Annotated in this window: 41 protein-coding genes; 14 read left to right on the plus strand and 27 right to left on the minus strand. The window is 71.7% G+C overall.

The window, feature by feature from the left end:
* The 7 genes from IM725_RS08730 to IM725_RS08760 form a co-directional block, all read right to left on the minus strand.
* Positions 1-1,785: sensor histidine kinase (locus tag IM725_RS08730; protein ID WP_193780194.1), on the minus strand; the 1,785-nt coding region annotated here is incomplete at its 3' end.
* Positions 1,782-2,993: an ABC transporter substrate-binding protein gene (locus tag IM725_RS08735; RefSeq protein ID WP_227753693.1), complete on the minus strand. Its 1,212-nt coding sequence runs from the start codon at positions 2,991-2,993 to the stop codon at positions 1,782-1,784. The genes IM725_RS08730 and IM725_RS08735, both read right to left, overlap by 4 nt.
* A gap of 76 nt (positions 2,994-3,069) precedes the next feature.
* Complete coding sequence (locus IM725_RS08740; RefSeq protein ID WP_193780195.1) at positions 3,070-5,361, minus strand: NADP-dependent malic enzyme; 2,292 nt, start codon at positions 5,359-5,361, stop codon at positions 3,070-3,072.
* A gap of 104 nt (positions 5,362-5,465) precedes the next feature.
* Positions 5,466-5,729, minus strand: a complete 264-nt coding sequence (locus IM725_RS08745) for a hypothetical protein (RefSeq protein ID WP_193780196.1) — start codon at positions 5,727-5,729, stop codon at positions 5,466-5,468.
* 165 nt (positions 5,730-5,894) lie between these two features.
* Positions 5,895-7,067 carry a CaiB/BaiF CoA transferase family protein gene (locus IM725_RS08750; protein ID WP_227753698.1) on the minus strand — a complete coding sequence of 391 codons (1,173 nt, stop codon included), beginning with the start codon at positions 7,065-7,067 and terminating at the stop codon, positions 5,895-5,897.
* Positions 7,068-7,138: 71 nt separating this feature from the next.
* Positions 7,139-9,751 carry a DUF1631 family protein gene (locus tag IM725_RS08755; RefSeq protein WP_287065696.1) on the minus strand — a complete coding sequence of 871 codons (2,613 nt, stop codon included), beginning with the start codon at positions 9,749-9,751 and terminating at the stop codon, positions 7,139-7,141.
* 98 nt (positions 9,752-9,849) lie between these two features.
* A complete protein-coding gene (locus IM725_RS08760) occupies positions 9,850-10,782 on the minus strand; it encodes a LysR family transcriptional regulator (protein ID WP_193780198.1) in 933 nt (310 codons plus the stop codon).
* A gap of 150 nt (positions 10,783-10,932) precedes the next feature.
* Here IM725_RS08760 and IM725_RS08765 point away from each other — a divergent pair, with 150 nt between their 5' ends.
* On the plus strand, positions 10,933-11,286 hold the full coding sequence (locus IM725_RS08765; RefSeq protein WP_193780199.1) for a DUF4148 domain-containing protein: 354 nt from the start codon (positions 10,933-10,935) through the stop codon (positions 11,284-11,286).
* Between the two features lie 34 nt (positions 11,287-11,320).
* On the opposite strand, the gene IM725_RS08770 is transcribed toward IM725_RS08765, so the two are convergent.
* On the minus strand, positions 11,321-12,187 hold the full coding sequence (locus tag IM725_RS08770; RefSeq protein WP_193780200.1) for a DMT family transporter: 867 nt from the start codon (positions 12,185-12,187) through the stop codon (positions 11,321-11,323).
* A gap of 106 nt (positions 12,188-12,293) precedes the next feature.
* On the opposite strand from IM725_RS08770, the gene IM725_RS08775 reads away from it, so the two are divergent.
* Complete coding sequence (locus tag IM725_RS08775; protein ID WP_227753694.1) at positions 12,294-14,498, plus strand: FUSC family protein; 2,205 nt, start codon at positions 12,294-12,296, stop codon at positions 14,496-14,498.
* 6 nt (positions 14,499-14,504) lie between these two features.
* Here the strand turns inward: IM725_RS08775 and IM725_RS08780 are convergent, their stop codons facing one another.
* The 11 genes from IM725_RS08780 to IM725_RS08830 form a co-directional block, all read right to left on the minus strand.
* Positions 14,505-14,876 (minus strand): YXWGXW repeat-containing protein, encoded by a 372-nt coding sequence (locus tag IM725_RS08780; RefSeq protein ID WP_193780202.1) that lies wholly within the window; start codon positions 14,874-14,876, stop codon positions 14,505-14,507.
* Positions 14,877-14,989: 113 nt separating this feature from the next.
* Positions 14,990-15,862, minus strand: a complete 873-nt coding sequence (htpX, locus tag IM725_RS08785) for a protease HtpX (RefSeq protein ID WP_193780203.1) — start codon at positions 15,860-15,862, stop codon at positions 14,990-14,992.
* Positions 15,863-15,946: 84 nt separating this feature from the next.
* Positions 15,947-16,720 (minus strand): DUF3025 domain-containing protein, encoded by a 774-nt coding sequence (locus tag IM725_RS08790; RefSeq protein ID WP_193780204.1) that lies wholly within the window; start codon positions 16,718-16,720, stop codon positions 15,947-15,949.
* Entirely contained in the window at positions 16,702-17,736 is a 1,035-nt protein-coding gene (gene pyrC / locus IM725_RS08795; protein ID WP_193780205.1) for a dihydroorotase, read from the minus strand. Before pyrC ends, IM725_RS08790 begins: the two co-directional genes overlap by 19 nt.
* A 52-nt stretch (positions 17,737-17,788) precedes the next feature.
* A complete protein-coding gene (locus tag IM725_RS08800) occupies positions 17,789-18,526 on the minus strand; it encodes an amino acid ABC transporter ATP-binding protein (protein ID WP_193780230.1) in 738 nt (245 codons plus the stop codon).
* Between the two features lie 21 nt (positions 18,527-18,547).
* Complete coding sequence (locus IM725_RS08805) at positions 18,548-19,210, minus strand: amino acid ABC transporter permease (protein ID WP_193780206.1); 663 nt, start codon at positions 19,208-19,210, stop codon at positions 18,548-18,550.
* A 1-nt stretch (position 19,211) separates the two neighbouring features.
* Positions 19,212-19,967 carry an amino acid ABC transporter permease gene (locus IM725_RS08810; RefSeq protein ID WP_193780207.1) on the minus strand — a complete coding sequence of 252 codons (756 nt, stop codon included), beginning with the start codon at positions 19,965-19,967 and terminating at the stop codon, positions 19,212-19,214.
* Between the two features lie 93 nt (positions 19,968-20,060).
* Positions 20,061-20,960, minus strand: a complete 900-nt coding sequence (locus IM725_RS08815) for an amino acid ABC transporter substrate-binding protein (protein WP_193780208.1) — start codon at positions 20,958-20,960, stop codon at positions 20,061-20,063.
* A gap of 196 nt (positions 20,961-21,156) precedes the next feature.
* Positions 21,157-22,089 (minus strand): LysR substrate-binding domain-containing protein, encoded by a 933-nt coding sequence (locus tag IM725_RS08820; RefSeq protein WP_193780209.1) that lies wholly within the window; start codon positions 22,087-22,089, stop codon positions 21,157-21,159.
* Between the two features lie 97 nt (positions 22,090-22,186).
* On the minus strand, positions 22,187-22,681 hold the full coding sequence (locus IM725_RS08825) for a GNAT family N-acetyltransferase (protein ID WP_321576197.1): 495 nt from the start codon (positions 22,679-22,681) through the stop codon (positions 22,187-22,189).
* On the minus strand, positions 22,678-24,522 hold the full coding sequence (locus IM725_RS08830) for an ABCB family ABC transporter ATP-binding protein/permease (protein ID WP_193780210.1): 1,845 nt from the start codon (positions 24,520-24,522) through the stop codon (positions 22,678-22,680). The genes IM725_RS08825 and IM725_RS08830 overlap by 4 nt, the downstream gene beginning before the upstream one ends.
* A gap of 39 nt (positions 24,523-24,561) precedes the next feature.
* Here IM725_RS08830 and IM725_RS08835 point away from each other — a divergent pair, with 39 nt between their 5' ends.
* Positions 24,562-24,972, plus strand: a complete 411-nt coding sequence (locus IM725_RS08835; RefSeq protein ID WP_193780211.1) for an acyl-CoA thioesterase — start codon at positions 24,562-24,564, stop codon at positions 24,970-24,972.
* Between the two features lie 3 nt (positions 24,973-24,975).
* Here the strand turns inward: IM725_RS08835 and IM725_RS08840 are convergent, their stop codons facing one another.
* Positions 24,976-25,770, minus strand: a complete 795-nt coding sequence (locus tag IM725_RS08840; protein ID WP_193780212.1) for a crotonase/enoyl-CoA hydratase family protein — start codon at positions 25,768-25,770, stop codon at positions 24,976-24,978.
* 110 nt (positions 25,771-25,880) lie between these two features.
* Here IM725_RS08840 and IM725_RS08845 point away from each other — a divergent pair, with 110 nt between their 5' ends.
* The 7 genes from IM725_RS08845 to IM725_RS08875 all read left to right on the plus strand — a co-directional run bounded on the left by IM725_RS08845 (position 25,881) and on the right by IM725_RS08875 (position 33,766).
* Complete coding sequence (locus tag IM725_RS08845) at positions 25,881-26,756, plus strand: branched-chain amino acid ABC transporter permease (RefSeq protein ID WP_193780213.1); 876 nt, start codon at positions 25,881-25,883, stop codon at positions 26,754-26,756.
* The gene (locus tag IM725_RS08850) at positions 26,756-27,832 is read left to right on the plus strand and encodes a branched-chain amino acid ABC transporter permease (protein ID WP_193780214.1); all 1,077 of its coding nucleotides are present in this window, start codon (positions 26,756-26,758) and stop codon (positions 27,830-27,832) included. Before IM725_RS08845 ends, IM725_RS08850 begins: the two co-directional genes overlap by 1 nt.
* Positions 27,829-28,653: an ABC transporter ATP-binding protein gene (locus tag IM725_RS08855; RefSeq protein ID WP_193780215.1), complete on the plus strand. Its 825-nt coding sequence runs from the start codon at positions 27,829-27,831 to the stop codon at positions 28,651-28,653. The genes IM725_RS08850 and IM725_RS08855 overlap by 4 nt, the downstream gene beginning before the upstream one ends.
* An 85-nt stretch (positions 28,654-28,738) precedes the next feature.
* Positions 28,739-29,488: an ABC transporter ATP-binding protein gene (locus IM725_RS08860; protein ID WP_193780232.1), complete on the plus strand. Its 750-nt coding sequence runs from the start codon at positions 28,739-28,741 to the stop codon at positions 29,486-29,488.
* Positions 29,485-31,344 (plus strand): AMP-dependent synthetase/ligase, encoded by a 1,860-nt coding sequence (locus IM725_RS08865; RefSeq protein ID WP_193780216.1) that lies wholly within the window; start codon positions 29,485-29,487, stop codon positions 31,342-31,344. The genes IM725_RS08860 and IM725_RS08865 overlap by 4 nt, the downstream gene beginning before the upstream one ends.
* 105 nt (positions 31,345-31,449) lie before the next feature.
* Complete coding sequence (locus tag IM725_RS08870) at positions 31,450-32,616, plus strand: ABC transporter substrate-binding protein (protein ID WP_193780217.1); 1,167 nt, start codon at positions 31,450-31,452, stop codon at positions 32,614-32,616.
* Between the two features lie 61 nt (positions 32,617-32,677).
* A complete protein-coding gene (locus IM725_RS08875; RefSeq protein WP_193780218.1) occupies positions 32,678-33,766 on the plus strand; it encodes an AI-2E family transporter in 1,089 nt (362 codons plus the stop codon).
* Here IM725_RS08875 and IM725_RS08880 read toward each other — a convergent pair.
* The 7 genes from IM725_RS08880 to IM725_RS08910 are packed head-to-tail and all read right to left on the minus strand — an operon-like array spanning position 33,751 to position 41,617.
* Entirely contained in the window at positions 33,751-34,227 is a 477-nt protein-coding gene (locus tag IM725_RS08880) for a thioesterase family protein (protein WP_193780219.1), read from the minus strand. The two genes, IM725_RS08875 and IM725_RS08880, sit on opposite strands and share 16 nt — an antisense overlap.
* Complete coding sequence (locus tag IM725_RS08885) at positions 34,224-35,375, minus strand: acyl-CoA dehydrogenase family protein (RefSeq protein WP_227753696.1); 1,152 nt, start codon at positions 35,373-35,375, stop codon at positions 34,224-34,226. The genes IM725_RS08880 and IM725_RS08885 overlap by 4 nt, the downstream gene beginning before the upstream one ends.
* A complete protein-coding gene (locus IM725_RS08890) occupies positions 35,372-37,216 on the minus strand; it encodes an acetyl/propionyl/methylcrotonyl-CoA carboxylase subunit alpha (protein ID WP_287065709.1) in 1,845 nt (614 codons plus the stop codon). The genes IM725_RS08885 and IM725_RS08890 overlap by 4 nt, the downstream gene beginning before the upstream one ends.
* 11 nt (positions 37,217-37,227) lie before the next feature.
* Positions 37,228-38,406 (minus strand): acyl-CoA dehydrogenase family protein, encoded by a 1,179-nt coding sequence (locus IM725_RS08895; protein WP_193780221.1) that lies wholly within the window; start codon positions 38,404-38,406, stop codon positions 37,228-37,230.
* Between the two features lie 25 nt (positions 38,407-38,431).
* Positions 38,432-40,045, minus strand: coding sequence for an acyl-CoA carboxylase subunit beta (locus tag IM725_RS08900; RefSeq protein ID WP_193780222.1), 1,614 nt, complete (start codon positions 40,043-40,045; stop codon positions 38,432-38,434).
* A 34-nt stretch (positions 40,046-40,079) separates the two neighbouring features.
* A complete protein-coding gene (locus IM725_RS08905; protein ID WP_193780223.1) occupies positions 40,080-40,976 on the minus strand; it encodes an SDR family oxidoreductase in 897 nt (298 codons plus the stop codon).
* Complete coding sequence (locus tag IM725_RS08910; protein WP_193780224.1) at positions 40,973-41,617, minus strand: TetR/AcrR family transcriptional regulator; 645 nt, start codon at positions 41,615-41,617, stop codon at positions 40,973-40,975. Before IM725_RS08910 ends, IM725_RS08905 begins: the two co-directional genes overlap by 4 nt.
* A gap of 137 nt (positions 41,618-41,754) precedes the next feature.
* Between IM725_RS08910 and IM725_RS08915 the strand changes: the two genes are divergently transcribed.
* The 4 genes from IM725_RS08915 (at position 41,755) to IM725_RS08930 (ending at position 45,772) form a co-directional block, all read left to right on the plus strand.
* Complete coding sequence (locus IM725_RS08915) at positions 41,755-43,194, plus strand: NAD-dependent succinate-semialdehyde dehydrogenase (protein ID WP_193780225.1); 1,440 nt, start codon at positions 41,755-41,757, stop codon at positions 43,192-43,194.
* 599 nt (positions 43,195-43,793) lie between these two features.
* A complete protein-coding gene (locus IM725_RS08920) occupies positions 43,794-44,126 on the plus strand; it encodes a cupredoxin domain-containing protein (protein ID WP_193780226.1) in 333 nt (110 codons plus the stop codon).
* A 24-nt stretch (positions 44,127-44,150) separates the two neighbouring features.
* On the plus strand, positions 44,151-44,981 hold the full coding sequence (locus IM725_RS08925) for an FTR1 family iron permease (RefSeq protein WP_193780227.1): 831 nt from the start codon (positions 44,151-44,153) through the stop codon (positions 44,979-44,981).
* A gap of 38 nt (positions 44,982-45,019) precedes the next feature.
* Entirely contained in the window at positions 45,020-45,772 is a 753-nt protein-coding gene (locus IM725_RS08930; RefSeq protein WP_227753697.1) for a hypothetical protein, read from the plus strand.
* The last annotated feature ends 99 nt before the right edge of the window (positions 45,773-45,871 follow it).

The raw sequence follows: 45,871 nt of genomic DNA on the forward strand, positions 1-45,871 counted from the left end.
GCGGTTGTCGTCCACCACCAGCACGCGCAGCGCGCCCGCCGGGGCCGCGGGCGCCTGCGTGGGCACGGGTGGCTGCTCGGGCGCGGGCACCAGCGGCAGCGTGACGGTGAAGACCGAGCCCTGGTCGGGCCCGGCGCTTTCGGCACGCACGCTGCCGTGGTGCAGCTCGACCAGGTTGCGCACCAGCGCCAGCCCCAGACCCAGCCCGCCCTGCGAGCGGTCCGCCGAGCGCGTGCCCTGGGTGAACAGGTCGAAGATCTCGGGCATCAGCTCGCGCGGGATGCCGATGCCGTTGTCGGCCACGCGCAGCGCCGCATGGCCGCCCTGCGTGCCCAGGGTGACCTCGATCTCGCCCTGGGCCGGCGTGTACTTCGCGGCGTTGTTCAGCAGGTTGCTGACCACCTGCACCAGGCGCGCCGCATCGCCACCCACCCAGACCGGCGCATCGGGCAGGCGCACCGCCAGCCCGTGGCCGCGCGAATGCAGCAGCGGCTGCACCTGGTCCACGGCGGCGCGCACCACCTCGCGCAGGTCCAGCACCCGGTGCTCCAGGGTGACCAGCCCGCGCGTCACCCGCGACACGTCCAGCAGGTCGTCCAGCAGCTTGGCCATGTGCGCGGCCTGGCGCGCGATCACCTCGCTGGTGCGCGCGACGCGCTCGTCGCCGGCGGCCGCCTGGTGCAGCAGCTGCGCGCCGGTGGCGATGGGGGCGAGCGGGTTGCGCAGTTCGTGCGCGAGCATGGCCAGGAATTCGTCCTTGCGGCGGTCGGCGGCGCCCAGGGCGGCGGCCAGTGCGGCCTGCTTGCGGCCCTCCTCCGCCAGCGCCTGCTGCTGGGCCTGCAGGCGGTCCAGCATGCGGTTGATGGTGGCGGCCAGGCCCCGCACTTCGCTGCTGCCCGTCTCGGGCACGCGGCGCTGGGTCAGGCCCTCGCCGGTGACCTCGCGCGCGAAGCCCTCCAGGCGGCGCAGGTCGGCGGTCAGCAGCGCCGCCAGGCGCCCGCCCGCCAGCACGACCACCGCGAACAGCGCCAGGCCGATGACGGCGAAGGACGCCAGCTGCGGCGCGATGGTCAGCTCGCCCGCCGTGGCGGCCGAGGGCTGGGCCCCGCGGATGCTCAGGCCCAGGGAGCGGAAGTCCGACGGCACGGCCACCGGCGTGGCGGGGCCGTCGCTGTCCAGGCCATGGCCGGCCCAGTCCAGCAGCATGCCGCTGCCCGCGTGCAGGTCCGACAGCTTGACCTTGTAGAGCAGCGCGCCCTCGGGCGAGGGCGTGCGGGCATAGACCAGCGGCTGCATGGCGACCAGCTCGTCCACCCCGCCATCGCGCGTGATGCGCGCGCCCGGCCGGCCGTCGCGCAGCTGCTCGCGCAGCCAGGCGAGCTGGGCCGGGCTGAAACGCGCGCCCGGGTTGCCGGCGATGGGCTGGCCTTCGAAGTCGGTGAACAGCAGCTGCACGGGCACGCCGTTGATCTGCCGCACGCCGTTGAGGAAAGGCTCCAGGTAGGTTTCCTTGCCCGCGCTGTCCACCAGGCCCGTGGCCAGGATGCTGCTGGCCGCCATCTCGGCCATGCGGTCGTGCACGGCCGTGAGGTCGCTGGACACCGCGGCGGCGTGGAAGCCGCGCTCGCGCGCCGCGATCTCGGCCAGCGCGGCCTGGTGCTGCCGGTTGGCCAGCCACCACGAGGCGAGCGAGATCAGCACCACCGCCGCGGCCGCCAGGCCGGCGGCGGCCAGCGCGAAACGGCGTGCCAGCCCGGCGGGCAGGTGCGGGCGCAGCAGCGTCATGCCGGCACCAGCACGCCGTCGGCGCGGTAGCGGCACATCATCAGCTCGGCCGGGCCCAGGGCTTCGTGGCGCTGCGGCGTGAAGGGCGGGCGGTAGGCCTTGACCAGGCCGTCGTACGCGGGGACGCGCTCCAGCGCGTCGCGCACCGCATCGCGACGGGTGGAGCGCGCCGCGGTGATGGCGCGCGCCAGGATGTGCATGAGGTCGTAGGCATGGGCCACGCCGACCGGGCTGTCGATGTCCTCGATGCGCTTCACGCCCAGGGCCTGGGCGCTGCGCATGAAGCGGGCCAGCGGCTCCTTGCGGGCCCGGAAGAAGCTGAAGGTCTGGATCACGGAGAAGTCCACGTCCTGCAGGCCGGGCCCCGCGGCCTGGAAGAAGCGCCCGCCCGTCACGCCCCAGTGGCTGAGGATGGGGACCCGCTGCGCCGGGGGCAGGTGGGCCGCGTCCGCCACCAGGCGCGCACCCTCGTCGTCGTTGGCCACCAGCAGGATGGCGCGCGCCCCGGCCGCGATCAGCCGGCGGTAGTGGTCCACCAGGTTCATCTCCTGCCAGTTGTACCAGGCGGTGCCCACGATGCGCGGCAGCCGGGCCGGGTGCAGCGCCGACTGGGCGGCCGACTGCGCGGCCACGAGGTTGCTGCGGCCCCAGGAGGTGTTGGTCAGCAGCAGGCCGACCCGGTCCAGCCCGCGCGCCTGGGCCTGCACCATCATGTAGGGCATGGCCAGGCCGTCGCGCAGCGAGCAGCGGAAGATGTAGTTGGGCTGCGAGCCGTTGTCGACGATCGCGTCGGCGGCGGACCAGGCCGCGAGGAAGGGCAGGCGCGCCTGCTTGAGCACCCGCAGCTCCTCGATCACCACCGGGCTGAAGCGGCCGCCGAACACGGCCACCACGTCCGGCATGGCGGCGAACTCCTCGATGTTGCGTATGCCGCGCGCCGCGATGGAGCGGTGGTCGCGCCGGACGATCTCCAGGGGCCGGCCGAGCAGGCCGCCGGCGGCGTTCAGCTGCGCCAGCGCCACCCGCACCCCCAGTTCCACGGCCTGGGCGGAGGTGCTGTTCTCCAGCCCGAACTCACCATCGATGCCGACCTGGATGGGCGGGCCCGAGGGCGAGGCGGCCGCCTGGCCACGGCCGGCGAACGCCAGCGAGGCCGCACCGGCCAGCCAGCGGCGGCGCGTCGCCAAGAACTTGCCCGCCGACTTCATGGCCTGACTTTAGCGCCGCTGCAAGCTCAGCTTTGATGCAATTCCGCAGTGCTTCTCGCGAGCACCCGCGCCTGCTTCATCGGCGGGCCTGCACCGCTGAGAGCGCCGTCATGTTGACCACCCGGCGCACCGTCGCGGACGGGGTGAGCACGTGCACCGGCGCGTTCGCGCCCAGCAGCATGGGGCCGATGGTGACGCCCTGGCCGCCGGTGGTCTTGAGCACGTTGAACAGGATGTTGGCCGAATCCAGGCTGGGACAGATCAGCAGGTTGGCCTCCCCGCTCAGCGTGCAGTCCAGCAGGCTGGCCCGGCGCACGCCTTCCGACAGCGCCGCGTCGCCCTGCATCTCGCCGTCGCACTCGATGCCGGGTGCGATCTGGCGGAACAGGTCGCGGGCCTCGCGCATGCGCCGGGCCGAGCCGCGCGTGGAGGAGCCGTAGTTGCTGTGCGAGAGAAAGGCCACCTTGGGCGGCAGGCCGAAGCGCTGCACCTGCTCGGCCGCCATGTGCGCGATGTGCGCCAGCAGGGGCGCGTCCGGCATCTCGTTCACGTAGGTGTCGGCGATGAAGAGCGTGCGGTCGGGCAGCATCAGGCCGTTCAGCGTGGCGAAGCCGGGCGCGCCTTCGCGCAGCCCGATCACCTCGGCGATGCGCTCCAGGTGGTGGTCGAAGCGCCCCACCAGGCCGCACAGCAGCGCATCGGCGTCGCCCAGGTGGACCGAGAGCGCGCCGATCAGGGTGTTGGAGCGCCGCACCGCGGCCTTGGCGGCCTCCGGCGTCACGCCGTCGCGGCCCATCAGGCGGTGGTAGGCCTCCCAGTACTGGCGGAAGCGCGTGTCGCTGTCGGGGTTGGTGCACTCCACGTCGCGGCCCAGGCGCATGCGCAGCCCGGCCTTGGCGATGCGCGCCTCGATCACCGCCGGCCGGCCGATCAGGATGGGCCGCGCCAGGCCCTCGTCGATCGCGAGCTGGGCGGCGCGCAGCACGCGCTCGTCCTCGCCCTCGGCGTAGGCCACCCGCTGGCCGCCGGCCGCCTTGGCGGCGGTGAAGACGGGCCGCATGATCATGCCGGTCTGGTAGACGAAGCGGGTGAGCTGCGCGGTGTAGGCCTCGTAGTCGGCGATGGGGCGGGTCGCCACGCCCGAGGCCTGGGCCGCGCGGGCCACCGCCGGCGCGATGCGCAGGATCAGCCGCAGGTCGAAGGGCGTGGGGATGATGTAGTCGGGGCCGAAGGCGAGCTCCTGGCCGGCGTAGGCGCTGGCCACCTCTTCGCTGATGTCGGCCTTGGCCAGCTCGGCGATCTCGCGCACGCAGGCCAGCTTCATCTCCTCGGTGATGCGCGTGGCCCCGCAGTCCAGCGCGCCGCGGAAGATGTAGGGGAAGCACAGGACGTTGTTGACCTGGTTCGGGTAGTCGGAGCGGCCCGTGGCCACGATGCAGTCGGGCCGCGCCTCGCGCGCGAGCTCGGGCCGGATCTCCGGCTCGGGGTTGGCCAGCGCGAGGATGATGGGCTTGTTGGCCATGCTGCGCACCATGTCCTGCGTCAGCACGCCCGCGGTGGAGCAGCCCAGGAACACGTCGGCGCCCCGGCAGACGTCGGCCAGCGTGCGGGCCGCGGTGTCCTGCGCGTAGCGGGCCTTGGATTCGTCCATGCCGCCGGCGCGGCCCTGGTAGATCACGCCCTTGGAGTCGACGACGAAGATGTTGCGCGGCGACACGCCCAGCCGCACCATCAGGTCCAGGCAGGCGATGGCGGCGGCGCCTGCGCCCGAGACGACCAGCTTCACCTCGGCGATGGCCTTGCCGACGAGCTCCAGCCCGTTGAGCAGCGCGGCGCTGGCGATGATGGCCGTGCCGTGCTGGTCGTCGTGGAACACGGGAATGTTCACCCGCTCGCGCAGCTTGCGCTCGATGGTGAAGCACTCGGGCGCCTTGATGTCCTCGAGGTTGATGCCGCCCAGCGTGGGCTCCAGCGCGGCAATGATGTCGACCAGCTTGTCGGGGTCGCGCTCGGCCAGTTCGATGTCGAAGACGTCGATGCCGGCGAACTTCTTGAAGAGGCAGCCCTTGCCCTCCATCACCGGCTTGCCGGCCAGCGGGCCGATGTCACCCAGGCCGAGCACGGCCGTGCCGTTGGTCACCACGCCGACCAGGTTGCCGCGCGAGGTGTACTCGGCGGCGAGCGAGGGATCGGCCTGGATGTCCAGGCAGGGGTAGGCGACCCCGGGTGAATAGGCCAGCGACAGGTCACGCTGGTTGAGCAGCGGCTTGGTCGGCGTGACCGATATCTTGCCGCGGCCGGGGGTGCGGTGGTATTCGCGCGCCGCATCGCGCAGGGCCAATTCGGCCTGGGTGGTCGGTTCTTTCATGTGCAGGTCTCCAAGGCCCATGCTGCGCTTTTCGCAGCAGCCAGGCAATGGGGACTGTGCGCCGCGCCGCCGCGCCGCAGTGCGCGGCGGTCACGCTACCGCGGTCAGCGGCCAGGGCGCTCGCCGCGCGGGCCGCTGGCGCGGCCCGGCTGTTCGGGCTGCAGCTGCGCGGCACGCGCATGGGCCCGGAATTCGGGCTCGGTCATCACGTAGAGCGCCACGCGGGGGTAGCTGCCCTTCATTTCGGCCTCGATCACGAACTGCTCGCCCGGGCCGGGGCGCGGGCCGCGCACCCACCAGCGCTGGCCTTCGCTGTCACGGAAGGCCTGGCCGGGGACGATGGGTGCGGGCTGGAAGTCTTTGCTCATGGGCAGGGATGTTCCGGGCGGCAAGCCCATCCTGCTGCCGGCAGCCAGCCCGCGCGGGTGTAGGCCGCCACCTACAGCACCCGATCACGCCCCGGCGCAGCGGCGGGCCGGGCGATCCGCGGGCTTGCCGGCCCCAGGGCGGCCGGCAGGCCCGGCCGCCGGCACTCAGGCCACGGCGCCGCGCTCACGCAGCGCGGCGATCTCGGCCTCGCCGTAGCCCAGGCCGCGCAGCAGCTCGGCGGTGTGCGCGCCCATGGCCGGCGGGTGCAGGCGCACGCCCAGCCGCTCGCCCGCCAGCGTGAAGGGCAGCAAGGTGGCCCGGGCCGTCTGGCCGGCCCGCTCGCCGTCGCTCAGCCGCACCTCGGCCAGGCCGCCGGTGGCCTGCAGGTGCGGGTCGTCGAAGAGCTCCTCCGGCCGGCGGATGGGGGCGAAGGGCAGCCCGTGGTGCTCGAACATCGCCGCCAGTTCACCGGCGCCGCGCGGGGCCAGCCGCTCGCGCAGAACTGGCAGCAGGCGGTGGCGCTCACGCACGCGCTGGTTGTTGGTGGCGAAGGCCGGGTCGGCCAGCAGGTCGGCGAAGCCGAGCGCCTCGCAGAAGGTCTTCCACTGCGCGTCGCTCACCGCGGCCAGGAAGATCTGCTCCCCGCCCTTCACGGTGAACACGTCGTACACGCCCCAGGCCGAGATGCGGTTGGGCATGGGCTCGGCCGCGTGGCCGGTGATCGCGTACTGCAGCATGTGCTGGCCGACCAGGAACACGTTGTTCTCGAACAGCGCGCTCTGCACTTCCATGCCGCGGCCGGTGATGCCGCGCTGCACCAGCGCGCCCAGCACGCCGATGGCGCCGAACATGCCGCCCATGATGTCGTTCACGCTGGAGCCGGCGCGCAGCGGGTCGCCGGGACGGCCGGTCATGTAGGCCAGGCCGCCCATCATCTGCACCACCTCGTCGAGCGCGGTGCGGTGCTCGTAGGGGCCCGGCAGGAAGCCCTTCAGGCTGACGTAGATCAGGCGCGGGTGGCGGGCGGCGAGCGCGGCGTAGTCCAGGCCGTACTTGGCCATGGTGCCGGGCTTGAAGTTCTCCGCCACCACGTCCGCGGTGGCGCAGAGCTCGCGCGCCACGCGGGCGCCGTCCTCGCTGCGCAGGTCCAGCGCGATGCTCTTCTTGTTGCGGTTGAACATGGGAAAGAAGCCCGCGCCCGCGCCCAGCAGGTGGCGCGTGCGGTCGCCCTCGACCGGTTCGACCTTGATGACTTCGGCGCCCAGGTCCGCCAGCACCATGCCGCAGGTGGGGCCCATCACCATGTGCGTGAACTCGACCACGCGCAGCCCGGCCAGGGGCTGCGGCGCCGGCCGCCGCCCAGGGGGCGCCGCGGCAGCGCCGTTTTCGCCGGTATCGCCGGAGCCGCTCACGCCGCGGCCCCCGCCGGGGACGGCGCGGGCGGCTCGGCGGCGGCCAGCGCATCCAGCGCCTGCTGCACCACGGCCTCGCTGCCGACGGGGCGCAGCTGCCGGGCCATCAGCAGGCGCTGCAGCGTGCGCCGCGTCATGGAATGGGGCCGGTTGCCGTGGCTCACGAACATGAAGAGCGTGCCGCGGCCGGCCGCCCAGGTCAGGCGGGCGCGCTGCCACTGGCCGTGGCTGTGAAGGTCCACCCAGGCGCCCTCGCGCAGCCCGGTGATCACCGCCTCGGCCTGCGCCGCGTCCATCGCGTCCGGGGCTTCCCCGCCGGCCTCGGGCACGGGGTGCGCCGAAGCAGCACCCGCGCCCGCGGCCTGGCCCTGCCCGCCGCCCGGGGCGGACGCATGCGCATCCGCAGGCCGTGCGGCCGGCGCGCCGGCCACCGGGTCGGCGCCCGCCACGAGCGCCCCGGAGGCCGGGCCGGGTGCGCCGCCGCCCATGGCATGAACGCCCTGCGAGGAGCCCAGCGTCCCGCCCGCGGCCGCGGCAGGCACGGCGCCCTGCGACGGCAGACCCTGCTGCGGCAGCGCAGCCACCGCCGACGTCTGCGCGGTGGCGGGCGGGGTTTCCTCGAAGCCCAGGGCCTTCTGCTCGCGCTCGCCGAGGAACAGGGTCTCGCGGGCCTGCGGCTTGCGCGCCGGGGCCGGGGCCAGCACCTCGGGCGCCACGCGGGGCGGCTCCTGGTCGGCGGTCGAGGCGCGCCGCAGCCGCGCACGCAGCTTCATCACCGGCCAGTGCAGGCGCTCCAGCGCACGGAAGAAAGTCTCGGTCTCGGCGGGCGGATGGCCCAGCGCCTGCAGGCCCTTGCGCAAGGTGACCAGCACCCGCGGCATGGTCTCGAAGGCACGCGCCGGCTCGCGCACGGCCGAGGGCCGCACGCTCCACAGCAGGTCGGCCACGATGCGCGCGTAGCCGCCCGGGTCCACCTCGCCCGGGTGCTGCAGGCGCGCCTGCGCGATGACCAGGGCCCAGGGCCCGTAGATGAAATCCTGCACGACGGCGGGCACGCCCTCCATGTCGCTGCGCTGGCTCAGCTCGGCGGCGACGCGCTCGGCCTCGGCCTGGCGCGCCTCGGCCCGCTGCACGGCGGCCAGCACCTGCTCGCGCTGGGCCTGGACCTCGCGGTCCTGCGCGTCCCAGCCGGCCTGCAGGGCCGTTAGCGCTGCCTTGAAGGGGCTGGCGTCGGCCATCGCCTCCAGGCGGTTCAGCGCGTTGAAGCGGTCACGCACCGGGTCCAGGAAGGCCTGGAACTCGCTCGCGAATTCGTCGTTGTACTGCAGGCTGCGCTGCGCCACGCCGTCCAGCAGGCGCCGCGCCGGGTTGTCGTGCTGGGCGAAGAAGCGCGGCGACTGCAGGGCCAGGCGGCCCAGCGAAGGCTCCAGCGCGACGATGGCCTCGCGCACGGGCGCCAGCAGCCGGGGGTCGCGCGCGACCTGCTCCACCAGCTCGCGCACCAGGTCCAGCCCCATGACCTGGTCGGCGCTGCTCGCCTGCTGCTTGAGGCGCGTGCGCACCAGCGAGCGCCGCCGCGGCGCGCCGTAGTCGCCCCACAGCGCGGGGCTCAGTGCGGTGGCGGTGCCGACCTCGCGCACCGGCCGGTCCACGGCCGCCAGCTCGCGCAAATCCTCCTGGGCCACGGGCTGCGGCGCGGGCTCGTCGGGCAGCGCCTCCAGCGCGGCCAGTTCCTGCCCCACCGCCTGGTAGAACGCGGGCGCCAGCGGCTGCGGCTCGGCCGGCGCGGCGCCGAACAGGAAGTCGCGCAGCACCCGGCCGCCCAGCCGGTGCATGGCCTGGCCCATCCAGCCCGCCCCGGAAGCCTGCGCCCCGGCAGGCGGCGCGGCGGGCCGCACGCTGGGGCTCCAGCCGCCCTGTGAATCGCCGCTGCCGGTGTCCAGCCCGCCGGCGCGGCTGGCGCGTCCGGGCGTGGCGACGACGCGGTACTGGGCCGCCTGCACCCGCGCCTGCGCGAGCAGGCCGGCGCAGCGTTCGTAGAGCGCCTGCAGTTCCAGCGCCAGCGGCTCGGCCATGTGGCGCATCCACAGCGCGGAGCGCCCCGGCTCCGGCGGCGGCTCGTTCATCACGCTGCGCAGGGCCTGGGCGAAGGCGGCGGGGCGTAGGGGGTTGGCCTCGGGCTGGATGCCGTCCAGCCCCAGTGCCGAGCTCATGAAGCGGTCGAATTCGCCCAGCACCTTCTCGACCCGGCCCTCGAGCTGCTGGGCCAGGCGCGAGACTTCGATCGACTGGACGAGCTCGCTGTCGTCCACCAGGGTCAGCGAGGAGGGGCTGATGCGCACGCCACCGCCGGCGCCGCGCGCCGATGCCGGGGCCGACGCGGCGGCACGCAGGGCAGCGGGAAAGGCCTGGGCCCAGGAGGGTCGCAGGCGCAGCAGGTCCGAGGCCGCGTCGGAGATCGCCTGGCGCTGGGCCTGCGGCTGCGACTTGCGGGCTTCTTCCAGCAGGGCGGCGCAGGCTGCATCGGTGGCGGCTTCGAGGATGCGCGCCGCGCGTTGCACGGCCTCCTCGATGCATGGTTGCACGACGACTGGAAACGCTGCTGGCACCCCACCCCTCCCTGGCTCGAAAGTGTAACCAGCGCCGTGCCGATTGTTCCGTGTGAAGGGGCGCTTATTCCGTCTTTACCGGTGCCGGTGTCGGCAAATCAGCACTGGGCGCACACCGCGAGCGCCTGCGTCGCCTGCGCCCGCGACTTCTCCACCAGGTAGTCGAGGAAGGCCCGCGTGCGCTGCGGCACGAACTTGCGGCTCGGCAGGGCGGCATAGATCGCCAGCCGGCCGGTGATCCAGGGCGCCAGCACGCGCACCAGGGAGCCGTCGGACAGGGCCGGCGCGACCAGGTCCACCGCGGCCGAGGTGATGCCCACGCCGTCCATGGCCGCGCGCAGCAGGGTGTCGGTGTGGTTGGCGGCCAGCACCGGCTCGATCTCCAGGTCCACCGCCGGCATGGAGCCGTCCTCGGCCAGCAGGCGCCAGCTGCGCGCCCGCCCCTGGGGCGGCTTCACGCGCAGGCAGTCGTGCTGGGGCAGCTCCTGGGGCGTGCGCGGCAGGCCGCGCCGGCGCACGTAGGCGGGCGACGCGACCAGCACCGCATGCGAGTCCAGCACGCGCCGCGCCACCACGTCGCCGTCGAAGCCGTCGTCGGTGGGGATCAGGGTGATGTCGAACTGCTCGATCGCCGGGTCGCCGCCGTTGTCGACCTCGATGTCGATGCGGATGCGGGGGTAGCGTTCGTGGAAGCCCGCCAGCAGCGGCGCCACCAGGTGGCTGGCCAGCACCGGCGAGGCGTGCACGCGCAGCAGGCCCGCCAGCTCCTGGGTGGAGGCGGTGGTCGCGGCATGCGCCTCGTCGATGTCCTGCAGGATGCTGCGCACCCGGTTCAGGTAGTCCTGGCCGGCCTCGGTCAGCGCCAGGCGGCGGGTCGAGCGCTGCAGCAGCCGGGTGCCCAGGTGGTCCTCCAGGTCGGCCACCAGCCGGGTCACCACGGGGGCGGACAGGTCCAGCACCCGGGCCGCGCCGGCGAAGCTGCCCTCGTCCACCACCCGTTCGAAGACGCGCATGGAGAGCAAACGATCCATTTCAAGCCCCCAATTGTTTCTAAATCAGAAATGCAACATGAATTATGGGACCGTTTATCTACGTCCGATGAAACCATACAGTACATCCATCGACGGCCCATACATAGAAACCCGGAGCCGCCGACCTAACCAGTCACGAAAGGACTCACCATGAACCGCTCTTACACCACCATCGCCGCGATCGCCTTTGCCACCCTGGCCGGCTCCGCCATGGCCGACACCGTGATCCCGAGCTGGGGTCCCGTCCGTTCCACCGGCGACACCAGCCTGACCCGCCAGCAAGTGCAGGCCGAGACGCAGCAAGCCATCCGCAGCGGCACCATCGTCGCCGCCGGCGAGCGCGCCGCGACCGTGCGTGAACTGGAACCCGGCCGCTTCCCGGCCGCCGGTACCCAAGTGGCGACCACCCGCGAAGAAGTCAAGCGCGAACTGGCCGCCGCCCTGCACCACGGCGACCTGGCCGCCAGCAACGCCTACGGCCGCGACACCAGCCGCCTGTACTGAGCGGCCGCCCGCGGCCCGGGCCCCCGCCGGGGGCTCAGGCCGCCGGCCGCGGCTTGCGGATGGCCAGCGCAATGCCGGCCAGCACCACCGCCGCCGCGAGCCACTGCTGCGGGCTGAGGGATTCGCCCAGCAGCAGCACGCCGCCCACCGCGGCGATGACAGGCACCGACAGCTGCACCGCGGCTGCGCTCGACGAGCGCAGCCGCGGTGTCACGCTGTACCAGAGCGCATACCCCAGCCCCGACGCGATTGCCCCCGAGGCCACGGCCAGCGCCAGCCCCGGCACGTCGGCGCGCAGCCCGGCGGCGAAGGGCAGCAGCAGCGCCAGGGCCATGGGCGCGGCGCGCAGGAAGTTGTCGCGCGTGGCCAGCAGCGGCAGCGTCGCCCGCCGGCCGCGCAATGAATACACCCCCCAGGCCACCCCGGCCGCCATCATCAGCAGCACCGCCACCGGCGGCGCCTGCCCCTGCGTGTCGGCCACCCGCACCAGCATCGCCAGGCCGGCCAGGGCCAGCAGGACACCGCCCAGCTGGGGGGCGCGCACCGGTTCGCGCGCCAGCAACGCGCCGCAGAACATGGTCAGCTGCACCGTGCCGAAGAGCAGCAGCGCGCCCACCCCGGCCGGCAGCCGGGTGTAGGCGAAGGAGAACGCGTCCGCATAGGCGAACAGGGCCGCGCCCGATGTCCAGCTGCCCTGGCGCGGCGCCCCCGGGGCCGGCGCCGCGCTGCGCGCCAGCAGCCACAGCACCACGGCCCCGCTGGCCAGGCGGACGGCGGTGAAGCTGGCGGCGTCGATGCCGGTGCTGCGCAGGGCGAGCCGGCACAGCAGGGAATTGGCGGCGAAGGCCAGCATGGTGAGGGCCGTGAGGAGCGGCAGGCGTAGCGCGTCGGCAGGTGTCATGCGCGCAGCGTAGAGGCTGGCGCGGGCCCGGGCAATCGCGTGAACCAGAACCCGTGCCGGGCCCGGTATGCTCGGCGCTGGACCACGAGCACAGGGGCGGCGGCATTTGAAACACTACTTCCGGGCAGCCCTGCGCGTGCTGCTCAGCGCGCAGGTGGCCAATGGCGCGACGGCCGCCATCGGCCTGCTGCTGGCCTCGGCCATCGTCCACCTGATCCTGGGCCCTGTGGCCGGGGCCGCGGCGACGACGGGCGTGATCGTGGTGACGCCCCCTGACCAGCCCGGCCCGCGCAAGGGCAAGCTGGGCAGCATGCTGCCGGCCGCCCTGGTGGGGCCGCCGCTGTTCCTGGCGACCACGCTGTTGCGCGAAGACTGGCTGCTGCTCTCGGTGTTGCTGGTGGGCGCCACCTTCATCGCCTTCCTGGGCGCGGCCTGGGGCAAGCGCGGCCTGCCCATCTCGGTGTCGGTGATGTTCGCCATGGTGTTCGCGCTGGCCGCCCCGCCCCCCGCCGACGAGGCGAGCGCCTTGCAGTCGGCGCTGGCCTTCACCCTGGGCGCCGTGCTCTACCTGGCCTGGTCGCTGCTGGCCAACGCGGTGCTGAACCCGCGCTTCCGGCTGAACGCGGTGGCCGATTCGCTGTACGCGGTGGCGCGGCTGATGCGCACCCAGGGCCGGCAGCTGGCCGAGCCCACGGCGGACGTGCTGGGCAGCCTGATGAAGCAGCAGGCCGCGCTGGCCGACCAGCTGCAGTCGGCGCGCAACGTGCTGCTGGAGTCGCCCGACCGGCCGCAGCGCCAGCGCCTGGCGGGCATGCTGATGCAGGTGCTGGACATGCGCGACCACCTGGTGGCCTGCGCGCTGGACCTGGACGCGCTGCGCCAGCAGCCGGCGCAGCAGCCGCTGCTGGCCGTGCTGGGCGGCGAGATGCGGGCGCTGGCCGAGGCGCTGGAGGCGCTGGCCGACGCCCTGCTCACGGGCCGGCCGCCCGCACCCTTCACCCTGGAGCGCCCGCCACAGGTGCTGGGCTACGCCGACGACGCCGCGCTGGTCGCTCCCGACCCGCAGGCCCCGCCGCCCGACGTGCTGGCCGCCGCGCTGGCGCGGCGCGTGGGCTACGTGCACGACGAGGCGGCGCGCCTGGTGGCGCTGGCGCGCGGCGAGCGCGAGCCGGACCTGGACGTGGTGCGCGTGGCCTGGCAGCTCTTCGTCAGCCCCACGGCCTGGAGCTGGCGGCCCTTCCTCTCGCTGTGGCGCTGGGACGCGCCGCCGCTGCGCCATGCGCTGCGCGCCTCGCTGGCGATCGCCACCGGCCAGGCCGTGGGCCTGGCGCTGCCCTGGGGCTCGCACGGCTACTGGATCCTGCTGACCATCGTGGTGGTGCTGCGCGGCAGCCTGTCGCAGACGCTGGAGCGGCGCAACAGCCGGGTCGCCGGCACGCTGCTGGGCAGCGCTCTGGCCGGCTTCCTGCTGTATCTGCACCTGCCGGCGGCGGCGCTGCTGCTGGTGGTGGGCCTGGGCCAGGGCGTCGCGCACGCCTTCGCGATCCGCCGCTACCTGGTGACGGCCGTCGCCGCGACGGTGCTGGCGCTGCTGCAGGCCCACCTGCTGAACCCGGGCGGATCGCCGGTGTTCGACGTGGCGGAGCGGGTGGGCGACACGCTGATCGGCGTGCTCATCGCCTGGCTGTTCAGCTACGTGCTGCCCTCCTGGGAGCGGCACCAGGCCGGCGCGCTGGTGGCGCGGGCGCTGAAGGCGCAGGCCCGCCATGCCGAACTGGCCCTGCAGCTGGGCACCGTGGCGGCCGGCGACACGCGCGCCGAGCTCGGCTGGCGGCTGGCGCGGCGCGAGGCCTACGACAGCCTGTCGGCCCTGGTGCAGGCGGTGCAGCGGGCGCTCTCGGAGCCGCGGGCGGTGCGCCCCGCCCTGCAGGAACTGGAGCGCATGCTGGGCCACGGCTACCAGCTGCTGGCGCAGCTGACCGCGGTGAAGACCATGCTGCTGCGGCGGCGCGACCACCTGGACATCGCGCAGCTGCAGGCGCCGCTGCGTGAAGCGGCGGGCGCGATCGCGCAGGCCCTGGCCCAGCCGGGCAGCACGCAGGCGGCACCGGCCTGGAGCGCGGAGCAGCAGCCCATGTTCGAGCCGCCGGCCGGCACCGCGCAGGACCTCAACCCCTGGCTGCTGCGCCGCCTGCGCCTGGCCACGGGCCTGGCGCAGGCCTTCCGGCTGGAAGCCGACCAGGCCATGGCGCGCCGCGGCGCCCCGGCCGACGCCGGCGCGGTGCCGGCAGGCCGGGCGGCCGGGGGCTGAAGGCGCTCAGCGACGGTCCCAGTGGCCGCCGTGCTGCTGCCAGCCGCCGGGGCCCTGCGCCCAGCTGCGCGGCACCCAGCGGTAGCCGGGCCGCGGCGCTTCCCAGCGGCCGGGCGTCCAGACGTGCCGGCCGCTGCTCCAGGTCCAGTAGCCGCCGATCCAGATGTAGCCCGGCGCGGGCGCGACCACCTGGCTCTCCACGATCAGCGGCGGCGGCGCACTGGGCGCGACCACCACGCTGGCGCCGCCGTAGTAGGGCTGGCTGTAGACCGGCTGGCTGTAATAGGGCTGGGCGGGCGCCACCACGCAGCCGGCCAGCACAAGCGCGGCCGCGCCGGCCACCAGGGCCGGCGCGCTGCGGGGGATTCGGACTCTCATGGCATCTCCAGGGGTGATGCCTCTTCGAACGGGCGGGCGGCCCGGTGGTTGACGCCGCCGTGTTGCCGCCGGGTAAAGATCGTTGCCGGCCCGGCCGGTGGATCGCTGCCGGCTCAGCCCTGCGCGGCCTGCAGGGCGGCGATGCGCTCCTCGATGGGCGGGTGGCTGGAGAACAGCTTGCCCACGCCGGAGGTGATGCCCAGGGTCTGCATGTTGCGCGGCAACTCGCCGGGCACCATGCCGCCCAGCCGGGCCAGCGCATGGATCATGGGCTGGCGCGCGCCCATCAGCTGCGTGGACCCGCGGTCGGCGCGGAACTCGCGCTGGCGCGAGAACCAGGCCACGATCATCGCGGCCAGGAAGCCCAGCACGATGTCCAGCACCAGGGTGGTCACGTAGTAGCCGATGCCCGGGCCGCGGCTTTCGCTGTCGCGGCGCAGGAAGCCGTCGACCACGTAGCCCACCACGCGCGAGAGGAACACCACGAAGGTGTTCATCACGCCCTGGATCAGCGTCATGGTGACCATGTCGCCGTTGGCGATGTGGGCCACCTCGTGGCCGATGACGGCCTCGACCTCCTCGCGCGTCATGCCCTGCAGCAGGCCGGTGGACACCGCCACCAGGGCGCTGTTCCTGAAGGCGCCGGTGGCGAAGGCATTGGGCTCGCCCTCGAAGATGCCGACCTCGGGCATGCCGATCCCGGCCTTGTCGGCGAAGCGGCGCACGGTCTCGACGATCCAGGCCTCGTCGGCGTTGCGCGGCTGCTCGATCACCTGCACGCCGGCCGACCACTTGGCCATGGGCTTGGAGATGAGCAGCGAGATGAAGGCGCCGCCGAAGCCCATGACCAGCGCGAAGCCGAGCAGCATGCCCAGGTTCAGGCCGTTGGCCGTGAGGTAGCGGTTCACGCCGAGCAGGCTGGAGACGATGCCCAGCACCAGCACGACGGCGAAGTTGGTGGCGACGAAGAGGAGGATGCGTTTCATGTTGTGGCTATTCTCCGGGGAACGGGAGGCGTGGCGGTCGGGTCCAGGCCGGTTGCGGTCCAGATGCGGCCCGCGGGGGCCGAATCAAGGCCGCGCCGGCCTGAATACGAAAGAGTCATCGTAGAACGAAAAGTTCTCGCTCTCCACGCACCAGCCCGGAATGCCCAGGACCGGCAGGGGCGTGAAGGGCTTGGTGGCCAGGCGGTCGGGCACCAGGCAGGGCGCGAGGGCCGCGTCGGCGCCGGCCAGGTCGGGCGCGCCGCCCGGCGCGCCCAGCGGCACCGGCGAGCGCCAGACGTGGGCCGTCAGGTCCTTGCGCGGCTGCTTGAGTTTTTCCAGCAGGGCATGGCCGAAGACGACCAGCCGCGCCTGGACCCAGGCCGGGCGCAGGTCCACGAAGGCGCGGCGCCAGTCGCGCGCGAGCAGCGCCGCCCACAGCGGCGCGGGCGCGTCCAGCAGGGCGCCGTTCTCGTCCAGCAGGGTCACCGCATCGCGCACCGGCCCGCGCACCGGGCCCACGCCGGCGCGCGCGATCTCGCCGGCCTGCACCCGGTTGAGCTGCTGCTTGCAGCGCGGGAAATGCATCCACACCAGGCCGTTGAAGAAGTCGTGCGCATTCTCGCGGGTGGGGCAGGCGCCGGCGCGGAAGATGTGCGCCTCGTAGGCCTCGCCCGGCGGCAGCGCCGCCTGCGGCACGAACTGCACGGGCGCGGCGGCCCGCGCATTCAGCGCCTCGTGCAGGGCGACGCCCTCGCGCACGGCCGCGGCCACGGCGGTGCCGTGCCCGGCGAAAGGCGCGTACCAGGGCCGCTGCCAGTCGGCCGCGGCCGGCAGCCCGTTCAGGCCACCCGCTTCCAAGGCAGGGATTCGCCCGCGCGCAGCGGCTTGAGGCTGGCCTCGCCGAAGGGGAAGGACTCGGGCGTCAGCCAGTCTTCGCGGCGCAAGGTGATGTGGCCGGTGTTCACCGGCAGGCCGTAGAACGCGGGCCCGTTGCGACTGGCGAAGCCTTCCAGCTTGTCCAGGGCGCCCGCTGCGTCGAAAGCCTCGGCGTACATCTCGATCGCGGCATGCGCGGTGTAGCAGCCGGCGCAGCCCACCGCGTGCTCCTTCAGGTGGGCCGGGTGCGGTGCGCTGTCCGTGCCCAGGAAGAAGCGCGGATGGCCGGAGGTGGCCGCCGCCACCAGCGCCTGGCGGTGGGTTTCGCGCTTGAGCACCGGCAGGCAGTAGTAGTGCGGCCGGATGCCGCCGGTGAAGATCGCGTTGCGGTTGTAGAGCAGGTGGTGGGCGGTGATGGTCGCGCCGGTGTGCGCGTCCGCGTCCTGCACGTACTGCGCCGCCTCCTTGGTGGTGATGTGCTCGAAGACGATCTTCAGTTCGGGGAAGTCGCGCCGCAGCGGGATCAGCTGCTGCTCGATGAACACCGCCTCGCGGTCGAACAGGTCGATGTCGGGCGAGGTCACCTCGCCGTGCACCAGCAGCAGCAGGCCCTCGCGCTGCATGGCCTCCAGCGTGGCGTATGTCTTGCGGATGTCGGTCACGCCAGCGTCGCTGTTGGTGGTGGCGCCCGCGGGATAGAGCTTCAGGGCCACCACGCCGGCGTCCTTCGCGCGGCGGATCTCGTCCGGCGGCAGGTTGTCGGTGAGGTACAGCGTCATCAGCGGCTCGAAGCTGAGGCCCGCCGGCACGGCCGCGAGGATGCGCTCGCGGTAGGCGGCGGCCTGTGCTGCGGTGGTCACCGGCGGCTTGAGGTTGGGCATGATGATCGCGCGGCCGAACTGGGCCGCGGTGTGCGGCACCACGGCCTGCAGGGCCGCGCCGTCGCGCACGTGCAGATGCCAGTCGTCCGGCCGGACGATGGTGATTTCCTGGGTCATGCCCGTATTTTCGCCGGAACGCAGCGGCGCCTGCCGACAGGTACGCGCCGCCTCAGTGCGAGAGGATCTTGTTCAGGAAGTCCTTGGTGCGCGGCTGGCGGTTCTCGGGGTGCGAGAAGAACTCGTCCTTGGAGCAGTCTTCCAGGATGCGGCCGCCCACGTCGATGAAGATCACGCGGCTGGCGACCTTGCGCGCGAAGCCCATCTCGTGCGTGACCACCATCATGGTCATGCCCTCCTTGGCCAGGCCCACCATCACGTCCAGCACCTCGCCCACCATCTCGGGGTCCAGCGCGGAGGTGGGCTCGTCGAACAGCATCACCACCGGGTCCATGGACAGGGCACGGGCGATGGCCACGCGCTGCTGCTGGCCGCCCGAGAGCTGGCCGGGGAACTTGTCCTTGTGCGCCATCAGGCCCACGCGGTCCAGCATCTTCAGGCCGCGGGTACGGGCCTCGTCCAGGCTGCGGCCCAGCACCTTGACCTGGGCGATGGTGAGGTTCTCGGTCACCGACAGGTGAGGGAACAGCTCGAAGTGCTGGAACACCATGCCCACGCGGCTGCGCAGCTTCGGCAGGTCGGTCTTGGGATCGTGCACCGGGACGCCGTCGACGTAGATCTCGCCCTTCTGGAAAGGCTCCAGCGCGTTGACGGTCTTGATGAGGGTGGACTTGCCGGAGCCCGAGGGCCCGCACACCACCACCACGTCGCCCTTGTCGATGGTGACCGAGCAGTCGGTCAGCACCTGGTGGGTGCCGTACCACTTGGAGACGTTCTTGATTTCGATCATGGACATGGAAGGACGCTCCGGTCAGCGGATGATGGCGATGCGCGCCTGCAGGCGCTTGACCAGCCAGGACAGGCTGTAGCAGATGACGAAGTACACCACCGCGGCCAGGATGTAGGCCTCGCGCGGGTGGCTCAGGTTGGCGCCGGCCGTGGTGAAGCCGTGCAGCATGTCGTTGGCCGTGATGATGTAGACCAGCGAGGTGTCCTGGAACAGGATGATGGTCTGCGTCAGCAGGATGGGCAGCATGTTGCGGAAGGCCTGCGGCAGGATCACCAGGTGCATGTTCTGGCCGTAGGTCATGCCCAGGGCCATGCCGGCGAACACCTGGCCGCGCGCGATGGACTGGATGCCCGCGCGCATGATCTCGGAGAAGTAGGCCGCCTCGAAGGCGACGAAGGTGATCACCGCGGAGACTTCGGCGCCTATGGGGCGGCCGATCAGGATGGGCACCAGCAGGAAGAACCACAGCAGCACCATCAGCAGCGGGATGGAGCGCATGCCGTTCACGTAGATGGTGGCGGGCACGTCCAGCAGCTTGTTGCCCGACAGGCGCATCAGGGCCAGGACGGTGCCGAACACGATGCCGCCCAGCGTGGAGACGATGGTCAGCGTGACGCTGAAGTAGAAGCCGTGCAGCACGAAGCTGCGCAGCACGTCCCAGGTGAAGACGTTGAATTCCAGCATCTCAGTGGCCCCCACCGCCGGTGTTGGCGACGAAGCCCGGCACGCGCGCCCGCTTCTCGATGACGGCCATGATGCGGTTGATGGCGAAGGCCGAGATGACGTAGAGCGCCGTCACGGCCAGGTAGATCTCGACCCCGCGCGAGGTTTCCTCGCCGGCCTGCTGGGCGAAGAAGGTCAGTTCGGTCACCGACACCGCGAAGGCGACGGAGGAGTTCTTGAAGATGTTCATCGCCTCGCTGGTCAGCGGCGGGATGATGATGCGGAACGCCATGGGCAGCAGCACATAGCGGTAGTACTGCGGCGTGGTGAAGCCCATCGCCATGCCGGCGTAGCGCTGGCCGCGCGGCAGCGACTGGATGCCGGCACGCACCTGCTCGGCGATGCGCGCCGAGGTGAACAGCCCAAGGCCCATGACCACCAGCACCAGCTTGTTGGTGCTGGCGAAGACGGGGATGAGCACCGGCAGCACGTGGTACCAGAGGAAGATCTGGACCAGCAGCGGGATGTTGCGGAACAGTTCCACCCAGGCGTTGCCCAGGCGGGTGACGATGGGGCTGTCGGGCAGCGTGCGCAGGGTGCCCACCAGGGACCCCACCACCAGCGCCACCACCAGCGAGGCACAGGCCACGATGACGGTCTGGCCCCAGGCCTGCAGCAGCCAGTCCAGGTAGGTCTGCGTGCGGCCGGAACCGAAGCAGCCCTTCACCGCCTCCTTGTCGATCGTGTCCAGGCAGAACACCTGCCAATCGAGGCTCATTCTTCTCTTCTCCTCCCCGCATTCGGCGCCGCCGCCCCGGCGGGGCGGCGCGCGCCGGGGCGCGGTCGCCCCTGCGGCCGGTGTGGCGCCGCCTTACTTCTTGGCGTTGAAGTCTTCAGCCGGCTTGTCGTTGGGGTTCACCATCAGGCTCTTGAGCACCGAGCCCATGGGCAGGTTCACGCTGGTGTTCTTGGGCGGGATCGGGCTCATGAACCACTTGTTGTAGAGCTTCTCCAGGTCGCCGCTCTTGATCATGGTGCGGATCTGGTCGTCCACGGCCTTCTTGAAGGCGGGATCGTCCTTGCGCATCATCACCGCGATCGGCTCGACGTTCAGCGTCTCGCCCACGATGGCGTAGTCCTTGGGGTTCTTGGACGAGGCGATCAGGCCGGCCAGGATGTTGTCGTCCATGACGAAGGCGTCGGCGCGGCCGGATTCCAGCAGCAGGAAGCTGTCGGCGTGGTCCTTGCCGTAGACCTCCTTGAATTCCAGGCCGGTGGCGCGCTCGTGCTTGCGCAGCAGCGCGACCGAGGTGGTGCCGGTGGTGGTGGCGACGGTCTTGCCTGCCAGCTGGGCGACGGACTTGATGCCCGAGTTCGCCTTCACGGCGGTGCGCACTTCCGTCACGTAGGTGGTCAGGCCGAAGGCGACGTCCTTCTGGCGGGCCAGGTTGTTGGTGGTGGAGCCGCACTCCAGGTCCACGGTGCCGTTCTGCACCAGCGGGATGCGGTTGGCGGAGGTGACCGGCGTGTATTCGATCTTGGCCTGGGGCGCCACGGCGTGCAGGATCTTCTCGCACAGCTCGACGTGGTAGCCGGTGTACTTGCCGTCGCCCAGGGTGTAGGCCAGGGGCGCGGAGGATTCGCGCACGCCCATCACAGCCTTGCCGGAGGACTTGATCTTGGCCAGGGTGTCGTTGGCCTGGGCCTGGGCGCCGGTGGCGGCGAGCGCGGCTGCGGCGGCGACCGCCAGGGCGAGGAACTGCTTTTTCATGGATGAACTCCTGTGGTGTCCGAAGTGGAGGACGGCATTGTGACAAGGCTGCGGGCCGTTCCGGCCGCCACCGCCTCCCGGTGGTGCCTCGGATGAAGCAGGCTTTGTGCCGGGATTGGGCGCGAACTGTAAGGCCGGGCCGGTGCCGGGGCCAATGCGCATTCTGCGCCGGCCCATGCATGAAATGAATAAGGGCTCATCCGCCCTGCCCGCCGCTCGCCAACCAGGCCCACAAGGCCTGCGCCGTGCCCTTGGGCGCCCCGTGGTCTACGGGTTTCTCCCGATAAGCGCGTATGTCCATGGTGGCTTCCAGCGGCGCCATGCCCGGCGGCAGCGCGCTGACCAGCCGCTTGGCCTTCAGCTCCTTGCGCACGGCGCTGTAGGGCAGGAAGGCGACGCCGTGCCCTTCCATCGCCATCACCTTCAGGCCCTCGGCCATGTCGGTCTCGTACACGCGTTCCAGGTGGATCGCGACGGGCGACTCCTTGAGGATCTGGTCGGTGATGCGGCCCAGGTAGGCGCCGGGTGCGTAGCCCAGGTAGGGCAGCGGCTGGCCGGGACGGCCCGGCAGGTGGAACAGCGGCTGGCCGTCGGCGCCGGGCTTGCAGTAGGGCGCCAGCGTCTCGCGCCCCAGGCTGACCATCTCGTAGCGGTCCGCGTCCAGTTGCAGCGGCTGCGACAGGTGGTGGTAGGCGATGAGCAGGTCGCAGCCGCCCTCCACCAGCCGCATCACCGCGTCGTGCACGTTGAGCGCGATCAGGCGCGTCTTCACCGGGCCGAACTTCTCGCGCAGCTGCGACAGCCAGGCGGGGAAGAAGGTGAAGGCCAGGGTGTGCGGGCAGGCGAACTCGATCACGTCCTGCCCGGCCGAGGAATGGCCGCGCAGCATGGCGCGCGTGCTCTGCAGCGCCTGCAGCATCTCGATGGCCTGGGCGTACAGGGTCTCGCCGGCCGGGGTGAGCCGTGTCGGGTAGGAGCTGCGGTCCACCAGGTCGGTGCCGGCCCAGGCCTCCAGCGCCTGGATGCGTCGCGAGAAGGCCGGCTGCGTCACGTGGCGCAGCTGCGCCGAGCGGCTGAAGCTGCGGGTTTCGGCGAGGCTGACGAAGTCCTCCAGCCACTTGGTTTCCATGCCGGTGTCCTAGGGGGCGTGGCGGGCGGCGCCGGCCGCGGGCCCGGCGTGCGCGGGGCGGCACGGGGCAAAAAAGGCAAGGCTCATCCGCGGCATGTTAGCCGCAGGCCGGGGCCCCGGGCCCACCGGGCGGGGGCAGGGTTTTCTCCATGAAGACCGAGAGCGGGTCGGGACCGTAGCCGCCGAAGGGGCCGCGGCGAACGAAGCCGCAACGCGCGTACAGGCCCAGGGCCTCGGGCTGCAGGGTGCCGGTCTCCAGGCGCACCAGGTGCACGCCGCGCGCCACCAGCTCCTGCTCCAGGAAGGCGATGACGCGCAGGGCCGCGCCCCGGCCGCGGGCCTCGGGGCGCACGTACATGCGCTTGAGCTCGGCGAAGCCCTCCTGCAGCACCGCGGCGCCGCAGCCGAGCGCCGCGCCGGTGGCGTCGCGCACCACCGCGAACAGCACGTTGGGCCGCAGCATCGTGGGCAGGTCGATGCCGTGGAAGCTCTCGGCCGGGTACAGCGGCTTCTGGTAGGCATCCAGGGCGTCGACCAGGGCCAGCACCTCCGGCTGGTCCGGGCGCTCCAGCGCGATCCGCAGGCCGCTCACAGGCTCATCACCTCCACGAAGCGCTCGCCCTCGCCGCCCTGCTGCTGCAGCGCCCACATCTCGGCGTAGCGCCCGCCCTGGGCCAGCAGCTCGGCATGGGTGCCGCGCTCCAGGATGCGGCCGGCCTCCATGACCAGGATCTGGTGGGCGTCCACCACCGTGGACAGACGGTGGGCGATCACCAGCGCGGTCTTGCCGCGCGCCACGCCTTGCAACTCGCCCTGGATGGCGCGCTCGTTGGCCGAATCCAGGGCCGAGGTGGCCTCGTCGAAGATCAGGATGGGCGGGTCCTTCAGCAGGGTGCGGGCGATGGCCACGCGCTGCTTCTCGCCGCCCGAGAGCTTGAGCCCGCGCTCGCCGACCATGGTCTGGTAGCCCTTGGGGGTGGAGGCGATGAAGTCGTGGATGCGGGCCGCGCGCGCGGCCTCCTCGATCTCGGCATGGCTGGCGCCGGGCCGGCCGTAGGCGATGTTGTATTCCACCGTGTCGTTGAAGAGCACGGTGTCCTGCGGCACGATGCCGATCGCCTGCCGCAGGCTGGACTGCGTGACCTCGCGGATGTCCTGGCCGGCGATGGCGATGCGGCCCTGCTGCACGTCGTAGAAGCGGTAGAGCAGGCGCGCCAGCGTGGACTTGCCCGAGCCCGAGGGCCCGACCACGGCCACCGTCTTGCCGGCCGGAATCTCGAAGCTGAGGTCGTGCAGGATGGGGCGCGCGGGCTCGTAGGCGAAGCCCACGTGCTCGAAGCGCACGGTGGGCTGGGCCAGGCCGCCCAGCGGCTGCGCGTCGGTGCGGTCGGCCACCTCGCGTTCGCGCGCCATCAGCGCGAACATCTTGTCCAGGTCGGTGAGGCTCTGCTTGATCTCGCGGTACAGCACGCCCAGGAAGTTGAGCGGGATGTAGAGCTGGATCATGAAGGCGTTGACCATCACCAGGTCGCCCAGGGTCAGCTTGCCGGCGGCCACGCCCGCCGTGGCCCGCCACAGCAGTGCCACCAGGCCCAGGGCGATGATGGTCTGCTGGCCGGTGTTGAGCACCGACAGCGTGGTCTGCGCCTTCAGCCGGGCCAGGCGCAGGCGCTCCAGGCTCTCCTCGTAGCGGCCCGCCTCGAAGGCCTCGTTGTTGAAGTACTTGACCGTCTCGTAGTTGAGCAGCGAGTCGATCGCCCGCGTGTGGGCCGCCGAATCGAATTCGTTGGCCTGGCGCCGGAACTGGGTGCGCCATTCGGTGAAGGAGACCGTGAAGGCGATGTACACCACCAGCGCCGCGATCGTGATCCAGGCGAACCAGGCGTCGAACTTCACGGCGAGGATGCCCAGCACCAGCGCCACCTCGATCAGCGTGGGCACGATGCTGTAGAGCGAGTACGAGATCAGCGACTCGATGCCGCGCACGCCGCGCTCGATGTCGCGCGTCATCCCCCCCGTCTGGCGCTCCAGGTGGAAGCGCAGGCTCATCGCGTGCAGGTGCTCGAAGGTCTCCAGCGCGATGCGGCGCGAGGCGCCCTGCGTGGCCTTGGCGAACACCAGCTCGCGCAGCTCGGCGAACAGCGTGGTGGACAGGCGCAGCAGGCCGTAGGCCAGCAGCAGGCCCACCGGCACCACCAGCAGCGCGGCCGGCTCGCCCGGCTTGATGCTCATGCGGTCGACCAGCTGCTTGAGCAGCACGGGCACGCCCACGTTGGCGAGCTTGGCGCCCACCATGAAGACCAGCGCGGCGGCGACGCGCCACTTGTAGTCCCAGAGGTAGGGCAGCAGGCGGCGGATGGTGGACCAGTCGCCGGGCGGCTGGCTGCCGGGCGGGGCGGGAAGTGCGGTCGTGGAATCGCCTGATCGGCGCATGGGGGACAATCCTTGGAGCGAGTTCAGGAGATTGTGCCCATGTCCGAAGTTTCCAGCCCCGTCCACGTTGCGCTGCCCACCGACAAGGAGCTGGTGCTCAAGGTCATTCCCATGCCGGCGGACTGCAACGCCAACGGCGACATCTTCGGCGGCTGGGTCATGGCGCAGGTGGACCTGGCCGGCTCGGTGCTGCCGGCGCGCCACACCCAGGGCCGCATGGCGACGGTCGCGGTGAACGAGTTCGTGTTCAAGCAGCCGGTGCGGGTGGGCGACATCCTGTCCTTCTACTCGTCGGTGACGCGGATCGGCCGCACATCCATCACCGTGAAGGTGGAGGTCTACGCCGAACGCTTCCGCTCCCAGGGCCGCTACATCAAGGTGACCGAGGCCAACGTGACCTACGTGGCCATCGACGAGCAGGGCCGCCCGCGCCCCATCCCCCAGGACTGAGCCTCAGAACCTGCCGTGCCGCCCCTCGCCGGCGGCGAAGCGGCCCGCGCCTTCGATGCCGTCGGCCAGGCGCTCGCGGCTGCGCAGCCACTCCGCGTGCAGGGCCTGCGGCAGCGGCCTGTCCCAGCCCTCGTAGGCGTTGAGCCTGTCGGCGCGCATCGTCGCCTGCGGAAAGCCCGCGAGCTGCCGGGCCAGCGCCAGCGCCGCCTCGCGGGCGCCACCGCGCGGCACCACCCGGTTGGCCAGCCCCATGGCCAGGGCCTCGGGCGCCTCCACCTTGCGGCCGGTGAGGATCAGGTCCATCGCATGGCCCAGCCCGACCAGCCGCGGCAGGCGCACCGTGCCGCCGTCGATCAGCGGCACGCCGAAGCGGCGGCAGTAGACGCCGAAGTACGCGTCCTCCTCCATCACCCGCAAGTCGCACCACAGGGCCAGCTCCATGCCGCCGGCCACCGCGGCGCCGCTCACGGCGGCGATCACCGGCTTGGACAGCAGCAGCCGGCTGGGCCCCATGGGGCCGGCCGGCTGCGCCTGCCCGGGCTCGAAGTCCAGCGCGGCCATGACGCCGGCGGCGTCCTGCGCCAGCCGCGCGCCGGCCTGCAGGTCCCAGCCGGCGCAGAAGTGGCCGTGGGCGCCGTGGAACACCGCGACGCGCTGGGCCGGGTCGGCGTCGAAGGCCAGGAAGGCGGCATGCAGGGCGCGCGCGGTGTCCGCGTCCACGGCATTGCGCACCTCGGGCCGGTCCAGGGTGACCAGGGTCACCGGCCCATCGGTTTCGGTTCGCACGGCAGGGGTCATGCACGGGATTACACCGAGTCCCCACGCGCGCCGATTCGGGGTCAACCCTGTAGTTCGACGACGGGGCGGACCTTATAACTTTGGCAGCAATCGAACCAGAACGGGGGCCCGTGCAATTCATCCAACTCGTGATCAGCGGCATCGCGCAAGGCTGCATCTACGGGCTGATCGCGCTGGGCTTCGTGCTGATCTACAAGGCCACGGAAACGGTGAGCTTCGCCCAGGGCGAGCTGATGATGCTGGGCGCCTTCGGCGGCCTGGGGGTGATGAGCTTCATGGGCCTGCCCTACTGGGCCGCGGTGCTGGGCGCCATCGCCGGCATGGCCCTGTTCGGCATGCTGCTGGAGCGCCTGGTCATCCGGCCCATCCTGGGCCAGCCGGCCTTCTCCATCGTGATGCTCACCATCGGCATCGGCTACGTGGCCCGCGGCGCCATCACCATGATCCCCGGCATAGGCACCGAGACGCAGGCCCTGCCCGTGCCCTACAAGGACCAGGTGCTGAACGCCGGCCCGCTGCTGCTCAACGTGGAGCAGCTGGTGGTGATCGCGGCCACCGCCGTGCTGAGCGCGCTGCTCTACGCCCTGTTCCGCTACAGCAAGGTCGGCATCGCCATGCAGGCCGCCTCGCAGAACCAGCTCGCGGCCTACTACATGGGCATCCCGGTGCAGCGCCTGAACAACCTGGTGTGGGGCCTGGCGGCTGCCGTGGCGGCGATCGCGGGCCTGCTGCTGGCGCCCATCACCTTCGTGCACGCCAACATGGGCTTCATCGGCCTCAAGGCCTTCCCGGCGGCGGTGGTCGGCGGCTTCGGCAGCCTGCCGGGCGCCCTGGTCGGCGGGCTGGTGATAGGCACCGTGGAATCGCTCTCCGGCTTCTACCTGCCGGAGGGCTTCAAGGACGTGGCGGCCTACGTGGTGGTGCTGGTCATGCTGATGGTGCGGCCCAACGGCCTGTTCGGCGAACGCCTGCGCAAGAAGGTCTGATGCGCTTCCTGTTCAAGACCAGCTACGCGCAGGACATCCGGCTCGCCCGGCACGGCGGCCATGTGTTCTGGTACGGGCTGCTGGCCCTGTTCCTGGTGGCCGCCCCCTGGCTGGCCAGCGAGTACCTGCTGTCGCAGCTGACCTTCATCCTCATCTACGGCATCGTCGGCCTGGGGCTGATGCTGCTGGCCGGCTACACCGGCCTGTTCTCCATCGGCCACGCCGCCTTCTTCGGCGTGGGCGCCTACACCGAGGCGGTGCTGGCCGGCATGGGCTGGCCCTTCGTGCTGTCGCTGCCCCTGGCCGCCATGCTGGCCGCGGCCACCGGCGTGGTCGTGGGCCTGCCCGCGCTGCGCGTGAAGGGCATCTACCTGGGCATGGCCACGCTGTCCTTCGGCTTCGTGGTGGCCGAGGTGTTCGCGCGCTGGGAAAGCGTCACCGGCGGCAACGCGGGCAAGTCGGTGAACGCCGCCAAGGCCTTCGGCTGGACCGCCGAGGCCGGCGCGCCCTTCTACTACCTGTGCCTGCTGCTGGCCGCGGTCGCGACCCTGGCCTGCCTGAACCTGCTGCGCTCGTCCACGGGCCGGGCTTTCGTCGCCATCCGCGATTCCGAAGTCTCGGCGCAGAGCATGGGCATCGCGCTGGCCCGCTACAAGACCCTGTCCTTCGCGATCTCGGCTGCGCTGGCGGGCCTGGGCGGTGGGCTGTACGCGCACCACATCCATTTCATCTCGCCCGACCAGTTCGACATCATCCAGTCCATCGACCTGCTGCTCATGGTGGTGGTGGGCGGGCTGGGCTCCATCCACGGCGCCTTCCTGGGCGCGATCTTCCTGATCGGGCTGCCGCAGGCCATCAGCGCGGTGAAGGACTACCTGCCCGCGGCGGTGGGGCAGGCGCCGGGCCTGAAGGCGGTGGTCTACGGCGGCGTGCTGGTGGCCTTCGTGCTGTTCGAGCCGCTGGGCCTGTACGGGCGCTGGCTGAAGGTGCGCACCTACCTGCAGCTCTTCCCGTTCTACCGCAAGGGCATGTTCAAGCGGCAGAAGTCCTTCCAGAAATCGGACCGGCTGAAATGAACGCCCCGGACACCCCGCCGCCCACCGACGCCCTGCTGCAGGCGCGCGACATCAGCGTGCGCTTCGGCGGCGTGATGGCCGTGAACAAGGTCAGCTTCGACGTGCGGCGCGGCGAGGTGTTCACGCTGATCGGCCCCAACGGCGCCGGCAAGACCACGGTGTTCAACCTCATCAGCCGCCTCTACGCGCCCACCTCGGGGCGCATCACCTACGACGGCCAGGACCTGGCGCGGCAGCCGCCGCACAAGGTCGCCTCGCTGGGCATCGCCCGCACCTTCCAGAACATCGAGCTGTTCGAGTACGCCACGGTGCTGCAGAACCTGCTGATCGGGCGCCACACCCACCGCCGCACGGGCTTCTGGCAGGACATCCTGTTCACGCCGGCCGCGCGGCGCGCCGAGATCGAGGCGCGCGAGAAGGTCGAGCAGGTGATCGACTTCCTGGACCTGCAGCACCACCGCGATTCGCTGGTCGCCGGCCTGCCCTACGGCGTGCGCAAGGTGGTGGAACTGGGCCGCGCCCTGTGCACGCAGCCCAGGCTGCTGCTGCTGGATGAGCCCTCCTCCGGCCTCAACGTCGAGGAAACCGAGGACATGGCCTTCTGGATCCAGGACATCCAGCGCGACCTGGGCATCACCGTGCTCATGGTGGAGCACGACATGAGCCTGGTCTCGCGCGTCTCCGACCGCGTGCTGGCCATGAACCAGGGCGAGGTGCTGGCCATGGGCTCGCCGCGCGAGGTGCAGGCCCACCCCGGCGTGGTGGAGGCCTACCTGGGCACCATCGAGGACGTGTCCAGCCTGCGCAGGGAGGTTGCATGAGCGTCGTTGCGTGGCGCCAGGACCTGGAGGCAGCCTCGTGAGCCTCAACCCGCCCGCGATCAGCGACACGCCCGTGCTGCAGCTGATGAACGTGGAGTCCGCCTACGGGCCCATCAAGGCGATACGCGGCGTCAGCCTGCAGGTGCGGCGGGGCGAGGTCGCCACGGTGCTCGGCTCCAACGGCGCCGGCAAGACCACCATCCTCAAGACCATCTCCGGCATCATCGACCCGCGCAAGGGCAGCGTGCAGTTCAAGGGCGAGGACATCACCGCCCAGGACCCGGCCTACATCGTGGAGCAGGGCCTCTCGCACGTGCCCGAGGGGCGCGAGGTGTTCCCGCTGCTGTCGGTGCACGACAACCTGCTGATGGGCGCCTACACCCGGCGCGACCGCGACGGCGTGGCCCGGGACATGGAGGCCGTGTACCGCTACTTCCCCATCCTCAAGGAGCGGGCTGCACAGGACGCGGGCCTGCTCTCGGGCGGCCAGCAGCAGATGCTGGCGATCTCGCGCGCGCTCATGGCCTCGCCGGACCTGATCCTGCTGGACGAGCCCAGCCTGGGCCTGTCGCCCAAGCTGACCAAGGAGATCTTCGAGATCGTGGTGCGCATCAACCGCGAGCGCGGCACCACCCTGCTGCTGGTGGAGCAGAACGCCAACATGGCGCTGAACGCCGCCGACTACGGCTACGTGCTGGAGAACGGCCGCATCGTCATGGAGGACACCTGCGGTCGCCTGCGCGAGAAGGACGACATCAAGGAGTTCTACCTCGGCATGAAGGACGCCGGCGTGCGCGGCGAGCGGCGCTGGAAAAAGAAGAAGACCTGGCGATGAGCACGCTCTGGACCCTCACCCGCAGCATCAATCCCGACCCGCGCATCGTGCTGCCGGGCGACACCCTGCCCGCCATGTTCTGGAACGGCGTCAGCCAGCGCGGCCCGCGGGTGTGGCTGCGCCAGAAGGACCTGGGCATCTGGCGCAGCTGGACCTGGACGCGTGCCGGCGAGGCGGTGGCCGAGATCGCCGGCGGGCTGATGTCGCTGGGCTTCGCCCCGGGGGACACCGCCTCCATCCTCGCCAACACGGTGGTCGAGTGGGTGCTGGCCGACCTGGCCATCCTCTCCTGCGGCGGCGTCTCCAACGGCATCTACCCCACCGACGCGGCCGGGCAGGTGCAGTACCTGTGCGAGGACTCCCGCACCCGCGTGCTCTTCGTCGAGGACGACGAGCAGCTGGACAAGGCGCTGGAGGTGCGCGAGCGCCTGCCCGGGCTGGTGAAGATCGTGGTCTTCGACATGGAAGGCCTGCGCGACCTGAACGATGCGGGCGTGATCAGCCTGCAGGCCCTGCGCGAGGCCGGCCGCGCCTGGAACGCGCAGCACGCGGGCGAGCTGCAGCGCCGCGTCCAGGCCTGCCGCCCGGAAGACCTGGCCATCCTGGTCTACACCTCGGGCACCACCGGCAAGCCCAAGGGCGCGATGCACAGCCACGGCGGGCTGGTCTACACCGTGCGCGGCTACAACAGCCTGATCCCGCAGGACGAGCGCGACGAGCGCATCTGCTTCCTGCCGCTGTGCCACATCGCCGAGCGGGTGGGCGGCGAGTACTCCGCGCTCTACACCGGCTCGGTGCTCAACTTCGTCGAGAACCCGGAGACCGTGCCCGAGAACGTGCGCGAGATCCAGCCCACCGTGTTCCTGGCGGTGCCCCGGGTGTGGGAGAAGTTCTATTCCGGCGTGATGATCGGCCTGAAGGAGGCGAGCCGCCTGCAGCAGGCGGCCTACGCCTGGTCCATCGGCGTGGGCACGCGCATCGCCGAAAAGGTGCTGGCCGGCGAGCCCGTGGGCGCGGGGCTCAAGCTGCAGTTCCAGCTGGCGCGCTGGCTGGCGCTGGCGAACGTGCGCAAGATGATAGGCATAGACCGGGCGCGCTTCCTGGTCACGGGGGCGGCGCCCATCTCGCCCGAGCTGGTGCGCTGGTACCTGGCGCTGGGCGTGCCCATGCTGGAGGTCTGGGGCATGACGGAGTCCTGCGGCGCCTCCACCGGCGTGCCGCTGGACCGCATCCGGCCCGGCTCCATCGGCCCGGCGACGCCGTACAACGAGGTGCGCGTCGACCCGGTCACCGCCGAGATCCTGGTGCGCGGACCCAACGTCTTCATGGGCTACCTCAACCAGCCCGCCCGGACCGCCGAAGCCCTGGACCCCGAGGGCTGGCTGCACACCGGCGACGTGGGCACCGTGGACGCCGACGGCTTCTTCCGCATCACCGACCGCATGAAGGACATCATCATCACGGCCGGCGGCAAGAACGTGACGCCCAGCGAACTGGAGAACGAGCTGAAGTTCTCGCCCTACATCACCGACGCCGTGGTGATCGGCGACCGGCGGCCCTACCTCACGGTCATCGTCATGATCGACCAGGAGAATGTCGAGAAGTACGCGCAGGACCACGACGTGCCCTTCTCCAACTACGCCAGCCTCACCCGCACGCCGCAGGTGCAGGACCTGATCCAGGCCGAGATCGACCGGGTCAACGCCCGCTTCGCGCGGGTGGAGCAGATCAAGAAGTTCTTCCTGCTGGACACGCAGCTCACGGCCGAGGACGAGGAGCTCACGCCCACCATGAAGCTCAAGCGCAAGCTGGTGCAGACCAAGTATGCCGACCGCATCGAGGCCATGTACGCCTGAACGAGGTTCAACCCGCCGCCGCGGCGCCAGGCTGGAAGCAGCGCGCCACGGCGGCACGACCGAGCCCGGCGCCGCCGGGCCCCACGCAAACGAAGGAGACAGGCAATGCAGATGAAGTCCATCGCGGTGCTGGCCGCGTTCGCCCTGGCCTCGGGCCTGGCCAACGCCCAGCAGCAGGGCGTGAGCAAGACCGAGATCCTGGTCGGCACCATCCAGGACCTCTCCGGCCCGCTGGCCGGCTACGGCAAGCAGGCCCGCAACGGCATGCAACTGCGCATCGACGAGCTGGCGGAACAGCAGGGCGGCATCCACGGCCGCAAGATCAAGCTGCTGGTCGAGGACGACGGCTACGACCCCAAGAAGGCCGTGCTGGCGGCGCAGAAGCTGGTGAACCAGGACAAGGTCTTCATCGTCGCCGGCCACCTGGGCACCGCGCCCAACATGGCCGCGATGCCGGTGCAGTTCGAGAAGAACATCGTCAACTTCATGCCGATCACGGCGGCGCGCGAGATGTACGAGCCCACCAACCGGCTCAAGTACTCCTTCGCCGCCACCTACTACGACCAGATCCGCCTGGCCCTGCCGAAGATGGTCAAGGACAAGCAGGCCAAGAAGGTCTGCAGCATCTACCAGGACGACGACTTCGGGCTGGAGGTGCAGCGCGGCGCCGAGGCCGGCGCCAAGGCGGCCGGCATGGAGATCGCCGAGAAGACCACCTTCAAGCGCGGCGCGACCGACTTCTCCTCGCAGGTGGCCCGGCTCAAGGCCGCCAACTGCGACCTGGTGGTGCTGGGCACCATCATCCGCGAGACCATCGGCACCATCGCCGAGTCGCGCAAGACCGGCTTCAACCCGACCTTCCTGGGCTCCTCGGCGGCCTACACCGACCTGATCCACAAGCTGGGCGGCAAGCCCATGGACGGCCTGTACGCCACCATGACGGTGCAGCACCCCTACCTGGACGAAGCCTCGCAGCCGATCCGCTTCTGGGCCGCCAAGTACAAGACGAAGTTCAACGAGGACCCGACCGTGTTCTCGGCCTACGGCTACCTGATCATGGACGAGTTCATCCAGGCGGCCCTCAAGGCGGGCCCCAACCTGACGACCGACAGCTTCATCAAGGCCATGGACAGCATGAGCTTTCCGGCCGACATGTTCGGCGGCCCGCCCCAGAGCTACACCGCCACCAAGCGCCTGGGCAACGACCAGTCGCGCCTGTCGCAGATCCAGAACGGCAAGTGGGTGGTCGTGTCGGACTACGTGAAGCCCTGAACGCGTCACGCGCCCGGTCAGGCCGCCCCCGGGCGGCCTTTTTCTTTCAATAATGCAGGCCATGCCCGCACCCCGCCCCGCCCCGCCCGATCGCCACGATCGCCCGCTGCTCGTGCTGGTGCTGCTGGCGACGGCCTTCTTCGGGCTGGTGCTGTGGCCGCTGGCGGGGGCGCTGTCCTGGGCGGTGTTCCTGGCCATCGTGTTCGCCGCCCTGCAAAGGCGCTCGGTGGAGGTGTGCCGCGGCCGCAAGGGCTGGGCCGCCTTCGGCACCCTGGTGGTGATCCTGGTGAGCGTGATCCTGCCCACGGTGCTGCTGACGGTGGCCGTCTCGCACGAGGCCGCGAACTTCTACGACCGCATCAAGAGCGGCGACGTGCAGCCCGGCGCCTGGCTGCAGCACGCGATCGAGGCCTCGCCCTCGTGGTTCCGCCAGTTCCTCGGCCAGGTCGGCGTGGACGACGTGCCCGGCCTGCAGCGCAAGCTGCTGGACACCCTGGGCAAGAGCGGTGAAGCCCTGACGGCGCGCGCCTTCTCCATCGGCCAGAACACGCTGGACTTCCTGATCAACTTCTTCGTGATGCTCTACCTGCTGTACTTCCTGCTGCGCGACGGGCCGGACCTGGTCGGGCGCGTGAGCGCGGCCCTGCCGCTGCAGCCGCTGCACACCCGGCGCCTGCTGGACCAGTTCGCGGTGGTGGTGCGCGCCACGGTGAAGGGCAACGTGGTGATGGCGCTGGCGCAGGGCGCGCTGGGCGGCCTGGCCTTCTGGGTGCTGGGCGTGCCAGGGCCGCTGCTCTGGGCCGCGGCCATGGCCCTGCTCTCGCTGCTGCCCGCCGTGGGGGCCGCCATGGTCTGGATCCCGGTCGCGCTCTGGCTGTGGTCCAAGGGGGAAGTCTGGCAGGCGCTGGGCCTGGCCGTCTGGGGCACGCTGGTGATCGGCATGGTGGACAACCTGCTGCGCCCCCTGCTGGTCGGCAAGGAGACCCGCCTGCCCGACTGGCTGGTGCTGGTCTCCACCCTGGGCGGGCTCACCGCCTTCGGGCCCAACGGTTTCGTGCTGGGCCCGGTGATCGCCGCGATCTTCCTTTCCGCCTGGGACATCTACGGCCAGGCGCGGCGCGAGCCGTCCGCCGCTCAGGACACGACGTAGACCCCGGCCCCCACCGACAACAGCTTGCCGCCCGGCCCGTGGAAGGCCATCCGGGTGTTGGCCACGCGGGAGCCGAGCCGGATCACCTCGGCCTGCAGCGTGAAGGCCTCGCCGATGGCCGGGCGCAGGTAGTCGATGCGCAGGTCGATGGTGCCCAGCTTGGAGAAACGCTGCAGCCGCTGCGCGGCGGGCTCGTCCATGTGGCGCGCGCCTATGGCGGCCATCACCGCCAGGCCGCCCATGGCGTCCAGCGTGGCGCTGATCACGCCGCCATGCAGCCGGTTGTGGGCGTAGTGGCCCACCAGCTCCGGCCGCATCGCGATGCGGCCCGTGACCTGCTCGGGCGCGAGATCCACGATCTCCAGCCCCAGCAAGCGGTTGAACAGGATCTTGTGCTCGAAGATGTCGCGCAGGCCGGCGACGAACTCGTCCTCGAACGGGAGCGGCGGCGCCGGTTTCATAGCCCCCACTGCCTCGCGGCCAGTTCCTTCATGATCTCCTCCGCGCCGCCGCCGATCATCATCACCTTGACCTCGCGGTAGATGCGCTCGCTCTTGGTGCCGCGCATGAAGCCCATGCCGCCCAGGATCTGCACGGCCTGGTCGGCGCAGAACTGCATGGCCTGAGTCGCGTGGTTCTTCAGCATGCAGACCTGGGCCACGCACTCGGGGTCCGACTCCAGGCGACCGGCATCCGCCATCGCCGTCACCGCCTGCAGCCAGGCGGCCGTGGACTCGATGCGCATGCGCATGTCGACCAGCTTGTGGCGTATGACCTGCTTCTCGATCAGGGCCGAGCCAAAGGCCTCGCGCTGGCGGGCCCAGTCCAGCGCCTCGTCCAGGCAGGCCTGCGCGAAGCCCAGCGCCATGGCCGACATGGCCAGCCGCTCGCCGTTGAAGTTGGACATGATGATGCGAAAGCCCGCCCCCTCCTCGCCGATGAGGTTCGCCGCGGGCACGCGCACGCCCTGGAAATGCATCAGCGCCGTGTCCGAGCACAGCCAGCCCATCTTGCGCAGCGCAGTGCGCGTCAGGCCGGGCGCATCGCCGGGCACGGCCAGCATGGAGATGCCGCCCGCGCCGCGCGCCTCGCCCGTGCGCACCGCGACCGTGATCCAGTCGGCCCGCACGCCCGAGGTGATGTAGACCTTCTCGCCGTCGAGCACCCACTCGCCGCCCTCGCGGCGGGCGCGCGTGCGCAGCGCCGCCACGTCCGAGCCGCCGCCCGGCTCGGTGATGGCCAGCGCGGCGATGCGCTCGCCGCGCAGCACCGGCGGAACGATCGCCTGTTGCAGCGCCTCGCTGCCGTGCCGCAGGATGGGGGGCAGCCCGATGTTGTGCGAGAACAGGGCGGCCATCACGCCGCCGCTGCCGCCATGGCGCGCCAGCGCCACCGAGAGCGCGTTGCGCAGCGCGAAGCTGGCCGTCGTGCCGCCCAGCGCCTCCGGGTAGCCCAGGCCCAGCCAGCCCAGTTGCGCCACCTCGCGGTACAGCTCGCGCGGCACACTCCCGGCTTCGTCCCAGGCCTCCACCTGCGGCGCGATGCGCGCCTGGGCGAAGCGCCGCACGGACTCGGTCAGCGCACCGATGGCCTCATCGTCCATGCTCATGCCAGCGGCTCCAGCTGCACCAGCAACTGCCCGGGCGCGGCCTGCTGGCCCACCGCCACGGCGACCTGGGCCACGCGGCCGTCGCGCGGCGCGGTGAGCGCGTGCTCCAGCTTCATGGACTCCAGCACCGCCAGGGTCTGGCCCTGGCGCACGGGAGTACCGGGCGCCACCGGCAGGGCGATCACCTTGCCGTTGAAGGGCGAGCGCAGCGCGTCCTGCGCGCCCGCGCCCCCGCGCGCGGCGGGCTCGAAGGACGCGTCCTCGGCGAAGAAATCCAGCGTGCCGCAGCGCAGGTGCCAGGCCGTGCCGCCGCCGGGCTGCGGCACGGGCAGCGCATCCGCCGCGGGCACGGCCGCCGCGTCCTGCGGCACGTCCAGCAGCTGCCCGCGGTGGCGCACCCGCAGCGGCCGGGGCCAGGGGCAGCCCAGCGCGGGGGCCGCAGGCGCGAACACGGCCTTGGCCGCACCGGCCAGCACCGCGTCCTCCTCGGCCCGCAGCCCGGCGCGCACCGCCTCGCCGGTGCGGGCGAAGAAGTCGATGCCGGCCTCGCCCTCCAGGAAGCCGGGCAGGCGCAGCGCGGCCGCCAGGAAGCGCCGATTGGTGGGCAGGCCGCGCACGTCCAGCGCGTCCAGCGCCGAGGCGAGCCGCGCCACGGCCTGGGCCCGCGTGGGCGCATGCGCAACGAGCTTGCCCAGCATGGAGTCGTAGTGCGGCGTGACCTGCAGGCCCTCGAAGAGCGCGTGGTCGAAGCGCAGCCCGGGCCGGGCCGCCGGTTCGCGCAGCCGGAGCACCGTGCCGGTGTGGGGCGTGAAGTGCTCGTCCTCGGCGCACAGCCGCACCTCGATCGCGTGGCCGTGGAAGCGCAGCGCCTCCTGCGCCAGCGGCAGGGGCTCGCCCCGCGCCACGCGCAGCTGCCACTCCACCAGGTCCAGACCGGTCACCATCTCGGTCACCGGGTGCTCCACCTGCAGGCGGGTGTTCATCTCCATGAGGAAGAAGGCCTCGCCCTCCACCAGGAATTCCACGGTGCCCGCGCCCACGTAGCCGGCCGCCTGGGCAAGGCGCACCGCGCAGGCGCCCATGCGCTCGCGCATCGCGGGCGTCATGGCGGGGCCCGGCGTCTCCTCCACCAGCTTCTGGTGGCGGCGCTGCAGCGAACAGTCGCGCTCGCCCAGGTGGATGCAGTGGCCGTGCGCATCGGCGAAGACCTGGATCTCCACGTGGCGCGGCGCGAACAGCGCGCGTTCCAGCAGCAGTTCGCCCGAGCCGAAGGCCGCCTGCGCTTCCGAGCGCGCGCTGCGCAGGGCCTCCACCAGGTCGGGCGCCGCATGCACCAGCCGCATGCCGCGGCCGCCGCCGCCGGCCGCGGCTTTCACCATCACCGGGAAGCCGATGCGCTGCGCCTCCTCGATGAAGCGGGCGTCGGCCTGGTCCTCGCCGGCGTAGCCCGGCAGGCAGGGGATGCCTTCGGCCAGCGCGATGCGCTTGGCGGCCGACTTGCTGCCCAGGCGGCGGATCGCCTCGGCGGGCGGGCCCACCCAGGTCAGGCCGGCATCGGCCACGGCCTGGGCGAATTCCGCGTTCTCGCTCAGGAAACCGTAACCCGGGTGCACGGCGTCCGCCCCGCTGGCGCGCGCGGCGGCCAGCAGCTTGTCGATGCGCAGGTAGCTGTCGGCCGAGGCGCTGCCCCCCAGCGCGACGGCCTGGCCGGCTTCGCGCACGTGCAGGGCGCCGGCGTCGGCGTCGGAGAACACGGCCACGGTGTCCAGCCCCAGGCGGTGCGCGGTGCGGAACACCCGCCGCGCAATCTCGCCGCGGTTGGCGACCAGCAGGCGGTGCAGGCGCGGGCTGCTCATCGCACCGGGCGCTTGGCGATGCCCATGGTCTTGGCGAGGATGCCCAGCATCACCTCGTCCGCGCCGCCGCCGATGGAAGCCAGGCGGCCGTCGCGGAACATGCGCGAGACCTTGTTCTCCCAGGTGAAGCCCATGCCGCCCCAGAACTGCAGGCAGGTGTCGGGCACCAGCCGGTTCAGCCGGCCCGCCTTGAGCTTGGCCATGGAAGCCAGCTCCAGGACGTCCTGGCCGCCCACGTAGAGCTCGCAGGCCCGGTAGGTGAGCGCGCGCAGGCTCTCGACCTCGGTCTTCATCTCGGCCAGCTTGAACTGCACCCACTGCTGGTCGGCCAGGGCCGCACCGAAGAGCTTGCGCTCCTGCGCCCACTCCACGGTCCAGGCGATGCAGTTGGAGAGCGACTGCAGGCAGCTCGCGGCGGCCCACAGGCGCTCCTCCTGGAACTGCTGCATCTGGTAGACGAAGCCCTGGCCCTCCTCGCCGATGCGATAGCGCTGCGGCACCCGCACCTCGTCGAAGTACAGCAGGCCCGTGTCGGACGAATTCATGCCGATCTTGCGGATCTTCCTGGCCACCTCGATGCCGCGCGTCAGCTGGCCGCCCGGCCCGTCGCGCAGCGGCACGATGACCAGCGACTTGTTGCGGTGCGCCGGCCCGTCCCCGGTGTTCACCAGCATGCACATCCAGTCGGCCTGCAGGCTGTTGGTGATCCACATCTTCTGGCCGGTGATCACGTAGTCGTCGCCGTCCTTGCGCGCCGTGCTGCGGATGCTGGCCACGTCGCTGCCCGCGCCGGGCTCGCTCACGCCGATGCAGGCCACCATGTCGCCGGCGATGGCGGGGGCGAGGAACTGGCGCCGCAGCTCGTCGCTGCCGAAGCGCGCCAGTGCCGGCGTGGCCATGTCGGTCTGCACGCCGATGGCCATGGGCACGCCGCCGCACTCGATGTGGCCCAGCGCCTCGGCCATGGCCACGGAATAGGAGTAGTCCAGCCCCGCGCCGCCGTAGGCCTCGGGCTTGGTCAGGCCCAGCAGGCCCAGCTGGCCCAGGCGCTTGAACACCTGGTGGGCGGGGAAGATCTCGGCCGCCTCCCATTCGTCCACATGCGGATTGATCTCGTCCTGGATGAAGCGCTGGAGCGTCTTCTGGATCTCCAGGTGCTCGTGCGAATAGTTCATGCCCTGTCTCCTTGCTGTCTCGTCTTCACATGCGGGCCACGCCGAAGGGCAGCGGGCGCGGTGTGCGCGCCGCCGCCTCGGCGCAGGTGTCCAGGCAGAAGCCCAGCACGTCGCGGGTGTCGCGCGGGTCGATGACGCCGTCGTCCAGCAGCAGGCCGGAGGTGTAGAAGGCGTCCGACTGGGCCTCGAACATGGCGACGATGCGCTCGTACTGCTCGCGGCTTTTCTCCGGGTCGGGCGCCAGGCCCTTGCGGGCCAGCGCGGCCTCGCTGACCATCTGCATGGTCCTTGCGGCCTGCTCGCCGCCCATCACCGCAGTGCGCGCGCCGGGCCAGGAGAACAGGAAGCGCGGCGCATAGCCGCGGCCGCACATGCCGTAGTTGCCGGCGCCGAAGGAGGCGCCGCACTGCACCGTGAGCTGCGGCACCGTGGCGCCGGTGACGGCCTGGATCATCTTGCTGCCGTGCTTGATCATGCCGGCCTGCTCGCTCTCGCGGCCCACCATGTAGCCGGTGGTGTTCTGCAGGTAGACGATGGGCTGGCCCAGCTGGCACTGGCGCTGGATGAAGTGCGCCGCCTTGTTCGCGCCCGCCACGTCGATGGGCCCGTTGTTGGTGATGAAGCCCACGTCGTGCCCGTGCAGCCGGGCCTGCACGCACACGGTGGCGGCGCCGTAGAGCGACTTGAACTCCAGCAGCTCCGAGCCGTCCGCGATGCGCGCGATCACCTCGCGCATGTCCACCGGCTCGCGCAGGTTGGCGGGCATCAGGCCCAGCAGGTCCTCCGCCGGCAGGCGCGGCGGCAGCACGTCCATGCGCGGCGCGGGGCGCTCCCAGCCCAGGCGGTCCATCACCTCGCGCGCGATGCCCAGCGCATGGCGGTCGTCCTCGGCCAGGTACTCGCCCAGCCCGGAGATGCCGCTGTGCATCTCGGCACCGCCCAGTTCCTCCTCGGTCGCCACCTCGCCGGTGGCGGCCTTGAGCAGGGGCGGGCCGGCCAGGAAGGCCCGCGAGCGGCCGCGCACCATGATCACCACGTCGGACAGCCCCGGCATGTAGGCGCCGCCCGCGGTGCCCGAGCCGTGCTGGACGGTGATGACCGGCAGGCCCGCGGCCGACAGGCGCGCCAGGTTGCGGAACAGAGCGCCGCCGTGCACGAAGCCCTCCACGCGGTAGCGCATCAGGTTGGCGCCCGCGCTCTCCACCAGGTGCAGGAAGGGCAGCCGGTTTTGCAGCGCGATCTCCTGCACGCGCTGGATCTTGTCCAGGCCCATGGCCTGGATCGCGCCGGCCTCGATGCCCGAGTCGCTGGCCACCACCATGCAGCGCACCCCGCTCACGAAGCCGATGCCGGCCAGCATGCCGCCGCCCGGGACCGACTTCCCGGGATCGGGGCTGTCCTGCAGCCAGCCGGCGAGGCTGCACAGCGGCAGCCAGGGCCGGCCCGGGTCCAGCAGCAGGGCCACGCGGTCGCGCGGCAGCAATTGGCCGCGCTGGTCGAACACCGGCCTCGACCGGGCCGAGGCGGCGGCCGCCCGCTGCTCCAGCGCGCGCCACTGCGCGATGCGGGCCAGCGCGGCCTCGCTGCGCTGCTGCGCGAGCGGGGCGGACGGGTTCCACTTGGAGGCCCAGGCGCTCATGCCGCCCCCCTGCCGCTTGCCTGCATGCCCTGGCTCATTCGCCCTCCTCGCGGAACACCCGGGGCACGACGGCCCGGTGGAAGCCCCCGAAGGGGCGTATGGCCGCGCGTTCGCGGGCCTCGGGGCCGGCGATGCGCAGGGGCCAGCCCATGCGCACCTGCGGCCGCGCGCCGTCCACGCGCAGCACGCTGCCGCTGATGAAGCTGGCCGCCGGGGACAGCAGGAAGGCCACCGCCGCCGAGGTTTCTGCCTCGGTGCCGAAGCGGCCCAGCGGCACGGTGTCGCGGTTGGCGCGCAGCATGGGCGCAGCCTCGGCGGGGTAATGGTCCATGCCGCTGGACGCGATGTAGCCCGGCGCCACGGCGTTCACGCGCACGCCGCTGTGGGCCCACTCCAGCGCCGCCGTCTCGGTGAAGCTCACCATGCCGGCGCGCGCCGCGCCGCTGTGGCCCATGCCGGGCATGGAGCCCCACATGTCGGCCACGATGTTGACGATGGCGCCGCCGCTGTGCTTCATGGCCTGCAGGTAGCACTCGCGCGCGAACAGGAAGCCGCCGGTGAGGTTGGTCGCCACCACCGCCTCCCAGCCCTTGGCGCTGATGGACTCCAGCGGTGCGATGTACTGCCCGCCGGCGTTGTTCACCAGCCCGTCGATGCGGCCGCAGCGCGCCAGCACGGCCTGGACCACGGCCTTGACCGCCGCCTCGTCGCGGATGTCGCAGGCCTCGCGGCTGGCCGTGCCGCCGTCGGCCGCGATCTCGGCCGCCACGGCCTCCAGCTTGTCGGGCTTGCGGCCCACCAGCACCACGTGCGCGCCCAGCGCCGCGAGCTCGTGCGCGATGCAGCGGCCGATGCCGGACCCGCCGCCGGTGACGATGTGGACCTGGCCGGCGAAGAGGCCGGGCCGGAAGACGGAGGCATAGCCGCTCATTCGGAGCTCCCGGTGAACAGGGCCAGCGCGGCATCGGCCAGCGCGTCCAGCGAGGCGCCCTTGCGCCTGTCGTACCACTGCACCGACCAGTTCAGTGCGCCGAAGATCAGCAGCCGCGCGAGCTTGAGTTCGCCATGCAGCCGGCCGGCCTGGTGCAGCGCGGCCAGCACCGGCAGCCACAGCGCCTCGTAGTCGCCCTGCAGCCGGGCCAGGGTGGCGCGCTGGCGCGGCGTGATCGCCCGGGATTCGTACAGCATCACCGGGATGAAGTCGTTGCCCGGCCCCAGCAGCACCTCGAAGTGCTGGCGGATGAGCTGGCGCAGCTGGGCCAGCGGGGGCTGGCCGGCGACCGCGTCCAGGGCCTGCTGCTGGCGGGCGACGGCGCGCTTCATGCCCTCCTCCATCACCGCGAACAGCAGGGCCTGCTTGGTCTCGAAATGGTAGAAGGGCGAGCCGCTGCGCATGCCCACCGCCTCGGCGATGTCGCGCGTGCGGGTGGCCTCGAAGCCGCGGCGGCGGAACAGGCGCGCCGCCGAGCGGATGAGCTCGTCGCGGCGGTTGCCGTCGGAGGCCTCCTCGGCCGTCTTGCGCGGCCGGCCGCGCGGGCGCTTCGCCGGGGCCGGGGCAGTCATCATGTCCATGGCCGGGGACGATAGCAGCGCCCCGCAATTTCAGCAAGCAGCCGCTTGGTGAAATTCCGGCACAGCCGGGCCCCGGCGCGACGGCGCGGGTGGCGCACAATGCCACTCCCGCAGACGACCCCCCGCGAGACCGAACCATGACCTACCCTAACACCCAGCTCTTCATCGCCGGCCAGTGGCAGGACGCCGCCGACGGCCGCACCCTGGCCGTGCACAACCCGGCCACCGGCAAGGAGATCGGCCGCGTGGCCCACGCCGGCATCGCCGACCTGGACCGTGCGCTGGCGGCCGCGCAGCAGGGCTTCGAGGCCTGGCGCGACGTGCCGGCCGCCGAGCGCGCCAAGCTGATGCGCCGCGCCGCCGGCCTGATGCGCGAGCGCGCCGGCGAGATCGCCGCCGTGCTGACGCAGGAACAGGGCAAGCCCCTGGCCGAGGCCAAGGGCGAGGCCCTGGCCGCCGCCGACATCATCGAGTGGTTCGCCGACGAGGGCCAGCGTGTCTACGGCCGCCTGGTGCCCTCGCGCTGGAACCTGGCACATCGCCAGATGGTGGTGAAGGACCCGGTGGGCCCGGTGGCCGCGTTCACGCCCTGGAACTTCCCGATCAACCAGGTGGTGCGCAAGATGGCCGCGGCCCTGGCCACCGGCTGCTCCATGATCGTGAAGGCGCCGGAGGAGACGCCGGCCGCGCCCGCCGCGCTGATCCGCGCCTTTGCCGACGCCGGCCTGCCTGCCGGCGTGCTGGGCCTGGTCTACGGCACGCCCGCCGAGATCTCGCAGTACCTGATCCCGCACCCGGTGATCCGCAAGATCACCTTCACCGGCTCCACCCCGGTGGGCAAGCAGCTCGCCGCCCTGGCCGGCCAGCACATGAAGCGCGCCACCATGGAGCTGGGCGGCCATGCGCCCGTCATCGTCTGCGAGGACGCCGACATCGCGCTGGCCGTGAAAGCCGCCGGCGCAGCCAAGTTCCGCAACGCGGGGCAGGTCTGCATCTCGCCGACCCGCTTCCTGGTGCACGAGAGCGTGAAGGCCGAGTTCGCGCAGGCGCTGGCCCGGCACGCGGCCTCGCTCAAGGTCGGCGACGGCCTCACCGACGGTGTGCAGATGGGCCCGCTGGCCAACCCGCGCCGCCTGACGGCCATGGCCGAATTCACCCGCGACGCGGTGGAGCGTGGCGCCCAGGTGGCGCACGGCGGCGAGCGCATCGGCGACGCCGGCAACTTCTGGCAGCCCACGGTGCTGACCGACGTGCCGCTGGACGCGCGCGTGTTCAACGACGAGCCTTTCGGCCCCATGGCCGCCGTCCGCGGCTTCGAGCGCCTGGAGGATGCGATCGCCGAGGCCAACCGCCTGCCCTACGGCCTGGCGGGCTATGCCTTCACGCGCTCGCTGAAGAACGCCGACCTGCTGACGCGGCGCGTCGAGGTCGGCATGCTGTGGGTCAACATGCCCGCCATGCCCTCGGCCGAGATGCCCTTCGGCGGCATCAAGGACTCGGGCTACGGCTCCGAAGGCGGCCCGGAGGCCATGGAGGCCTACCTCAACACCCGCGCGGTGACCATCGCCAACGTCTGAGGCGCCCTGCAGCCCGCGCGCCAGGGGCCAACGCGCAGGGCTGCGCATGTGCGTCGGCTTGCAATCGACGCGTGGGAGTGCGGCTGACACAATGGCCCGGCCCATGCAGTCTCATGACAACGACAACAGATCCCGCGGCGACACCGACGGGGCAGACTCCACCCTCACACCCCGCAGCGGCGAAGGCGCCCACAGCGCCCTCGAAGCCCTGCGCAGGCAACAGGCCCGCAAGCCGGCGACCGTGACCCCCGCGCCGCAGCAGCCGCCGCGTCGCGGCGCGCGCGAGGTCCCACCCCCGCTCCCGGCGGCCACGCCGAAACCGCCCCTGTCCGAGCCCTGAATCGCGCGGGAGGCGGGTGCCGCAGGTCCTGCGCCGCCCGGGCTCTCCCGTCACGCACGGGCTCTCGCCGTCACGCCCGAGCGCCCGGCGCGCGCGGGGCATGCCTGGCCGCGCCCGCCCGTCGCCATCCGGCGGCCACGGCCACCGCTGAGCGGGTGCCCGTGCCGGTTCCATGGGAATTCGTCCGGAGCGGCTTGCAAATGAGATTGATTCGCATTAAAGTTCACCCATCGTTGAACTCACCGCTCGCCCACCCGCCATGCGCTCCTTCCTCACCCTGGCCTTCGCCACCGCCCTGCTGGGCCTCACCGTGCAGGTGTCGGCCGCCGAGCCCGAAGCCCTGCTGGTCATCAAGGACCACCGCTTCCAGCCGGCCGAACTGAAGGTGCCCGCCAACCAGCGCATCAAGCTGGTGGTGCACAACCAGGACAGCACGCCCGAGGAGTTCGAGAGCCACACGCTCAACCGCGAGAAGGTGGTGCCCGGCGGCGCCAAGGCGACGATCTACGTCGGCCCGCTCAAGCCCGGCCGCTACGAGTTCTACGGCGAATACAACGAGAAGACCGCGCAAGGCGTGCTGGTCGCCGAGTAACGAGAAGCCCGCAGGAGACACGCCATGTTCGCCGCCGCACTCATCGTCTTTCGTGAATCGCTGGAAGCCGCGCTGTTCGTCGGCATCGTGGCCGCGGCCACCCAGGGGCTGGCCGGCCGTGGCCGCCTGCTCGGCGGCGGGGTGGGCATGGGCGTGCTGGGCGCGATCGTGCTGGCCATCCTGGCGCCGGTGGTGAGCGGCTGGGCCGATGGCCTGGGCCAGGACTTCGTCAACATCGCGGTGCTCTCGGTCGCCCTGGCGATGCTGCTGTGGCACTGCATCTGGGTCGCCGCGCACTCGCGCGAGATGGCGATGGACGCCCGGCGCCTGGGCCAGGAGGTCCAGCAGGGGCAGCGCGCCCCGCTGGCCCTGCTGGTGGCGGTGGCGCTGGCCGTGCTGCGCGAAGGTGCCGAGACCGTGCTGTTCGTGGGCGGCGCGATCACCGGCAGCGGCAGCGCCACCCCGGCCTCGTCGATCGCCCTGGCGGTGCTGGTCGGCCTGGGCCTGGGCGCCTCGGCGGGCTGGCTGATCTACCGCGGCCTGTCGCGCATTCCGGCGCGCCACGTCTTCGCCGCCACCAACCTGCTGATCGCCGTGCTCGCCGGCTCCATCGCCAGCCAGCTGGTCAAGGCCCTGGCCCAGGCCGGCCTGCTGGAGCGCTGGACCGCCCCCGTGTGGGACACCTCGGGCGCTCTTTCGCCCGACTCGGCCCTGGGCACGTTGCTGCACGCCCTGGTGGGCTACGACGCCCAGCCTTCCGGCGCGCAGATCGCGTCCTACGCCGCCGTGCTGGCGCTGATCTGGTTCGGCTCCCGCCTGATGCAGCAGCGCGCCCGCGCGCCGCAGCAGCGCTGACCACGCCGCCCCTTTTTTTCTTTCCCCCGGAGATTCTCATGCGCACCGCCCTGCGGGCGGCGGCCCTGGCCGCCCTTTGCTCGTCCACCCTGGCATCGCTGCCCGCCTTCGCCGGCCCGGCGGACTATGTCTACAGCCCCATCGTGGAGGAAGGCGAGCGCGAGATCGACTTCAAGGCCGGCACCGCCAAGCTGCGTGACGGCGGCGGCCGCGAGTCGGCCTACTCGGTCGGCCTGGGCTGGGGCGTGAACAGCTGGTGGTTTACCGAGGTCTATGCCAAGTCGCACAAGGAGCCGGGCGAGAAGGCCGGCTTCGATGCCTTCGAGTGGGAGAACAAGTTCCAGCTGACCGAGACCGGCAAGTACCCGGTGGACATCGGCCTGATCGTGGAACTGGAGCGCCCGCACGACCGCAGCGAGGGCTACGAGCTTCGCTGGGGCCCGCTGTTCCAGGCCGACCTCACCAACCGCGTGCAGGCCAACCTGAACATCCTGGTCGAGAAGCACTACCGCGCGGCCGAGGCCAGCAAGGCCGAACTGGGCTACCAGTGGCAGCTCAAGTACCGCGCCCAGCCGGCCTTCGAGTACGGCCTGCAGGGCTTCGGCGACGTGGGCCCGCTGTCGAATTGGGAACCGCGCAGCGAACAGCCGCACATCGCCGGTCCGGCCATCTTCGGCAAGCTGCACGTGGCGCCGCACCAGGCCATCTCGTACAACGCGGGCCTGCTCTTCGGACTGACCCACGGCGCGCCCAGCACCACGCTGCGCATGCAGGCGGAATACGAGTTCTGAGGCCCTGGCGCGACCGTTGCGCCACCGTCCTACACCGGCGGCGCGGCCGCACCGCTAGAGTCGCAGGGCCTTGCCCCGCCTGCCGATGAAGCGCCCCTC

It is taken from the genome of Ramlibacter aquaticus (genome assembly GCF_015159745.1).
GTDB lineage: Bacteria > Pseudomonadota > Gammaproteobacteria > Burkholderiales > Burkholderiaceae_C > Ramlibacter > Ramlibacter aquaticus.

What these genes read in the sequence shown, in the direction of transcription:
- IM725_RS08735 (WP_227753693.1), bottom strand. Translation starts at nt 2,993, where the DNA reads ATGAAGTCGGCGGGCAAGTTCTTGGCGACGCGCCGCCGCTGGCTGGCC.
- IM725_RS08740 (WP_193780195.1), bottom strand. Translation starts at nt 5,361, where the DNA reads ATGAAAGAACCGACCACCCAGGCCGAATTGGCCCTGCGCGATGCGGCG.
- IM725_RS08745 (WP_193780196.1), bottom strand. Translation starts at nt 5,729, where the DNA reads ATGAGCAAAGACTTCCAGCCCGCACCCATCGTCCCCGGCCAGGCCTTC.
- IM725_RS08760 (WP_193780198.1), bottom strand. Translation starts at nt 10,782, where the DNA reads ATGGATCGTTTGCTCTCCATGCGCGTCTTCGAACGGGTGGTGGACGAG.
- IM725_RS08765 (WP_193780199.1), top strand. Translation starts at nt 10,933, where the DNA reads ATGAACCGCTCTTACACCACCATCGCCGCGATCGCCTTTGCCACCCTG.
- IM725_RS08770 (WP_193780200.1), bottom strand. Translation starts at nt 12,187, where the DNA reads ATGACACCTGCCGACGCGCTACGCCTGCCGCTCCTCACGGCCCTCACC.
- IM725_RS08780 (WP_193780202.1), bottom strand. Translation starts at nt 14,876, where the DNA reads ATGAGAGTCCGAATCCCCCGCAGCGCGCCGGCCCTGGTGGCCGGCGCG.
- htpX (WP_193780203.1), bottom strand. Translation starts at nt 15,862, where the DNA reads ATGAAACGCATCCTCCTCTTCGTCGCCACCAACTTCGCCGTCGTGCTG.
- pyrC (WP_193780205.1), bottom strand. Translation starts at nt 17,736, where the DNA reads ATGACCCAGGAAATCACCATCGTCCGGCCGGACGACTGGCATCTGCAC.
- IM725_RS08800 (WP_193780230.1), bottom strand. Translation starts at nt 18,526, where the DNA reads ATGATCGAAATCAAGAACGTCTCCAAGTGGTACGGCACCCACCAGGTG.
- IM725_RS08805 (WP_193780206.1), bottom strand. Translation starts at nt 19,210, where the DNA reads ATGCTGGAATTCAACGTCTTCACCTGGGACGTGCTGCGCAGCTTCGTG.
- IM725_RS08810 (WP_193780207.1), bottom strand. Translation starts at nt 19,967, where the DNA reads ATGAGCCTCGATTGGCAGGTGTTCTGCCTGGACACGATCGACAAGGAG.
- IM725_RS08815 (WP_193780208.1), bottom strand. Translation starts at nt 20,960, where the DNA reads ATGAAAAAGCAGTTCCTCGCCCTGGCGGTCGCCGCCGCAGCCGCGCTC.
- IM725_RS08820 (WP_193780209.1), bottom strand. Translation starts at nt 22,089, where the DNA reads ATGGAAACCAAGTGGCTGGAGGACTTCGTCAGCCTCGCCGAAACCCGC.
- IM725_RS08830 (WP_193780210.1), bottom strand. Translation starts at nt 24,522, where the DNA reads ATGCGCCGATCAGGCGATTCCACGACCGCACTTCCCGCCCCGCCCGGC.
- IM725_RS08835 (WP_193780211.1), top strand. Translation starts at nt 24,562, where the DNA reads ATGTCCGAAGTTTCCAGCCCCGTCCACGTTGCGCTGCCCACCGACAAG.
- IM725_RS08840 (WP_193780212.1), bottom strand. Translation starts at nt 25,770, where the DNA reads ATGACCCCTGCCGTGCGAACCGAAACCGATGGGCCGGTGACCCTGGTC.
- IM725_RS08850 (WP_193780214.1), top strand. Translation starts at nt 26,756, where the DNA reads ATGCGCTTCCTGTTCAAGACCAGCTACGCGCAGGACATCCGGCTCGCC.
- IM725_RS08855 (WP_193780215.1), top strand. Translation starts at nt 27,829, where the DNA reads ATGAACGCCCCGGACACCCCGCCGCCCACCGACGCCCTGCTGCAGGCG.
- IM725_RS08860 (WP_193780232.1), top strand. Translation starts at nt 28,739, where the DNA reads ATGAACGTGGAGTCCGCCTACGGGCCCATCAAGGCGATACGCGGCGTC.
- IM725_RS08865 (WP_193780216.1), top strand. Translation starts at nt 29,485, where the DNA reads ATGAGCACGCTCTGGACCCTCACCCGCAGCATCAATCCCGACCCGCGC.
- IM725_RS08870 (WP_193780217.1), top strand. Translation starts at nt 31,450, where the DNA reads ATGCAGATGAAGTCCATCGCGGTGCTGGCCGCGTTCGCCCTGGCCTCG.
- IM725_RS08875 (WP_193780218.1), top strand. Translation starts at nt 32,678, where the DNA reads ATGCCCGCACCCCGCCCCGCCCCGCCCGATCGCCACGATCGCCCGCTG.
- IM725_RS08880 (WP_193780219.1), bottom strand. Translation starts at nt 34,227, where the DNA reads ATGAAACCGGCGCCGCCGCTCCCGTTCGAGGACGAGTTCGTCGCCGGC.
- IM725_RS08885 (WP_227753696.1), bottom strand. Translation starts at nt 35,375, where the DNA reads ATGAGCATGGACGATGAGGCCATCGGTGCGCTGACCGAGTCCGTGCGG.
- IM725_RS08895 (WP_193780221.1), bottom strand. Translation starts at nt 38,406, where the DNA reads ATGAACTATTCGCACGAGCACCTGGAGATCCAGAAGACGCTCCAGCGC.
- IM725_RS08900 (WP_193780222.1), bottom strand. Translation starts at nt 40,045, where the DNA reads ATGAGCGCCTGGGCCTCCAAGTGGAACCCGTCCGCCCCGCTCGCGCAG.
- IM725_RS08905 (WP_193780223.1), bottom strand. Translation starts at nt 40,976, where the DNA reads ATGAGCGGCTATGCCTCCGTCTTCCGGCCCGGCCTCTTCGCCGGCCAG.
- IM725_RS08910 (WP_193780224.1), bottom strand. Translation starts at nt 41,617, where the DNA reads ATGGACATGATGACTGCCCCGGCCCCGGCGAAGCGCCCGCGCGGCCGG.
- IM725_RS08915 (WP_193780225.1), top strand. Translation starts at nt 41,755, where the DNA reads ATGACCTACCCTAACACCCAGCTCTTCATCGCCGGCCAGTGGCAGGAC.
- IM725_RS08920 (WP_193780226.1), top strand. Translation starts at nt 43,794, where the DNA reads ATGCGCTCCTTCCTCACCCTGGCCTTCGCCACCGCCCTGCTGGGCCTC.
- IM725_RS08925 (WP_193780227.1), top strand. Translation starts at nt 44,151, where the DNA reads ATGTTCGCCGCCGCACTCATCGTCTTTCGTGAATCGCTGGAAGCCGCG.
- IM725_RS08930 (WP_227753697.1), top strand. Translation starts at nt 45,020, where the DNA reads ATGCGCACCGCCCTGCGGGCGGCGGCCCTGGCCGCCCTTTGCTCGTCC.